Origin of the sequence: Winogradskyella sediminis (assembly GCF_003387355.1) — a bacterium.
GTDB classification, from domain to species: Bacteria; Bacteroidota; Bacteroidia; order Flavobacteriales; family Flavobacteriaceae; genus Winogradskyella; species Winogradskyella sediminis.
In genome coordinates this window covers 173,015-230,685 of the sequence record NZ_QUNH01000001.1, presented here as the reverse complement: position 1 = coordinate 230,685, position 57,671 = coordinate 173,015, and the positions used below count along the sequence as shown (strand labels likewise).

The window sequence follows — 57,671 nt, the reverse complement described above, 5'->3', positions numbered from 1 at the left end:
TATTTTAACCGGAGGTACTGCGGCAAGAGCTTTAGCAGCTTCTGCAAAGGAAGGTAACTTAGAGTTATCACTCTACACTAAAGTAGGTATGGGTGATGGTCAACAGGCCAATAACCCTTGGTTACAAGAATTTCCTGATCCTATTACTAGAGCGTCATGGGATAATTATATTACCGTATCTCAGGCAGATGCCAAAGCATATGGATTGGTAAATGAAAATGTTGCTAATGGTGGCCTGAATGGAAGTTATGTAGACGTTACCGTAAATGGTGTAACAGTCTCTAAAGTGCCGGTGTTAATTCAACCAGGACAAGCTAAAGGTTCTGTTGGGATGGCATTTGGTTACGGAAGAACTTCTAAGGCACTTAAAGATGAAATGAAAACGGGCGTTAATGCGTATCCGTTATATCAAAACTTTAATGCGGTACAAGAAGTAACGATTAGTAAAGTTGCTGGTGAGCATGAATTTGCTTGTGTACAATTACACAATACCTTAATGGGTCGTGGTGATATCATTAAAGAAACGACATTAGAGGTATTTAATACAAAAGATAAGAAATATTGGAATGCTGTTCCACAAGTTTCACTTAATCATATTGAAACTCCTGTCACCTCACCTGAGGTTGATTTATGGGATGAATTTGATCGTTCTATCGGACATCACTTCAACTTATCCATAGACTTAAACGCTTGTACAGGTTGTGGAGCATGTGTAATAGCATGTCACGCAGAAAACAATGTACCAGTAGTTGGTAAGTCTGAAATGAGACGGAGTAGGGATATGCATTGGTTGCGTATTGACCGTTACTATTCTCACCAAGATACTTTCAGTGAAGATATTGAAGAAAAAGAAGCTACAGATGGACTTGGCTTAGGTAACTATATGTTTGGTGATAGAGATAGTGATGGTTCACTATCTACTTTTGCAAGATTAGAAGAACCTGCTGATAATCCACAAGTGGTTTTCCAACCGGTAATGTGTCAGCACTGTAACCACGCACCTTGTGAAACAGTTTGTCCGGTTGCGGCGACAGCACATGGTCGTCAAGGTCAAAATCACATGGCTTATAACCGTTGTGTAGGTACAAGATACTGTGCAAACAATTGTCCTTATAAAGTACGTCGATTCAACTGGTTCTTGTATAACAAGAATGACGAATTTGACTATTACATGAATGACGATTTAGGTCGTATGGTATTAAACCCAGATGTTGTAGTACGTTCTCGTGGTGTTATGGAAAAATGTTCTATGTGTATTCAAAAAACACAAAAAACAATTCTTGATGCTAAGCGTGAGGGACGTCCTGTTAAAGATGGAGAATTCCAAACAGCTTGTTCTGCGGCATGTGGAAACGGAGCTATGGTATTCGGTGATGTTAATGACAAAGACAGTAAAGTCTCAGCATTGAAAAAGGACGATCGTATGTATCATTTATTAGAATACGTAGGTACAAAACCAAATGTTATGTACCATACTAAAGTGAGAAATACATCAAAAGCATAAATTAAATTAAGAAACAAGTATATAATTATGGCGTCTCATTACGAAGCACCTATTAGAAGACCTTTAGTTACTGGCGAAAAATCGTATCACGATGTTACTGTAGATGTAGCAAGACCAGTTGAAGGCAAAGCAAACAAAGCATGGTGGATTGTTTTCAGTATAGCTTTGGTCGCATTCCTTTGGGGAATAGGTTGTATTATTTATACAGTATCTACTGGTATTGGAGTTTGGGGTCTGAACAAGACTGTAAACTGGGCTTGGGATATTACTAACTTCGTTTGGTGGGTTGGTATAGGTCACGCAGGAACACTGATTTCTGCAGTACTATTATTATTCCGTCAAAAATGGAGAATGGCAATTAACCGTTCTGCGGAAGCCATGACCATCTTCTCTGTTGTACAAGCAGGTTTATTTCCAATTATACACATGGGTCGTCCATGGTTAGCATATTGGGTATTACCAATTCCTAATCAATTTGGATCATTATGGGTTAACTTTAACTCACCATTACTTTGGGATGTATTTGCGATTTCAACGTATTTATCAGTATCACTAGTATTTTGGTGGACAGGTTTATTACCAGATTTCGCTATGTTAAGAGATAGAGCTGTTAGACCTTTTCAAAAGAAAATATATGCTTTAGTGAGTTTCGGTTGGTCAGGTAGAGCAAAAGATTGGCAACGTTTTGAAGAAGTATCTTTAGTACTTGCCGGTTTAGCAACACCATTAGTACTTTCAGTGCACACTATTGTATCTTTTGATTTCGCAACCTCTATAGTTCCGGGATGGCATACTACCATTTTCCCTCCTTACTTCGTAGCTGGTGCAATTTTCTCTGGATTTGCAATGGTAAACACGCTTCTTATTATTATGAGAAAAGTGTGTAACCTTGAAGATTATATTACAGTACAACACATCGAGTTAATGAACATCGTAATTATGCTTACAGGTTCTATCGTTGGTGTGGCTTATATTACTGAGTTATTTATTGCATGGTACTCTGGTGTAGAATACGAGCAATTTGCTTTCTTAAACAGAGCAACTGGACCTTATTGGTGGGCTTATTGGGCAATGATGTCTTGTAATGTATTTTCGCCTCAGTTTATGTGGTTTAAGAAACTTAGAACGAGTATTATGTTCTCATTCTTTATCTCTATCGTGGTAAACATTGGTATGTGGTTTGAGCGTTTTGTAATTATTGTAACATCATTACATAGAGATTATCTACCATCATCTTGGACGATGTTTTCACCAACATTCGTTGATATTGGAATTTTCATCGGAACCATTGGTTTCTTCTTTGTACTATTTTTATTATATGCGCGTACATTCCCAGTGATTGCACAAGCAGAAGTGAAAACAATATTGAAATCTTCAGGAGAGCGTTACAAACGTATTAGAGAAAGTGGAGAGTCACTTTCTGGCACTGGTGCAGATGCAAGAACTTCAAACTTTAAGATTCCAGAAGAAACTACGGCTTCAAAACCGCTTCAAGATAACACTGAGAAATTGGGTAATCTATTAGAGGGTATTGGTAGATTTGATCCCTCAATACAAACAGCTGATGACTTAAAAGTTATTAGTGGTATTGGCCCAAAAATGGAAGAAGTACTTAATAACATTGGTATCTTTACTTATGCACAAGTAAGTAAAATGACAAAAAGAGAATATGACTTGTTAGATGAAATTACAGGTTCTTTCCCAGGAAGAGCAGAACGTGATGATTGGTCAGGACAAGCTAAAAACCTATTAAACAACTAATATAGTCTATGGAAGCTTCGAAAGTAATTCATGCTATTTATACCGATGACGATGTATTAATGTCTGCTGTTAAAACAGTAAAGGCAGAAAAGCATCACATTGAAGAGATATACACACCTTTTCCTGTCCACGGACTAGATAAGGCAATGGGATTAGCACCAACACGTTTAGCAATAACAGCATTTTTATATGGTTGTGTTGGTATATCGGTTGCAACGCTAATGATGAACTTTATAATGATTGAAGATTGGCCGCAAGATATTGGTGGTAAACCAAGTTTCAGTTATTTAGAAAACATGCCTGCCTTTGTGCCGATTATGTTTGAATTAACAGTGTTTTTTGCTGCGCACTTGATGGTAATTACATTTTACTTAAGAAGTAGAATGTGGCCATTTAAGAAAGCAGAGAACCCAGATCCACGAACTACAGACGACCATTTCTTAATGGAAATCGCAGTTCATAATAACGAAGAATCATTAACTAACCTTTTGAAAGATACAGGTGCAGTTGAGATAAACATAGTTGATAAAGATGAAGATGCACATTAATATGAAGACAGCCACAAAATATATTGCAGTAATAGTAGTGTTGGTTAGCTTTATGTCTTGCCAAAAGAACTCTAGGCCAAACTATCAATACATGCCAAACATGTACGAATCGGTTGGTTATGAAGCTTATCAAGAATCAGATGCTTTTGGAAATGGTGTAGAAGCACAATTGCCTGCTGAAGGAACAATACCTAGAGGAGATTTTATGCCTTTTGAAATTGATAATACAACTGAAGGTTTTATGTACGCTAAAGCTAATTTAACGAATCCGTTAGATGCTTCTGAAATAGATTATGACAGAGGTGGTGAGTTATACGGAATTTATTGTGGTATTTGCCACGGTAACAAAGGTGATGGTAAAGGAAAGTTAGTACAACGTGAAAAGATATTGGGTGTACCTAGTTATGATGATGTAGGTAGAGCAATTACTACGGGTAGTATTTACCATACACTTTATTATGGGAAAAATACCATGGGTTCTTATGCCAACCAATTGAATGAAGAAGAACGTTGGCAAGTAGTTGCTTATGTTGAGAAGCTTAAAGCAGATTTAGAAAAGTAAGATTTAGATAAAGATTATATAATGGAATATAAAATTTCAAATCGATTAAGAATAGCAGCTATCGTATTAATGGTCTTAGGAGCATTAGGTATTGCCTATGGCTTTATAGATTCGCATAGTGTGAATGAAGGCAATATTACAGAATATCTAGCTAACGAAGCGCACCATGGTGGTGATCATGCTACGGATGCTCATGGAGATGAACAAGCCGATACACATGGAGATACACATGCTGATGAAGCACACGTGCAAGATGGACACGAAGTTGAAGCAGAAGGGCATGAGTTAACACATGAAGAGCACGTATTACATCAATTACACAATAGACCATATGCAGCACTATATGTTGCAGCGTTCTTTTTCTTTATGATTTCATTGGGTGTATTAGCATTTTATGCAATACAGTATGCTGCACAAGCAGGATGGTCGCCAGTGTTATTTAGGGTAATGGAAGGTATTACATCTTATGTTTTACCTGGAGGCTTACTTGTTTTAGTAATTGCGTTTGTTGCCGATAGCCATATCTTTATTTGGATGGATGAAAATGTAGTTGCCCATGATACTATTATTCAAAATAAAGAAGGTTGGTTAAATAAAACTTGGTTTTTTATTAGAGCTTCAATTTTCTTAGCAGGATGGTCTGTATACCGTCATTTTTCTAGAAAATTTTCGGTAGCTCAAGATAATGCTGATATCAACGATAATTCATACTTCAAAAAGAACTTTAGAATAGCGGCAGCGTTTTTAGTATTCTATATCTATACAGAATCTATGATGTCTTGGGATTGGATTATGAGTGTAGACCCACACTGGTTTAGTACATTATTTGGATGGTACGTATTTGCAAGTATGTTTGTAAGTGGTATAACGGTGATTGCTTTAATTTCAATCTACCTTAAATCTAAAGGATTATTAACTTTTGTTAATGACAGTCATATTCATGATTTAGCTAAGTTTATGTTCGGTATTAGTATTTTCTGGACGTATTTATGGTTTTCTCAATTCATGTTAATATGGTATGCAAACATTCCTGAAGAGGTCACATATTTCGTTACGCGTATAGAAGATTATAACTTACCATTCTTTGGTATGGTAGCATTAAACTTCTTATTCCCATTATTACTATTAATGAATAGCGATTACAAACGTATTCCATGGTTTGTAGTGATGGCTGGTATCGTAATTTTGTTTGGTCACTATTTAGATATCTTCAATATGATAATGCCTGCAACCGTTGGTGATAGATGGTTTATAGGAGTTCCAGAGATTGGATCAATATTATTTTTCGGTGGGCTATTTATGCTTATTGTGTTTACATCATTAGGTAAATATCCATTATTAGCAAAAGGAAATCCTTTTATTAAGGAAAGTGAACATTTCCATTATTAATTTTTAAATAAGAACAGAAACGATAATGACTGCTTTATTAACAATTATAATTGTACTCTTTGTAGCTGTTGCCTTATGGCAAATGGTTAAAATATTTGATCTAGCTCAGGTTGGCACAACTAACACACAAGTTGCAGACGACCACGATAACAAGATCAATGGTTACTTAATGATAGGTTTCTTAGTATTTATCTATGTGATTACTATCTTATGTTTTTGGTATATCGGTGATTTACCACTTTTATCAAACGCGGCATCTGAACACGGTGCTGAAGTGGATAATCTTATGATTATCTCTATGGTAGTTATCTTCATAGTTCAAACTATTACGCAATTTCTATTACACTATTTCGCCTATAAGTACAAAGGTGAGAAAGGAAGAAAAGCGTTATTCTATGCTGATAATAATACGTTAGAATTTATTTGGACGATTATACCTGTTATTGTTTTGGCTGGTTTAATTATCTATGGTCTATTTACCTGGAATGACATCATGAATGTCGATGAAGACGACGACCCAATGGTTATTGAGTTGTATGCACAACAATTTAAATGGACGGCTAGATATAGTGGTAATGATAATGTTTTAGGAAAAGCCAATGTAAGATTAATCGACATTGATCGTGCTAATGTATTAGGTGTTGATGAGGATGATCCTAACGCTCAAGATGACGTAGTGGTATCAGAACTACATTTACCTGTTGGTAAGCAAGTGGTCTTTAAGATGCGTTCTCAAGATGTATTACACTCGGCTTATATGCCACATTTTAGAGCACAAATGAACTGTGTTCCTGGTATGGTGACTCAATTTGCATTTACTCCAACTGTAACAACTGAAGAAATGCGTCAAAATCCTGATATCGTAGAGAAAGTTCAACATATTAACGAACTTAGAAAAGATAGAATGGCTGAAATTGAAGAGTCTGGACAAGAATTACGTTACGAATTTGATTACTTATTATTATGTAATAAAATTTGCGGTACATCGCACTACAACATGCAAATGAAGATTATTGTAGAGACTCAAGAAGAATTTGATGCTTGGATGAAAGAGCAAACAACATTCCCAAATTCATTAAATTAACAAAGGTTTTAAGAAAAAGATAAAGAGATTATGTCAGCAATATTAGATACACACGATCACGAAGATCACGACGTACATCACCATAAAGAAACATTTGTAACGAAGTATATCTTTAGCCAAGATCATAAGATGATCGCTAAGCAATATTTAGTGACAGGTACAATTATGGGTGTTATTGGTGTTTTAATGTCTATAATGTTCCGTATGCAAATTGCTTGGCCAGAAGAGCCAAATGTGTTGTTTGAAGCATTATTAGGAAAATGGGCTCCAGATGGAGTTATGGATGCCGATGTGTATTTAGCACTGGTAACCATTCATGGTACTATTATGGTATTTTTTGTATTAACAGCAGGTTTAAGTGGTACATTTAGTAACTTGTTAATACCATTGCAAATTGGTGCACGAGATATGGCCTCAGGATTCCTTAACATGGTATCTTATTGGTTATTCTTTATATCATGTGTGATAATGATTTGTTCTCTTTTTGTAGAGGCAGGCCCAGCAGCTGCAGGTTGGACGATCTATCCTCCGTTATCTGCATTACCTATGGCTTCAGGCGGATCGGGTCTAGGGATGACTTTATGGTTGGTCTCTATGGCAATTTTTATCGCATCGTCATTATTAGGATCATTAAACTATATTGTAACGGTTATAAACCTACGTACCAAAGGGATGTCTATGACAAGATTACCATTAACAATTTGGGCGTTCTTTGTGACAGCAGTTATAGGTGTGGTATCATTCCCAGTATTATTATCTGCCGCATTATTATTAATAATGGATAGAAGTTTTGGTACATCATTTTTCTTATCAGATATATTCATTCAAGGAGAAGTATTACATTATCAAGGTGGATCCCCTGTGTTATTTGAACACTTATTTTGGTTCTTAGGTCACCCAGAGGTTTACATCGTTATTTTACCAGCAATGGGATTAGTATCCGAAATTATGGCATCAAGTTCTCGTAAGCCAATCTTTGGATATCGTGCTATGATTGCTTCAATTTTAGCTATTGCATTCTTATCAACAATTGTTTGGGGTCACCATATGTTCATCTCAGGTATGAATCCTTTCTTAGGATCTGTATTTACATTTACAACGTTATTAATTGCTATTCCTTCCGCGGTTAAAGCCTTTAACTGGATAACCACATTGTGGAAAGGAAATCTGCAAATGAATCCGGCCATGCTATTTTCTATTGGCTTTGTTTCAACATTTATTACTGGTGGATTAACAGGTATTATTTTAGGTGATAGTGCATTAGATATTAACGTACACGATACGTATTTCGTTATTGCACACTTTCACTTAGTAATGGGTATTTCAGCTTTATATGGTATGTTCGCTGGAATCTATCACTGGTATCCAAAAATGTTTGGTCGTATGCTAAACAAAAATTTAGGATATCTACATTTTTGGATCACTGCAGTTTGTGCTTATGGTGTGTTCTTCCCAATGCACTTTATCGGAATGGCAGGATTACCAAGACGTTATTACACTAACTCTAATTTCCCACTATTTGATGATTTAGCAAATACAAATGTGATTATCACAATATTTGCAATCATTGGTGGTATAGCACAGATAATTTACTTATACAACTTCTTTATCAGTATGTTCTACGGTAAAAAAGCTGAGCAAAACCCATGGAAATCTACAACTTTAGAATGGACGACACCAGTTGAGCATATTCACGGTAACTGGCCAGGAGCTATTCCTCATGTTTACCGTTGGTCTTATGATTATAGTAAGCCAGGTCATGATGTAGACTTTGTACCTCAAAATGTGCCTTTAATGGAAGGTGAAGAGGAATTACAGCATTAAACATATTCCTGATTTATCAGGAAGCCTTAATAAATTAGAAAGACCTTTGGATAGCTATCCAAAGGTCTTTTTCGTTATATTTGTTTAATGCATAAAATCCTTATCTCGGGTTTTATAATTTTTTTAATTTAAACAAGATTTCCCACTTTCGTTAGAGCTAAAGATGAACGACAACCTAAATCCAAATAGTGATCATTTTACCCCAGAAGAACTTGATGTTGAAAAGAAATTAAGGCCCTTATCCTTTGATGATTTTACGGGTCAGGATCAAGTGTTGGAAAACCTCTTAGTCTTTGTTAAAGCGGCCAATCTTAGAGATGAAGCATTAGATCATACTTTATTTCATGGTCCTCCAGGACTTGGTAAAACGACCCTAGCACATATCTTGGCTAATGAATTGGATGTGGGTATTAAAGTTACATCAGGGCCCGTTTTAGATAAACCAGGTGATTTAGCAGGACTATTAACAAATCTCGACGACCGAGATGTCCTTTTTATTGATGAGATTCATCGTTTAAGTCCAATTGTAGAAGAGTATTTATATTCAGCAATGGAAGATTATAAGATTGATATTATGATCGAATCTGGCCCTAATGCCAGAACCGTTCAGCTTAATCTCAATCCATTTACCTTAATTGGTGCAACAACCCGTTCTGGATTATTAACCGCACCAATGCGTGCTCGGTTTGGAATACAAAGTCGCTTACAATACTATAAAACAGATTTGCTAACCACCATAGTACAACGTAGTTCTTCTATTTTAAATATGCCAATATCTATGGAAGCGGCTATTGAAATTGCAGGTAGAAGTCGTGGAACGCCTCGTATAGCTAATGCTCTATTAAGGAGGGTTAGAGACTTTGCACAAATTAAAGGGAATGGTAAAATTGATATTGAGATTTCCAAGTTTGCACTTAAGGCTTTAAATGTTGATGCTTATGGTTTGGACGAAATGGATAATAAAATTCTAACCACCATTATAGATAAATTTAAAGGTGGACCTGTTGGTATCAGTACTATTGCTACTGCGGTAAGTGAAAGTACTGAGACTATTGAAGAGGTTTATGAACCATTTTTAATTCAACAAGGGTTTATAATGCGTACGCCTCGTGGCAGAGAAGTCACCGAGCAGGCCTATAAACATTTAGGCAAAATAAAAGGGCCTACGCAAGGTGGATTGTTCTAAAGTAGATTAATAATATACAGCGCCATCTTACAAGTTGTGCTAAGACATTAAAGATGTGAATACAAAAGAAAACATACCTACTGTTCCTCTAAGCCGATTTATCAAACATTCTTTAGATATTTTAAAAAACCCTTTACCATTTCATCATCAAAATTTTGAAGCACAAGGAGATGTGTTCAGGTTAAAAATAGGATTTAAGAACAGTGTTATTTTTATCCGTGATGCTGCATTTGCAGAATATGTACTTCAAAAGAATCAAAAGAATTATACAAAATCTAAAATACAAACTAAAGATTTAGTAAAATACGTAGGGAAAGGATTGTTAACCTCAGAAGGTGCGCATTGGAAAAAACAACGAAAACTTATTCAACCGGCTTTTCATAAAAAGCAATTAGCAAATCTATTAGACAGTATTAAAAATGCCATTGAAGCAGAATATAATAAAATAATACCTAATGAAGTTATAGATATCTTTCCTATTTTAAATGATTTAGCATTTCAAACAGTGGTGAAATCATTGTTTAGTAGTGCTGTAAATCAAAAGGATATCAACCGTCTTCAATACATTACAGAGCAAGCGCAACAGATGTTGGTTAAAGAACTACGTCAACCTTATTTGGGTTGGTGGTTTAATTTGGGTGGAGATATTCAAAAACATATAGACTTAACAAATGAAGCACGTCAAATCTTAAAGCGTATCGTTAACGAACGCAGAGCGTCACAAAGCAAAGCAGATGATTTGTTAGACATGCTTCTAGAGGCAAGATACGAGGATGGTACCACAATGGAAGAAGAACAACTTATAGACGAAATACTTATTCTATTTACAGCTGGGCACGAAACGACTTCAAATGCACTTACATTTACAATGCAGTTACTCGCGTTACATCCAGAATGGCAAGATAAAATATATAATGAACGCCTTGCGTTACAAAGAAATGATGATTTAATGGCTTTGGTAACGCAGTCTAGAGTTTGCCAGCAGGTCTTAGAAGAAGCGATGCGATTGTATCCTCCAGCGTATTTTATAGATCGTGTAAATAAAACGGACGATACTTTTAACGGTATGAATTTTGAGGCAGGTTCTAATTTATTATTCTCCGTGTACGAAATACACCGTCATCCCAAATTATGGGATGATCCAGATGCCTTTTTACCAGAACGCTTTAACGAAGGAGGTCGTAAATTTTCATCTCAATATTTTCCTTTTGGAGCTGGACCTCGAAAATGTATTGGTAATAATTTTGCGATGTTTGAAATGATTATAGCGGTTTCAGAATTGATTTCTAAATTTAAAATACATTCAGAGTTTGATGCCATTGGTATCACGCCATTGATTACCCTAAAACCCAAAAATGCGTTTTTAAAGTTTGAAAAGCGTTTATAGTGTTAAATAATAAAGCGACATATAGTGCGATTATTAAAGCCGAAGCCAAACGCCTCGGTTTTTTGTCTTGCGGTATTAGTAAGGCTGAATTCCTAGAAGAAGAAGCACCAAGGCTAGAAACTTGGTTAAATAAGAATATGAATGGGGACATGTACTACATGGAAAATCATTTTGATAAACGACTAGATCCTACATTATTGGTGGAAGGTTCTAAGAGTGTGGTGTCTTTATTGTTAAATTATTACCCAAGCCAAAAGCAAACAGCCGACAGCTATAAGTTATCGAAATATGCTTATGGAAACGATTATCATCACGTTATAAAACACAAATTAAAGTCGTTATTATATTTTATTCAAGATGAAATAGGAGACGTTAATGGACGTGCATTTGTAGATTCTGCACCAGTCTTAGACAAAGCTTGGGCAGCAAAATCGGGTTTGGGCTGGATAGGAAAACATTCAAACTTACTGACGCAACAAGTAGGATCCTTTTATTTTATAGCCGAACTTATAATAGATTTAGAGCTAGCATACGACCATGCTACAACAGATCATTGTGGTACTTGTACAAAATGTATAGACGCATGTCCGACTAATGCTATTACAGAACCTTATGTGGTAGATGGTAGTAAGTGTATTTCTTACTTTACCATAGAACTTAAAGAAAATTTGCCTAAAGCGTATAAAGGGACGTTTGACGATTGGATGTTTGGTTGCGATATCTGCCAAGATGTGTGTCCTTGGAATCGGTTTTCAAAAGCACACAATGAGCCCCTGTTTAATCCGCATCCTGAATTATTAGATATGACTAAAAAGGATTGGGATGAAATTACAGAAGACACATTTAAAAAAGTATTTCAGAAATCTGCTGTAAAACGGACTAAGTATTCAGGTTTAAAGCGAAATATTAAGTTTTTGAAGGAGTAATTTTATTATTTAAAACTAAATCCAATAGAATACTTAAAGGCAAAATTATCGTCAGAATTTTCAAGGTTGTGATAGCCATAACGGTAAAAAGCACCGATTCCTATACCCAAATAACCAATGTTTAAATACGGAATTTTAATAAGATTTTGGAGTTCTAATCCTGTTTCTAAAAACAAGTTATCTTTGGTTTTAAATGCAATTTCGAGATGATTAGAAGCATGTTCTAAACTGCCTATCCCCAAATTATTGTATAGTAAAACATCAGGTTGAAATAGACCTTTGTTGTTTAATAATCTTCCAAAATTATGTGTGGTAAATATGTTTGCATACCGATCTGATAAAAATTCGTAAGGTGTTACGGTTTGAAAATAATGCTTTACGACAAAAGGAATGTTTTTGTCTAAACTACCTTCACCTGTAAACAGTAATCCATAAGGCAACGCAGTGTCTATATAGCCCAGATCTAAGCGATATGTGGTTTTACCGAGGCCTTTGGTTGTAAAACTATGATCTAGAGTAATTTTGAATTTGTTATAATTAAAGTCACCTTCAAAGGTACCTTTTAATCCTCTTGAATAGATAAGATTAAAAACTGGAGCATCGCTTGGTAGACGAGTTACAACCCCAAAAGTGTTTACTAATTGTTCTTTAACATGGTAACCTACGCCAACATTGATTTCAGAATTTATATAATTGGTTATTGATAAACCATTATTAATAAACTGATAATTATAAAGTGGAGTGACATTAGCAGTATTAAACCCTATATTCCAATGGATATTTCTCCAAAGTTTCATATCTGTATAAATACTAAAACTTTCAATAGCATCCATTTGGCTGGCAATCCAATGACGTTGACTAAAAGGATTCTCATTGGAGTTTTCAGAGTAAGTGCCGGTTTCTCGTACATCATTTTTATATTTTAGACTTATACTAATATCTTTTTCTCCAGGGATATCTACTAAAACCTCACCTCCATACTTCCAGGTATGATCTTTAAAGCCATAGGCACTATAACCTCCAAAAGAGATATTCTTAAAAACATCATCATTGGTGTATAAACCTAAGCCTAGTCTGGTTCCTTCATATTTGTTGTATGAAGCAAGTTTTTTTAAATCTAAGTCAACATATTTAAAAGGTATTCTCCATTGCGCTAAGCTAGGAGCCCATTTTAAGTATTTGTCTAAATGGATCTCGTCTCCTATACTATCTATTAATACATAAGTACGTTGTTCTTTTTTATCTAACGGATCTTTTCTGTATTGATCCCAATAGCGAGAAAGTCTACCTTCATTATTATCAGGTAATGTGAGAGAGACTAAAGGAAAATCAGTCTTTTTTAATGGTGGATTTACAGTAATATTTGTTAAGTAACTTTTACCAACATACTTCAAACTGCCAAAGCCTTCACCTAAGATAATAACAAAATTTAACTGTTCAGGAAACCAATATTGGTCATTAATAAATTTATATTTCTGTTGAATGGTAAAATCTATTTTTCCAGAATTATGCGTTGTAGCATCGACACTCTCTACAGCATATTGATTAGAATTGATATACAGCAAACCTTCTAAACCTTCAAAATTCCGATTTGCTTTAGGTTCAAAAGAAATGACAAATACAGTATCTTGGTTTTTAATGTATTCATCCTTCAATCTAAATTTATATTTCTTTGTACTGTTTTTAGAAATAGGGTTAAGATAGTCTGTTTCAAATAGTGAAATATGATCATCATAAAATGAAAACGGTTGAAAACTATTGGCTAATATGGCAAAATTAGGATCTTTGAAACCTGAAGTTCTCCGTGCAATTACACTATCTTCAGTAAATCTTGGTTTGAGATATTTATGCTTGGCAATGGTTTCTGTAATAAATACATACGCATCTTTTAAAAAAGATTGGTCTTCCGTAAGTGAATCTTTTTGAGGCGCATCATCATTAACATCTACAAAAACCTTATCGTAAGAATCATAGGTAAATGCATTTAAATTTTCAGGATTATTAAGAGCTTTATTAGCCACAGCTAATCGTATAATACGATGTGCAGGATTTTCGCCTTCTAACACCACTTCATCTAAAGCACTAACCTCTTGTTTTAGGGTAATGGTTGGATGTTTTAAGGATGAGATATGTAAGGTTTTTGTTTCGTACCCAACATAACTAATGGTCATAGTTTTAATAGTAGATTCCACAAAGAAAACACCATCAATATCTGTAGCTGTGCCTTTATTTTTGATGTCGTTAAAAATGACATTTGCAAACGGAATTACATGTCCGTGGTCTTCGTCTATGAGTTTAAATTTTTTTTGAGATTGACTATAACTCGCTATGCTTATGAAAACGAATGTCAGGGTAAATGCAATAGTTTTTATCATTTTAAAAAAACATTAAGTGTAACAATGTAGTGAAATAAGACTAAAATATATATCACTTAACTTTATTTTTAAAAGTATAGTCTCCCTAGACAAGCATTCATTTTCTTATATTTGCGGCTTATATTAAATGCATTTTTGTTTAGTATTTAACCCATTGAAATTATGAGCAAACAAAGTAAACGTTTAGAAGCCCTAGTATATCACGCCAAACCAACACCTGGTAAAATAAAAGTTGTTCCGACAAAAAAATATGCCTCTCAGCGCGATTTGTCTTTGGCCTATTCTCCTGGTGTAGCAGAACCATGTTTAGAAATTGCAAAGGAGGTGGATAACGTCTATAAATATACCGCCAAAGGTAATTTGGTTGCTGTAATTTCTAACGGAACAGCCGTTTTGGGTCTCGGAAATATTGGTCCGGAAGCCTCTAAACCTGTAATGGAAGGCAAAGGCTTGCTCTTTAAAATATTTGCAGATATTGATGTGTTTGACATAGAGGTAAATACTGAAGATGTTGATGCCTTTATTGAAACTGTAAAAAATATTGCACCAACTTTTGGTGGAATAAATTTAGAAGATATTAAAGCTCCTGAAGCTTTTGAAATTGAACGTCGTTTAAAAGAAGAGCTAGATATTCCGGTAATGCACGATGATCAACATGGTACAGCAATTATATCTGCAGCCGCGTTGATTAATGCCTTAGAAATTGCTGAAAAGAAAATTGAAGAGGTTAACATTGTTGTGAGTGGAGCCGGAGCAGCAGCGATATCTTGTACAAGATTATACCAAGCTTGTGGAGCAAGGAGAGAGAATATTGTGATGCTAGATAGCAAAGGGGTAATAAGAGCAGATAGAGATAATTTAACGTCGCAAAAAGCTGAGTTTGCAACCAATCGTAAGATTAGTACACTGAGCGAAGCCATGGAAAATGCAGATGTATTTATCGGGTTATCACAGCCAGATATTGTAACGCCAGAAATGCTTTTGTCCATGTCCGTTAACCCTATTGTATTTGCAATGGCAAATCCGGTGCCAGAGATTAATTACCAATTGGCAATTGATACTAGAGAAGATATTATTATGGCTACTGGTCGTAGTGACCATCCTAACCAGGTGAATAATGTACTTGGATTCCCTTTTATTTTTAGAGGCGCATTAGATGTTAGAGCTACAAAAATTAATGAGGAAATGAAAATGGCTGCGGTTAAAGCCTTGTCTAAATTAGCCAAAGAATCGGTGCCGGAACAAGTTAATGTAGCTTATGCAGAAACCAGGTTAACATTTGGTAAGGATTATATCATTCCAAAGCCATTCGATCCAAGATTAATTGCAGAAGTACCACCAGCAGTGGCCAAAGCAGCCATGGAAAGTGGAGTGGCAAAAGAGCCGATTGAGGATTGGGATCGTTACAGAAATTCTTTATTAGAACGTTTAGGGTCTGATAATAAATTAGTTCGTATGTTAATGGGAAGAGCTAAAACAAACCCAAAACGTGTGGTTTTTGCGGAAGCGGATCAATTAGATGTTTTAAAAGCAGCTCAAATTGCTTACGAAGAAGGAATTGCGCACCCAATACTTTTAGGTCGTAAAGATGCAATATTAAAATTGATGGCAGAGATTGAATTTATTGCGGATGTGCCAATTATAGATCCAAAATCTGATGATGAAACTGAGCGTAAAAACCGTTATGCAAAAGCCTATTGGGAGAAGCGTAAACGTCAAGGAGTTACTATTTATTCTTCACAGAAAAAAATGCGCGAGCGTAATTATTTTGCAGCAATGATGGTGAATGTTGGAGATGCGGATGCACTTGTTACAGGGTATTCACGCAATTATCCATCTGTTGTAAGACCAATGTTAGAATTAATAGGAATGGCAGAAGGAGTCTCAAGAGTGGCAACCACCAATGTAATGATGACTCAGCGAGGTCCAATGTTTTTAAGTGACACTTCCATAAATATTGATCCTTCTGCTAAAGATTTAGCTAAAATTGCTCGTATGACATCGCGTGTATCAAAAATGTTTGGAATTGAGTCTGTGACGGCTATGATTTCATATTCTAACTTTGGGTCATCAGACAATCCGAGAGCGGAAAAAGTAAGAGAAGCTGTAGAATATTTGCATAAAGCCTACCCAGATATGTTGGTTGATGGAGAATTACAAACAGATTTTGCACTCAATCCTAAAATGCTTCAAGATATTTTTCCATTTTCTAAGTTAGCAGGCCGAAAAGTAAACACGCTTATTTTTCCTAATTTAGATGCTGCAAATATCACGTATAAATTATTAAAGGAACTCAACAATAGTGAGTCCATTGGTCCTATTATGATGGGTATGCGTAAGCCCGTTCATATCTTGCAATTAGGAGCAAGTGTAGATGAAATTGTGAATATGACAGCCATTGCGGTTATTGATGCTCAAGAGCGAGAGAAAAGGCATTAACCATTTGTTACAAACAATGGTTATGCTTGGATTGTAGATAGCCAAAATTATTGAAAACAAACTATAATGACGTATTGTTTTCATAGTCTGCAGCGATATGTTCTAATGAAAATAATTTTATTACATTTGGTTTTTTAACTTTTCGTTATAAATGATTACACATATAGAGGGTAAACTTGTAGAAAAAAATCCAACAGACGTTGTGATAGATTGTAATGGTGTTGGTTATTTTATTAATATATCGCTACACACATTTTCTAAAATACCAGACCAAGAACATTTAAAGCTGTATACTTATCTTCAAGTACGCGAAGATTCTCAAAGTCTTTACGGGTTTTCATCAAAAACTGAACGCGAAATTTTTAAACTATTAATATCTGTTAGTGGTATTGGTGCCAATACGGCTAGAACCATGCTGTCGTCATTAAGTCCAGACCAAGTAAAGGAAGGTATAGCAAGTGAAGATGTGTCATTAATTCAAAGTGTAAAAGGTATCGGGTTAAAAACGGCCCAACGTGTTATTATAGATTTAAAGGATAAAGTGTTAAAAGTGTATGGTATAGATGAACTTTCTTTAGTGCCAAACAATAGACACAAAGATGAAGCGTTATCTGCTTTAGATGTTTTAGGATTTAATAAAAAACAATCTGAAAAAGTTGTCGATAAAATTTTAAAAGCCCAACCAGATGCCCAAGTGGAGCAGATTATTAAAGAAGCTCTAAAAAACTTATAATGCAATTGAATACAACTAACTATAATCCAAACTATTCCTACAGGTTTTATTGCATATTAGCTTTTTTGATGCTAATAAGTAGCCATTCCGTTTTTTCTCAAGAAACCGAAGTAGAACAAGACTCTACAAAAACCACCTTTGCATTTGGAAAATTAAACATGCCCAATCCAAATAGCATTGTCTCAAAATATACGTACGATCCGGTTTTAGACCGCTATGTGTATTCTGAAAAAATAGGGAATTTTAATATTAATTATCCTTTAATTCTTACAGCCGAAGAATTTCAAGAGTTGGTATTGCAAGAGCAATTAAAAGCTTATTATAAAAAAATGGCAGATGCCAAAGCTGGACAAAAAGAAGGTTCGGAAGAGGATCAGAAAAATTTACTACCAGAATTTTATGTGAATTCAGGGTTGTTTGAAACCATTTTTGGCGGCAATACCATTAATGTAATACCACAAGGTTCTGTGGAAGTAGACTTGGGTGTGCTATTCTCAAAACAAGATAATCCTTCTTTTTCTCCAACTAATAGAACGAATTTTACCTTCGATTTCGATCAGAGAATTAGTTTAAGTTTGTTGGGTAAAGTTGGTACGCGACTTCAAGTAACGGCAAATTATGATACCGAAGCTACTTTCGATTTTCAACAAGTAGTAAAATTAGAATACACACCAACGGAAGACGATATTATTCGAAAAATTGAAGTCGGTAACGTGAGTATGCCACTCAACAGTTCCTTAATTACAGGAGCTCAAAGTCTTTTTGGGGTAAAAACTGAATTGCAATTTGGAAAAACCAGAGTTACTGCGGTCTTTTCAGAACAACAATCGCAATCTAAATCTGTGGTTGCCGAAGGTGGTGGAACTGTAGAAGAGTTCGAGTTTTTTGCCAGAGATTATGACGAAAATAGACACTTCTTCTTAGCGCAATACTTTAGAGAAACATACGATAAAGCTTTATTACAATATCCTTTTATAGATAATCAGGGACTACAAATTACAAGAGTAGAAGTTTGGGTGACCAATAGAAATAACCAGACAGAAAATGTAAGAAATATTGTCGCATTTCAAGATTTAGGAGAGTCTACAGCAGAAAACATTGGACTTACCCCTTTACCATCTGGGTTTGTAAATAATCCTGGAGCTAAGCCAGATAATGGTAATAATGATTTTGACCCAACAAATATTGGAGGAGCAGGCTCTCTATTAACAGAGGCCGTTAGAAATATAACCAATATCCAGGGAGGTGTAAATGTTAGTGTTAATGAAGGTTTTGATTACGGTAAATTAGAATCGGCTAGAAAGTTAACCGAAGGTCAAGAATACGTTTTAAATGAAGAATTAGGATATATTTCTTTAAGTCAACGTCTGCTTAATGACGAAGTTTTAGCCGTGGCGTTTCAATATACTATTGGTGGACAAGTTTATCAAGTAGGTGAATTTGCAAATGATGGTATCGATGCTACAACAGTGGATGACAGTTCTGGGACAGAGGTTGTAAGTAATCAAAGTTTAGTACTCAAAATGCTTAAAAGTGCTGTGACTTCTGTAGACCAACCGATTTGGGATTTGATGATGAAAAACATCTACGATACAGGTGCATTTCAATTGAGTCAAGAAGATTTTACCTTAAATATCTTTTACACCGAAGCTTCTGCATTAAACTATATTACACCAGCAGTTGTTAATGATGTAGAAGTTCCTTTTCCGATTTTTGATAATAATACTGGAGATACTAGCGACGATACTGAAATTAGTGAAACACCATTAATTCGGCTATTTCATTTAGATAAATTAAATTACAACGGAGATCCACAAGCGCGTGGTGATGGCTTTTTTGACTACGTTGAAGGGCAAACCGTCCTGAGTCAGAATGGAAAAATTATTTTTACCAAAGCAGAACCTTTTGGACGTTATCTATTTGATGTTTTAGATGATGACGGTAACCCAAATAACAATGCCACAGATTACGAAGATATAGGAGATACACAGAGTGGTTATAACGAAAATCAGAAAAAATACGTTTACGATATACTTTATAAATCTACAAAAACCGCTGCTTTAGATGAAGCGGAAAAAAATAAATTCCAAATAAAAGGACGTTATAAAAGTAGTGGTGGAGATAGTGGTATTTCTATCGGAGCCTTTAATGTGCCAAGAGGTTCGGTAACAGTAACTGCGGGTGGTCGTACTTTGGTAGAAGGTGTAGATTATACCATAAACTATCAATTAGGACGCGTAGAAATTTTAGATGAAGCCTTAAAGGAGTCTAACACACCAATTAACGTTTCTGTTGAAAATAATGCTGTGTTTGGTCAGCAAACAAAACGATTTACAGGTGTTAATGTAGAACATCAGTTTAATGAAAACTTTGTATTAGGAGCTACCTTATTAAATCTTAATGAGCGTCCGATTACTCAAAAAGCAAACTACAGTTCAGAACCCATAAATAATACCATTTTTGGATTTAATGGAAACTATTCTACAGAAGTGCCGTTTTTAACCCGTATGGTGAATAAATTACCCAATATAGATACCGATGTTCCTTCGGATCTCTCACTAAGAGGAGAATTTGCCTATCTAATGCCTGGAGCTTCAAGTGGAGCCGACTTTAATGATGAAGCTACAGCTTATATCGATGATTTTGAAGGCACACAAGGATCTATTAATTTATTAAGTCCATTATCTTGGACCTTATCGAGTAGGCCAAAAGATTTACCAAACACAATTTCTGGTAGTGACGTCAATGGTATAGAAAATGGATACGGTAGAGCACTTTTAAATTGGTATACTATTGATCCAATTTTTTATAGTTCACAGCGTCCATCAGGAATTACTGATGATGATGTTTCGGATTTATATACACGTCGTATTTTTATTGAAGAACTTTTTAATCAAGATATTGTACAAGGGCAAACATCCGTAATAAATACATTGGATTTAGCATATTATCCTACAGAACGTGGACCATATAACTTTGATCCTGCTGCGGCCAACGGTGCCGCTTTAGATCCTTCTAAAAGTTGGGCAGGTATTACGAGACAAATTACATCTACGGATTTTGAACAAGCTAATGTTGAATATATAGAATTTTGGGTTCAAGATCCTTTCTTAGATAATGCAGCCAACACAGGAGGTAAATTATTTGTAAATCTGGGTAATATTTCTGAAGATATTTTAAAAGATGGGAAAAAACTATATGAAAACGGTTTACCAGAAAATGGTGATGTTTCCATCTTAACCCGAACGGATTTTGGTAGTGTTGTACCACAAAACCAATCGCTTATTTATACTTTTGGAACAACTGGAGCAGAACGTACCAACCAAGATGTTGGATTTGATGGTTTTAATGATGCAGAAGAAATTGCTGAATTTGGAGCACAATTTGGAGAGGATCCATCAAATGATAACTACTTGTACTATCTCAATACGGATGGAGATATTTTTGAACGCTACAAAAAATATAATGGTACAGAAGGTAATACACCAGAGACCTTTACAGACACAAATAGAGGATCTACGACTCAGCCAGATGTAGAGGATATTAATAGAGATAACACCATGAATACTATTGATAGCTATTATCAATACGAAGTCGATATTACACCAGCCAGTTTAACAATAGATAATCCTTATATTAATGATATAAAAGAAAATGTTCAAGTGGTTTTACCAAATGGTGATGTAAGGAATGATGTCAATTGGTATCAGTTTAGAATTCCTATTGCAGAAAGCGATATACGTGAAGCTATTGGAGGTATTTCAGATATTAGATCTATTCGTTTTGCGCGTTTGTTTATGTCCGATTTTACACAGAATACGGTATTGCGTTTCGCGACTTTAGATTTGGTGCGTAGTGATTGGAGACGTTACACTCTAGATTTAGATAACGATGACACAAATGACAGTCCAAATGCAGAATTTAATGTTGGTGTTGTAGGTGTACAAGATAATGCAGGTTATGAAAGACCACCAGGAGTAGAGCAAGAAGAGTTAAATAATAATAACACTATTGTAAGACAAAACGAACAATCTTTGGTGCTTCAGGCATGCGATTTAAGACCAACGGACGCTCGTGGAGTTTATAAAAATATTAATGTAGATATGCGTCAGTATAAGAAGCTGCGTATGTTTACACATGCCGAAGCACAAGAAGGGTCTATGTTAGAGCCTGGTGAAATGGTGGCATTTATTAGAATGGGTAATGATTTTACTGAAAATTATTATCAAATTGAAGTGCCATTACTTCCTTCTTCAGATGCAGAAGGGAGCTCTAGAGAACGTGTATGGCCAGAGCAGAATGAAATAAATATGCCTTTAGAGCATTTACAGAAAATTAAAGCTCTGGGCATTTCTGCAGGTACATTAAGCAACGAGGATCCTACATTTTATAATGTCATTGATGGTGAGCTCGATGAAACCGCTTTAGGATCTATAAATGCTCCGTATGATGATATTGTTGGAACACAAAAACAGCAACGCATTGGTATAAAAGGAAATCCTAATTTTGGCGATATTAGAGTTTTAATGGTTGGGGTTAAAAATTCTGGCTCTACGGATATGAATTCTTGTGGAGAGTTTTGGTTTAATGAATTGCGCATGTCTGATATGGATAATGAAGGAGGTTGGGCAGCAGTTTTAAGTATGGATACTAAGATCGCAGACTTTGCAAGTGTAAGTGCAACTGGTAGAAAAAGTACTGTTGGGTTTGGTGGTATAGAAGAAGGACCAAGCGAAAGAAGTTTAGAAGATGTAGCACAATATGATGTTGTTACTAACGTACAATTAGGACAGCTTTTACCTAAAAAATGGGGAGTGCAATTGCCGTTTAATTACTCTCAAAGTGAAGAGATGGTGACTCCCAAATACGATCAATATTATAATGACCTTACACTACAATCTAGATTAGATGCCGCAACTTCTCAAGAAGAAGAGGATCGTATACGAGAACAATCCGAAGATTATACCAAGCGTAAAAGCATTAACTTTATTGGTGTAAGAAAACAAAAAACTAACGATTCTAAATCGCGTATTTACGATGTCGAAAATCTTACTTTAAACTATTCATATAATAAAGTAGAACACCGAGATTTCGAAATTGAAAACTCCTTAGATCAAACCGTTAGAGCAGGAGCCAATTATAATTATGCGTTTCAGCCTTTAAAATTGGAACCTTTTAAAAATAACGATTCATTATTTACGGGTAAAAACTGGAAAATATTAAAGGATTTTAACCTTAATCTGTTGCCATCAAATATTTCGGTAAATACAGATTTTAATAGACAGTTTAATAAACAGAAATTCAGAGAAGTTGAGTTAGGTGAAGGCAATATTGGTATTGAAGAATTATTTAGACGAAACTATACATTCGATTTTCAGTATGCTATAAACTATAATCTTACCGATGCTTTAAGCATTAACTTTAATGCTGCTAACACCAATATTGTTCGTAATTATTTTATTGATGACGAGATTAATGGCTCACAAGACCCAGAACTCGATGTTTGGGATGGGTTCTTCGATTTTGGAGATCCAAATTATCAAACACAACAGTTTCAGCTTAATTATGAAATACCTCTATATAAAATTCCAGCATTAAGTTTCTTAAGAGCAACCTATGCGTATAATGGAGCATTTCAATGGCAAAAAGGATCGGATTTAAATGAAGGATTAGAAGTAGAAGATCCAGATAATGAAGGGGTTTATAATACCTATAACTTGGGGAATTCTATACAGAACTCCAATACACACAATATTAATACAACCCTAAATATGGAAACCCTCTATAAAACCTTAGGATTGGTTAAAGCAGGGAAACAAAAAGCAAGAGGAAGAACAAGAAGTACAGTAGCAAGAAGACGTCCTGGTACACCAGAAGCTGCTGATGATAAAGGCGATAAAGCCGATGACCCTAATAAACTCAGTGCGGGTAAAAAAGCTTACAATACGTTCTTGGATGTCGTTACAATGGTAAAGCGTGTTCAATTTAGTTATGCAGAAAATAACGGTACATATTTACCTGGTTATTTACCTACACCAGGATTTATAGGAACATTAAAACCTACGCTAGGATATACTTTTGGTAGTCAACAAGACATTAGAAGTTTATCCGCTAATAATGGTTGGTTAACTACATTTCCAGATTTTAGTCAACAATATACCGAGGTAGAAAATAAAACACTAGATTACTCTGTTAATGTTGAGCCAATGCGCGATCTAAAAATCGATTTAACCGGAAACAGAACCTATGCTGAAAATGTCTCTGAAAGCTTTGTTGCAATAGATACAGATGGCGATAACTTAAGTGATACTTACGAGGATTTAATTACTAATTCTTATGGTAATTTTATGATCTCAACAGCATTAATCAAAACAGCATTTAGTAAGAGTGATGAAAATCAATCTGCAGCTTTTAATGATTTTAGAGCAAATCGATTGATTGTTGCTAACCGTTTAGCGAGAAACTTTTATGGATCAACACCATATGAAACAGATGCAGATGGATATCCTGTTGGTTTTGGTAAAAACAGCCAGCGTGTATTAATACCTGCTTTTTTATCTGCGTATCAAGGCACGGATCCCGAAAAAGTAAATACAAGTGCATTTAGAGATGTTCCAATTCCTAATTGGACTTTAAAATACACGGGCTTAATGAAGCTACCATGGTTTAAGAAAACATTTAAGCGTTTTTCGGTTCAACATGGCTACAGATCGCGGTATACGATTAATCAGTTTAGAACCAACTTAGATTATGACAATGACGTAAATAATTTGGTTATAGATTCAGGAACTGGTATTGGTTCTATAAATACAGCAAATCAAGATGCTAACGGAAATCTTAAAAACAAAACACTTTTTAGTAATATTAACCTTGAAGAGCAGTTTAGTCCATTAGTACGTTTAGATTTTGAAATGAAAAATTCGCTTAAGGTGTTAGCTGAAGTAAAAACAGATAGAACCTTATCCTTAAGTTTTGATAATAATTTAATGACCGAAATTCAAGGTAAAGAATACACCTTAGGGTTAGGTTATCGCTTTAAAGACTTAAGAATTAGATCGCAACTTGCAGGACCTAAACAAATTATTGTAAGTGATCTAAACATGAGTTTAGATGTTACTGTAAGGGACAATAAAACCATTATTAGATACTTAGATTTAGAGAATAATCAAATTACGGCAGGTCAGACCATCTGGGGACTAGAATATAATGCCGATTATTCTTTTAGTAAAAACTTAACGGCCATATTCTATTTCGATTATACCTTTTCAGAATTTGCAATTTCTACATCGTTTCCACAAACTTCCATAAGATCAGGGATTACGTTGCGTTATAATTTTGGTAATTAAGTTTGAATTGAAGCTATTAAAAAATTACATTTGCTGTATAAATAATATATCAAACTAAAGATGAATACACCATCAGAATTAAAGTACACTAAAGACCACGAATGGATCAAAATTGAAGGAGATATCGCTACAATTGGTATTACTGATTTCGCACAAAGCGAATTAGGTGATATTGTTTATGTAGAAGTAGATACTTTAGACGAAACCTTAGATGTAGAAGAGGTCTTTGGAACCGTAGAAGCTGTAAAAACAGTTTCAGATTTATTTTTGCCTTTGTCAGGAGAAATTATAGAGTTTAATGAAGGTTTAGAAGATGAACCTGAAAAAGTAAATTCTGACCCTTACGGTGATGGTTGGATGATAAAATTAAAGTTCTCGGAGGCTTCACAAATAGAGAATTTATTATCTGCAGACGATTATAAAGCGCTTATAAGTGGTTAAAAAAATGCTGTTACTTTTGTCCGTGATTTATACGCTGACATTAGTTATTGCGAGTTTAATCACGTTGCAAGGAGTACCTAGTATGGGAACTTCCTTCGACGATAAGATATTTCATGTTGTTGCTTATTTGGGGTTAACATTATTATGGGTTTTATATGCTGACCCTAAAAAGAAACCAAGATTACATTATGGCATTTGTTTTGCAGCAATTTTTTTTGGTTTTATCCTAGAACTCTTGCAGTATCTTCTTAATCCTAATCGGACTTATGATACATATGATTTAATTGCAAATAGTATTGGTGCTATTTTTGGTACACTAATTGCAAGTAAAATAAATATATATAAATTAAATTAACCCAAAGCCTTGTTTGTTTTGCTATTATTTAGTTAAATTAGCGAAGTTGTATTAAAAAATGATATTATGGAACCTAAAAAGAATCAGAAATCGGATGTAAGTAGAAACAGTTCGCTGTTTTTTGCTGTCGGTCTTGCCTTAATGTTGGGGATCACCTATATGGCAATTAACTATAAAACATACGACAAAGTAGATATTGTTGCTGACTCGTTAAACTTAGATGATGAGTTGGAAGAAGAAGTCCCAATTACAGAACAAATTGTGACTCCACCACCTCCACCTCCACCACCACCTGCAGCACCAGAAATTATTGAGGTTGTTGAAGATGAAGAAGAAGTAGAGGAGACTGTTATAGAATCTACAGAAACTGAAATGGAAGCAGAAATTGTGGAAGTTGAAGAGGTAGAAGTTGTTGAGGTCGAAGAAGATTTAGAGGTACCATTCTCAGTTATTGAAAATGTGGCTGTTTTCCCAGGATGTGAAAAGAAAAAAGGAAATGCAGCTAAGAAACAATGTATGAATGAAAAAGTTAACAAATTCATTGGTAAAAAGTTTAATACAGACTTAGCTGGTGATTTAGGTTTGCCTCCAGGTAAAAAGAGAATCTTTGTTCAGTTTAAAGTTGATAAATCAGGTAATGTTACTAATATCGTAGCTCGTGGACCACATCCTGGTTTAGAAAAAGAAGCTAAACGTGTTATCGGTCAATTACCTAAAATGCAGCCTGGTAAACAGAGAGGAAAGTCGGTAGTAATGCCATTCTCTATTCCAATTGTATTCCAAGTACAAGACTAAGCGAAATAAAATTTTTTATATATAAAAATCCCGTTCAAAATTAATTGAGCGGGATTTTCGTTTTTGGTATGCTTATTGTGACTTTTACATAATATTAACATTTAAATCAAATATATTATGAAAACATCTAACAAAGACTTCAATATTGCTGGTCAGAGCGCTACTGAAGTAAAGAGATCACAAAAACATGATGCAAATTTACAAAAAAACTCAAGCCTGTATTTTCAAATAGGGCTCATTCTTTGTTTATTAGGTGCCTATGCACTTTTTGAAATGAAGTTTGAAGAGAAAACATTTGCACCTATTACAGAAACGGCAAGTTCTGAACCTATCTCTATAGAATATGTTGAACCATTTACTGTTGAAGTTGTAAAGCCTAAAACTGCAGAGCCTTTACCAAGTGTCGATTTAATAGATAAATACAATACGGTAGAAGATGATGTACCATTAATTGAGACCATAATTAAAACACCCGAAGAACCAATAATTAGTGATGAACCGATCATAGATGTTGAACATTTTAATACTGCTGTTGATGAGCCTCAAGAAGATATTTTTATACCAATTTCTGTCATAGAAATGGTGCCTGTGTATCCTGGTTGCGAAAAAAAGAAAAACAATAATGAGAGAAAAAAATGCATGTCCGATAAAATCTCAAAATTAATTGGCAAGACGTTTAATACCGATATTGGTTCTAACTACGGTATTTCTGGCCGACAAAAAATTTCTACACAATTTACGATTGATAAATATGGAAATGTTACAGATATTAAAACAAGGGGTCCACATCCTGCATTAGAGAAGGAAGCTAATAGGGTGATTAATAAAATTCCTAAAATGCAACCTGGTCTACAGCGCCATGTTCCCGTAGGTGTCATTTATACATTACCCATAGTTTTCGATGTAAGAAATTAAGCTTAGAACCAAACCTTTTTGGCAGAACCGTTATATTTTTAAATAACGGTTTTTTTATGCACCATTTGGTTTCTAGGATACTAAAAAAATTAAGTATCTTTCGCGCATTAAAAATTAGTCTTTTATGAAGCGCATTGTGCTATTTGCTATTCTATTAACGACCACTATTGGTTACACTCAAACCCCATTATCTTACGAAAAACCTCCTGTGTTTAAGGCCTGTGATTCTATTGCTGTAGAGCAATTAAAATCGTGTTTTAACTTTACACTTAATACTTTTATTTATGAAAATTTTGAGGTGCCTCAAATAGTCGTAGATGAATCTTATGTTGGTGATGTTAAGGTATTGTTTGAAGTTAATAAAGAAGGTGAGTTTAAAGCTATCTATACAGATGCTATTTACGATGAACTGAAGGCAGAAAGTCAACGTGTTTTCGATATGCTTCCAAAGATACAACCAGCCACTTATAATGGTAAGCCTACATTTGTTCAATATAGTTTAAGTATTTCCATTCCACTTAGAGCACCCGTAGCTCAAAATTTACAATCAACAGAAGCGGAAAAATTGACGATTAAAGATAGTTTAAACGCTACTTTATCTAATGAATATGACCAGATTTTAAAGGATTTAAAACCATACGAAGAATTAGAGTATCATAGTCAATTAAATATCCCTTTTACACATGCCTATTATGCACGTTTTGATGACGATATGAATGCCTTAGGTACCAACAGTCATACTGCAGTAAAACCTTATGTGTATAGTGATGTGGCCAGATATTATGATATTAAAGCCGAAAAAGAAAGCTTAGCAAAATCAACGGATTCTTGGTTGGGCAGAAAAGTGTTTAATGAACACTTAGTAGAGGTACAAGGTGATGATTATTGGTTTACAATCGATCCTATTTTAGATTTACAAGTTGGCAAAGATACAGAAGCCGATTTTAGTTCGACCTGGAATAATACAAGAGGTGTATTTATACAAGCCGGTTTAGGAAAACGGTTTAATTTATCTGCTTCAGTATATGAGAGTCAGGGACGTTTTGCGGAATATTTTAATCAATATGCAGAGGCGCTAAGACGTGGAGGTGGTGAACCAGCTATTATTCCTGGCCGTGGCATTGCAAAGCGTTTTAAGGAAGATGCTTATGATTATCCTGCTGCGGAAGCTTATTTGTCTTATACACCTGCCGATTTTTTAAATATACAATTTGGTCATGGAAAAAACTTTATAGGTGATGGATATAGATCGCTATTACAAAGTGATGTATCTAGTCCTTATCCGTTTTTAAAGCTGAATGCAAGCTTCTGGAAAATAAAATATACAAGCACTTGGATGTGGTTAAAAGATGTACGTCCCGAAGTTGAAGTTGATGGTGCATTTTTAAACAAATACATGGCCAATCATTACTTGAGTTGGAATGTTTCTAAACGACTAAATATTGGTTTCTTCGAATCTGTGATATGGGAAAATACTAATAACCGAGGTTTCGATGTAAACTATCTTAATCCAATTATATTTCTACGAGCTATAGAATTTCAAACGGGACAAGATGCAGGAAATGCTATTTTAGGTTTAAGTTCAAAGTACAAATGGAATAATAAAATTAACCTCTATGGGCAATTTATTTTAGATGAATTTTCTCTAAGTGATGTTAAGGCTGGTGAAAAAAGCTGGAAAAATAAATTCGGTTATCAAATAGGAGCAAAGTATTTTAATGCGTTTGAAATTAAGGATTTATTGTTACAAGCAGAGTATAATCAAGTGCGTCCTTATACTTATTCTCATAACACCCAAGTACTCAACTATGCAAGTTTCAATCAGCCTATGGCGCATCTTTGGGGAGCTAATTTTAAAGAATTAGTGTTAATAGGGCGTTACAATTACAAACGATGGTTTGGAGATGCTAAGTTTATTATAGGGCAGCGAGGATTTGACTATAATACGAATGACGATAACTTTTCTTATGGAGGAGATATTTATAGAGATTATAATGATCGTAATGCTGATACAGGAATAAAAATTGGGCAAGGAAACAAAACCAATAGTTTTATGGCCGAACTACAGGCAGGTTATTTGTTAAACCCAGCAACAAATCTCAAGGTGTTTACTAATATTATTTACAGAGACTTTAATCCTGATGCTATAACGGCTTCAACTACGGATTCAAACACATTGTGGTTTAGTATTGGCGTACGAACCGATTTATTTAACTGGTATAATGATTTTTAGAAATTAGACTTGGTTTGTTCTATAGTCATATGACTATTGAATACCGTTGGTATTGGTGATTTTTGTTGGGTAAACACTAGACTCTCGTTACATTATAATAAAACTAAACTTTAACGTTGGTAGGAATCAATTTTCAAACTATCTTTGCACTCGCTTTAAAATTATCAAAAATCGTATAGTTTGAGTTATACAAAATCTTCGATATCAACAGCTTCTGTGATAACAGATTTTAAGGAAATCACCAAAATGGGATTGTCCTTAAGTGTTGTGTTTTCTTCTGTTGCGGGTTATTTTCTAGGAGCAGAAACGATAAGTATAACAACATTGTTATTATTAGCTATTGGTGGATACTTTATGGTTGGCGCCTCTAATGCCTATAATCAAATTATTGAGCGCGACTTAGATGCGCTGATGGATAGAACCAAAAATAGACCTATTCCTGCAGGCCGAATGTCTGTTAATACTGCTTTTGTCATAGCTACAACATTTACAATCTTAGGATTAATTACGCTGTATGTTATTAACCCAAAAACAGCGATGTATGGAGCAATTTCAATTTTTTTATATACAAGTGTTTATACGCCATTAAAAACAAAGACTTCTTTGTCAGTATTTGTAGGGGCTTTACCGGGAGCCATTCCATTTATGTTAGGTTGGGTTGCCGCTCGTAATAGCTTTGGAATAGAGGCAGGAACATTATTCGCTATCCAGTTTTTTTGGCAATTTCCGCATTTTTGGTCTATTGGATGGTTTTTACATGAAGATTATAAAAAAGGAGGGTTTCATATGTTGCCTACGGGGAAACCCGATAAGGGAACCGCAGTACAGATTATAATGTACAGTGTGTGGACGATTATAGTCTCAATAATTCCAGTTTTTGGCTATACAGGAGATTTAAAGTTATCTATTGTAGGAGCAATGCTTGTTTTTATTTTGGGTATGGTGATGTTAGTTTATGCATTTAGGCTATTTAAAGCACGTAGTATAAAAGCGGCAAAACAATTGATGCTTTCAAGTGTGTTTTATATTACGCTATTGCAAATTATATATGTTGCAGATAAATTTTTAAGATAAATGGATTTAACACAAGGAACACAGCAAGTTAAAAGAGCACGATCTAGAAAGATGATGCTTTGGTTTGCTATCGGTGCATTAATTATGTCGTTTGCAGGCTTAGTGAGTGCGTTTATAGTGAGTAGTAAGCAGCGATTGAATGAAGATTGGTTAATCGATTTTCAGTTACCAAGCGCCTTTTTTACGAGTTTAGTACTTATTTTATTGAGTAGTTTAACATTTATGTTGGGTAAGCGAGCGTTACAACAAAATAAAAGTCAGATGGTAACTGTTTGGTTATTAGTGACACTAGCATTGGGTGTGGGTTTTGTTTATAGTCAGTTTGTTGGTTTCGGACAAATTATTATGGACGGTTATAATTTTACGGGTCCAACAAGTAATATTACAATGTCTTACATTTATGTCATCGCAGTATTGCATATAGCGCACGTTATTGCTGGTTTGGTTTGTTTGTTAGTCGTAATTTATAATCATTTTAAACAAAAGTATAACTCCAACAATATGTTGGGTTTTGAACTAGCAGCCAATTTTTGGCATTTCGTAGATATGCTTTGGCTTGTGCTCTTTTTGTTTTTATATTTTTTTAGATATATAATTTGATTATTTTTGTCCAATCTTAAAAAATTTAAATAAATTCTATGGATTCTACAGTAGCTAGTACTGGTACAGAAGGAAAAACTTGGGGTGGAGGTAATAAACCTCTCAAAGCAAGTTACGGAAAAATGATGATGTGGTTTTTCATTGTATCTGATGCATTAACATTTTCGGGTTTCTTGGCCGCTTATGGTTTTTCAAGGTTTAAGTTTATAAACGAATGGCCAATTGCGGATGAAGTGTTTACGCACGTACCATTTTTGCATGGTCAAGAATTGCCAATGATTTATGTGGCATTTATGACGTTTATACTTATTATGTCGTCAGTAACGATGGTATTAGCTGTAGACGCTGGCCATCATATGAATAAAGCCAAAGTAACGATATACATGTTCTTAACCATTATTGGTGGAGCTATATTCGTGGGTTCTCAAGCTTGGGAATGGGCAACATTTATTCAGGGTGATTATGGAGCTGTTCAAACCAACGGTGGTAATATTTTGCAATTCGGCGAGTATGTTACAGTTGATGGTGAAGAGAAATTTAAACGTGTTTCAATAGACGATATAGCCATTGCTCAAGAAAGTGACCGTGTTGATCACGAGCGTAAAAATGGACTGTGGTTTGTAGATGAAGGAACATTACCTCCTTATACTGTAGATGAAATTTACGCAGGTTTGCAAGCTAATGAGAATGTGTTAGTAAGAAATCAGTTTTTAGATGAAAACGGACATAAAACAGTTTTGTCTAGAGCAGAATCTCTTAAGCAGATTAAAGAAAACGGTAAATTAGTTGTAAAAGGAGCCAACCTAAGGGTTAACGAGTACGGTACCACATTGTTTGCCGACTTCTTTTTCTTTATTACTGGTTTTCACGGTTTCCACGTATTATCGGGAGTAGTGATTAATATTATAATTTTCTTCAACGTAGTACTTGGAACCTACGAGCGACGTGGAAGTTATGAAATGGTAGAGAAAGTAGGTTTATACTGGCACTTTGTAGATTTAGTATGGGTGTTTGTATTCACATTCTTCTATTTAGTATAATAACAATCGAGCATATTAAATAGTGCTCAATAAAATAGTTAATAGCGAACAGCACTTGTTTTTTTAGTAATTAAAAACAAGTAACATTAAGATTAAGTTATGGCACACGAACATAAATTAGAAATATTTAGAGGACTTTGGAAATTTAAATCCAATACACAGAAGATATGGGGAGTTTTAGCTTTCTTAACTTTTGTAACAGCAATAGAGGTTGTTTTAGGGATTTATAAGCCAGAGGTGTTTATGCACACCTGGATGGATCCATTTGAAGGAGGTGGTTTTTTTGCTACTTTAGGTAATATCATATTTTCACCAATTGTATATATGAAGCCGTTAAACCTTATCTTTATTCTTTTAACTATTGTTAAAGCTTATTACATTACTTGGGATTTTATGCACATGAGAGATGAAGTAGGTAGTCTTAGAAAGATGGTGGTTTGGACGAGTGTTTTTCTAATTTGCTATTTAATATTTATCTTACTTCAAGAAGGTGGTTATGTTTTCAATGTTTATAACAATGAAAATGCTTTAATTAAGCATGATTTTTAGATAACATATTTACAATTACACGGCGTTAATTCAAAGTGTTAAATACAATTAAAAGGTGGTTTTTCTAAGCCACCTTTTTTATTTTTGCAATCCAATTGTTTAAGGCATAAAAAGTATTGTTTGCCGCTGCAAAACAGTTTTTATTTCTAATAGATGAAAACAAATAAGACAAAACGTTATATCGTTCTCGGTATTCTATTCTTTTTACCAGTTGCCTTTTTATTAATGCTTTATCCTGCACAGCACCATTATGAGCCTTTAAATGTGGTGAACAAAAATGTAACGGATTTAGAATATTTTAGTTCAGAAGCAACGGATTCTATTCTATTAAAAAATCATATTACGGTTTTAGGATTCTTAGGTAAAACCCCTTTAAATAATATTATTGAAGCTTCTAATCTTAAAGAATTGGTTTACGATAAATTTAAAGGATTTAAAAGGTTTCAAATAGTCATCGTAGTTCCAGAAGGTACGGAACAAGATATTAAAGAACTTAAAAAAGAAATTAACACTTACGAAGACCTAAAATATTGGCATTACGTTTATGGTACCGAAGGTGAAATTAAAACACTCTTTAGTAGCTTAAAGTCTAAGGAAAAGCTCTCAGAAGATCTTTCAACAAATCATGTTTATATTATAGATAATGATCTAAATCAACGTGGCAGATTAGACGGAAGAGATGAAAAGGAGGTAGAAGAGCAAAAACCAGCCTTCAGCGTCTACTCGTATAATACTATTGAAGTGGCAGAAATTAAGAACATGATGAGTGATGATGTTAGAATTTTATTTACAGAATATCGTCAGAAGAGAGAAGGTAAGTTTGAGAATTCTGATACTAGAAGAAATAGAGAATTAAAACAAGGTGATGAGTAAAAAAACTAATTATTCGTACGTTGGAATTACATTTATAATCCTAGTATTTGGCATTATATTTATTCCAAAAATAATCGATCGCGTAAGCGAAGGTGATATTATTAGAGATGAAAGTCGTAGTAAAGATGTTTCAACTTCAGATCTAAAAACTAAGACCGCTAAAAATAATAAAAGCGATTTAGCATATTTAGAAATTAATGGAGCTCCTAAAAAGGTGCCAGCTTTTAGTTTTACCAATCAAAATGGTGAAACTATTACCAACGATGATTATATCGGTAAAGTCTATGTTGTTGAGTTTTTCTTTACGACATGTCCTACAATTTGCCCAATAATGAGTAGAAATCTGGTAGCGGTGCAAAATCAATTTAATGGGTTAAAAGATTTTGGTATTGCTTCATTTACAATTTCCCCAGAAATAGATACTCCAGAAGTATTAAAAGCCTATGCCGAGAAATATAATGTGACTAATCCAAACTGGCATTTTTTAACAGGAAACGAAATCGAAATTTATAAATTAGCTAATGAAGGTTTTAATTTATATACAGCTAAAGACCCAAATGTTGAAGGTGGTTTTGAGCATTCTGGGAATTTCGCATTGATAGATAAAGAAGGTTATATTAGATCTAGAACTGATGATTTTGGTAACCCTAAGATATTCTATAATGGATTAATTTCTGAGGAAGCAGGAGTGGATGAAGATGGTATTCCTCAAGAGATAACCATATTAAAAGAAGACATTGCTAAATTATTAAAGGAATAACGATGAGTAATACTGTAGACCACGAAAAAGCTAAAAAATACAACAAATGGGTTGTTGTATTGTCTGTTGTAATTCCAATAGTTGTAGCATTACTATTTGGTGTTAATCTGCGTAGTTTAGGTTTTGATGTCGCTCCTCTTACTATGCTTCCGCCAATTTATGCCACTATAAATGCATGTACTGCAGCACTTTTGATCTTTGCAGTTATGGCCATAAAAAATAAAAACGTTGTTTTACACGAAAACTTAATGACCACAGCCATCTATTGTTCTGTGGTATTCTTAGTGCTATATGTGGCGTATCATATGACTAGTGATTCTACCAAGTTTGGTGGAGAAGGTGTTATAGCTTATGTGTATTATTTTATTCTGATCACGCACATTGTATTATCTGTAATTATCATACCATTTGTATTAATAACGTATGTTAGAGCGATTACAAATGATATTGAACGTCATAGAAAAATCGCTAAGATTACGTTTCCAATGTGGTTGTATGTCGCTATCACTGGTGTGATAGTTTATTTCATGATTTCTCCTTATTATGTGTAACTATGAGACGTAGAATTTTCTTATCAATCTTTAGTTTCTTATTGCTGTTTACAGCCAAGGCACAATGCGCTATGTGTAGAGCCGTTTTAGAAAGTGGTGAAGATCAATCTATGGCAGAAGGTATCAATGATGGTATTGTTTTCCTAATGGCTGTGCCTTATCTTCTTGTAGCAGTAATTGGTTTTGTGATTTATAGAAAATTTAGTAAACCAGATAAATCTGAAAATCCACACTAAATTCTGTAACATTTTCCGAATTTTAGAGTCTTATATACAGTTTGCTTATTAGAAGCTTTAATCACCTCGTCGGTGATAATTCTGTGTTTAATAGGTATTAACAATTCGTTGGGATGAGAATCACACGAATTTTATTAAAATTGTAAACGCTAACTAACCGCATTATGATTCAGATTAAGGATTTACACAAATCTTACCATATGGGAAGCAATTCTCTACACGTCTTAAAAGGTATTAATTTTGATGTAAAAGAAGGAGAGTTAGTCTCAATTATGGGCTCTTCGGGTTCAGGAAAATCAACCTTATTAAATATTTTAGGCATGCTCGATGAGGCTGATATAGGTCAATATATTCTAGATGGAGTGCCTATTAAGAATCTAAACGAAAAAATAGCAGCTAAATATAGAAATGAATTTTTAGGTTTCATTTTTCAATCTTTTAACTTAATTAATTACAAAAGTGCGTTAGATAACGTATCGATGCCTTTATATTATAAAGGTGTTAAGCGAAAAGAACGTACTGAGAAGGCTATGCATTACCTAGAAAAAGTTGGTTTAGCACAATGGTCGCATCATTTGCCAAGTGAGCTTTCTGGTGGTCAAAAACAACGTGTAGCGATCGCAAGAGCTTTAGCTAGCGATCCTAAAGTGTTGTTAGCCGATGAGCCCACAGGTGCCTTAGATACCAAAACATCTTATGAGGTTATGGAACTCATTCAAGGTATCAACGATGAAGGAAAAACGATATTAGTGGTCACCCATGAAGATGACATTGCACATATGACAAAGCGCATCGTTAATCTTAAAGATGGATTGATTATAGATGATAGTCCTGTAGAACAAATTAGAGCATCAGCACATGTTTGATCTAGAGCGTTGGCAAGAAATATTTGAAACGTTGAGCAAAAATAAATTGCGAACGTTTTTAACTGGGCTTTCAGTGGCTTCCGGAATCTTTATTTTGGTGATACTTCTTGGTTTTAGCGAAGGGATTGCAAATGGAGTAAGATCTCAGTTTGAACAAGATGCCACAAACAAAATTTCCGTTTGGACAGGAGTCACTACAAAAGGCTATAAAGGCTTAAATCCTGGACGTTATATTCAGCTTAAAAATTCAACCTTCGATGCTGTTGAAAACGCATATACCGATTATTTTGATTATCGTACAAAAGATTATATGATTTGGGGTGGCACGGTGACATATAAAAATGAAACCGGAAATTACCGTGTGCGTGGCACCATGCCAGATAATCAGTTCATTGAAAATGCAGACATGGGTTCTGGCCGTTTTATTAGTCAATCTGATATTGATGAAAGTAAAAAAGTGGCAGTTATCGGAAACAAGGTAAAAACAGACTTATTTAAAGGTGAAGATCCTATTAATCAAAATATTCAAGTATTCGGAATGAACTTTAAGGTCATTGGTGTTTTTTATGATCCAGGTGGAGATCGTGAAGAAGGTCAGGTTTATATTCCTGTAAGTACAGCTCAAAAAGTATTTAATGCCGGTGAAAATATTAGAAACATGGCGTTTACAGTGAAAATGGCAGATAATTTTGACGATGCAGTGGCCATGTCTAATGCCATAGCTTTAGGTGTAGAACAAAAAATTAAAGATATTCATACGGTTGCCCCAGACGATGTCAGTGCAGTAAGAGTGCATAATACATTAGAAGAAGCTCAGAAAATCTATTCATTAATAGCAACCATCAAAGCAGTATTTTGGTTTGTAGGTATCGGAACTATAATTGCAGGTATTGTAGGTGTAGGTAATATTATGCTCATTATCGTAAAAGAGCGTACTAAAGAAATAGGTATTCGAAAAGCCTTAGGTGCTTTACCAATGTCTATTGTAGCTATGATTTTACAGGAAGCTGTCTTTGTAACGATGTTTTCAGGATTATTTGGTTTAATCTTTGGACTTGGATTGTTAGAATTAGTTGGACCTCAAATAGAAAGCGATTTCATAAAATACCCTCAAGTTGATTTTAATATTGCGTTAACTACCGTGTTTTTATTAGTGTTTGCAGGAGCTTTAGCAGGTTTTATTCCTGCATATAGAGCAGCTATGATTAAACCCATTGACGCATTAAGAGACGAATAATATGTTTAGTAGAGACCGTTGGGATGAAATATTAGAAGCGCTAAATGCTAATAAATTTAGAACGTTCTTAACTGCGTTTGGAGTGTTTTGGGGTATTACCATCTTGGTATTGTTATTAGCTTTAACTAATGGACTTAAAAATGGAGTCACAGCAGATTTTGGGAATTTTGCAACTAACTCTATGTTTATGTGGACGCAAGGTACGTCTAAGCCTTATAAAGGTTTACCAAAAGGACGCTACTTTAACTATAAGATTGATGATGTCGCAGCAATTAAATCAGAGATTCCCAATTTAAAATATGTGTCTCCTAGAAATCAATTAGGTGGTTATAATGGAGCAAATAATGTCATTAGAGGAACAAAATCTGGTGCTTTTGAAATCTATGGAGATTATCCAGAATTTATAAAACAACGCCCTATGGATATTCTTCAAGGACGTTTCATTAGTTATTCTGACATAGAAGCCAAGCGAAAAATATGTGTTATTGGTACAGGTGTTGTAAAAGGACTGTATGATAAGGATGAAACGGTATTAGGTACCTACATAAAAATAAATGGAGTCAATTTTTTAGTGGTAGGTACCTTTAAAATGAGTAACAGTCAAGGAGATGGTGAGCAAGATGCTAGCACCATCTATATGCCTTTTACAACTTTTGGTCAAGCCTTTAATAGAGGTGAGAATGTAGGATGGATGGCCATTACTGCTGTAGATGATGTTAGCATTACATCTGTAAAACAGCAGATATTCGACTTAATGAAATTTAGACATAAAGTAGACCCTACAGATGATCGTGCTATTGGCCATTTTGATTTGTCTGAGCAATTTGGACGTATTAATGGCTTATTTTCAATTTTATCTCTAGTCGGATATTTTGTTGGAGCATTGGTCTTAATGTCTGGTATTATTGGTATTAGTAATATCATGCTTATTGTTGTGAAAGAACGGACCAAAGAAATAGGTGTAAGACGCGCTTTAGGAGCCAGTCCATGGAGTATAAAATCTCAGATACTACAAGAAAGTCTTATATTAACCATCCTGTCTGGTATGGTAGGTATTTCTTTTGCTGCTTTGGTCATTTGGGTGATGAATTCCATTTTAGACAATGTTGGACCAGTCGATAATTTTGCAAATCCAAGCGTAAGTATGCAAGTAGTATTTACAGCTTTAATTATATTAATAGTTTCAGGTGTTTTAGCCGGATTAATTCCTGCTAATAGCGCGACTAAGATGAAACCAGTAGATGCATTAAGAATAGAATAAACATATATCAATCATCATTATCATCATGAAGAGAACCAAAACCATCATCATATTAGTCACAATTGTGGCTGTATTTGGAATATCGCTATATTATTTATGGCAAAAAAATCAAGAAGACCCTGAAACCTACACCTCAGAGTCACCTACAGAAGAAACTATTATTGTTAAGACAGTAGCAACTGGTAGTATTGTACCTAAGGAAGAAATATTAATTAAACCTAATATTTCGGGTGTTATTGAAGAAATTTTTATCGAAGCCGGAGAGTATGTAGAACAAGGAGATCTTATTGCACAAATTAAAGTAATCCCTAATGCTTCATCATTAACAAGTGCTAAAAATAGTATTGCGACAAACCAAACAGCGCTTGAAACAGCAAAGATAAATTTACAGACACAACAAGCCAATTACGACAGGCAAAAAGCTTTGTTCGAAAAAGGAGTTATTTCTGCAAATGATTTTGAAGGAGTGAGTAATGCCTATTTACAAACCAAGCAAAGTGTAGAACAAGCTAAAATTAATTTAAATTCTGCATCTCAAAATTACGATATTATTAAAACCGGTACTACATCTGGTTTAGGTAACATAGCCCAAACACAAGTAAGAGCAACAGTTTCTGGTATGGTATTAGACGTGCCTGTAAAAGCGGGAAATCAAGTTATTGAGGCTAATAACTTTAATGAAGGAACTTCAATTGCATCATTAGCAGATGTTAAACAGATGATTTTTGAAGGAAAAGTAGATGAAAGCGAAGTAGGTAAAATTAAAGAAGGCTTGCCTTTAGAAATCACCGTTGGTGCTATAGAAGATAAGAAATTTGATGCTGTATTAGATTATATTGCACCTAAAGGTGTTGCTGAAAATGGTGCCATTCAATTTGAAATTAAAGGATCTCTTCAAAAAATGGATTCAACTTTTATTAGAGCAGGTTTAAGTGCCAATGCTTCAATTATTTTAGATAAAGCGGAAAACGTATTAGCCATAAAAGAAGCCTTAGTTCAATATGATACAGAAACCAAAAAACCTTTCGTAGAGATTGTGGTTGGCGATCAGCAATTTGAACGAAGAGATATTGAATTAGGTATTAGTGATGGCATTTTTGTAGAGGTTTTAAATGGTGTCTCAAAAACGGATAAAATAAAAGTTTGGAATCAGGTGCAGGGCGTGCCTAAATACGCTCAGCAATAATTTTTTTTCGAAAATTATTGTAACACTTTAAGTATTAAATAGACAAACAAGTATCATGAAAAAATCAATCATCATAGCATTACTTCTTTTTGTAAGTATTGCACAAGCACAACAAAAAAAGTGGACACTCAAAGAGTGTGTTCTTCATGCCTTAGAGAATAATATTTCTGTTAAACAGAGTCTTTTAGACCTCAAAGATGCAGATATTGATAAGCTTACTGCAGTCGGAAATTTTCTGCCAAGTATAAGTGCTAGTGCCGGACTTTCGGAAAACACAGGTCTTAGTTTTAACCCTATTACTAATAATGCAGAGACCACAACATTTTTATCTGCCAGCGGCAATATTAATGTAGGGTATACTTTGTTCGATGGCCTTAGAAATATTAGAACAGTACAACGTGCTGAGATTTCTAAACTCGCAAGTCAGTATCGTTTAGAAAAGATGAAAGATGACATTTCATTGTTTGTTGCCAACGGTTACTTACAGGTTATTTTGAATAAAGCCAATCTAGAAGTTTTAAAATCTCAGAATGCAGTAACACAAGAGCAGATAGAACGTACAGAGCAATTAGTAGAAGCTGGCTCTTTACCCAGAGGTGATTTGTTAGAGATTCAGGCTACAGATGCCAATGAAAAACAATCTATTGTAAATGCAGAAAATCAGGTTAAAATTTCTTTAATTAGTTTAGCTCAACTTTTATTAATAAAGGATTATGAAAATTTTGATGTTGAAGACGAAGGCTACGATATAGTTGATGATGGTATTTCAAGCATGTCTGCAGATGAAATTATAAACGAAGCTAAAGAAACAAGATCTGAAATTAAAATAGCAGAGTCTAACGTGGCATTGGCTGAAAAAGATTTACAAATTGCTAAAGGAAGTTACTTACCTACATTGTCGGCATTTTTTGGCTATAACACAAGATACTCTAACACGAAGTCTTTTATACAAGAAGTAGATCCCGATAATCCAACGGTTGTACAACAAATAGGAACTGTACAAAGTACAGGCGAAGCCGTAATTGGAGAATTTCCAAATACATTGACTCAAGAAGTAGGAGCTGCCCCATTTTTTGACCAATTATATTTAAATGATGGTATTTCTTATGGTTTGTCCTTAAGTATTCCTATATTAAATGGCTTTGCTATTAAAGGCAATGTTCAGAGAAATAAAATTAATTTAGAACGTTCAAAGTATTTACTAGAGCAAGCAGAACTCGATTTAGAATCTTCAGTATATCAGGCACACGTAGATGCTAAAGGAGCATTTAAGTCATATGAAGCAGCAAAGTTAGCCTTAGAGTCGCAGCAATTGGCGTACGATTATGCTAAAGAACGCTACGATGTAGGATTAACTAATGCTTTCGATTTTAGTCAGTCTAAACAACGATTTGATAATGCTAAAATTCAGCTTAATCAAGCGAAATACGACTATATTTTTAAGTTGAAAGTTCTCGAATTATATTTCGGAATACCAGCAACAGAATTAAAGTTTTAATTATGAGTAAAACAACAAAAATTATTATCGGACTTGCCGTAGTAGCACTAATACTTGTAGTCGCTGCATCAAAAATGGGCTGGTTTGGTGACAAAAGAGATTTTAAAGAAGTGACGGTAAAGGAGGTTACTATAAAGGATATCGTTGAAACTGTATCTGCAACCGGAAAAATTCAACCTGAAATCGAAGTTAAAATATCTTCAGAAGTCTCTGGTGAAATCTTAGAATTACCTTTTAAAGAAGGTCAAGAAGTTAAGAAGGGAGATTTGTTAGTTCGTGTCAATCCAGATTTAATTCAATCTGCAGTAAGTAGAAGTCAAGCGTCATATCAAAACGTACGTGCAGGATTAGAGCAGGCTGAAGCCAATTTAAGACAGGCCAAAGCAGATTATGAAAGAAATAAAACACTGTTTAATAAAGGGGTTATTTCTAAAGCTGATTGGGACCGTTCTGTTGCCGCCTATGAAACAGCTGTGGCTGGTAAAAATTCGGCCTATTACAATGTGCAAAGTGCAGCTGCAACGGTAAACGAAGCTAAAGATAATTTAAACAGAACGACTATTTACGCTCCTATGAGTGGAACAATTTCTCGACTTAGTGTAGAGTTAGGTGAACGAGTTGTAGGAACTCAGCAAATGGCAGGTACTGAGATTTTGCGTGTTGCAAACCTTAATAACATGGAAGTGGAAGTAGATGTCAATGAAAATGATATTGTTAAAGTTAATATTGGAGACTCTACAATTGTTGAAGTGGATGCTTATTTAAAGAAGGAGTTTAGAGGTATTGTCACCGAAATTGCAAATTCCGCTGAAGGTACATTGGCAGCAGATCAGGTTACAAATTTTAAAGTAAAAGTAAGAATTCTTGAAGATTCATATAAAGATCTTACAGAAGGAAAACCAGAAACATACTCTCCCTTTAGACCAGGAATGACAGCTACTGTAGATATTATTACTAAAACACGAAAAGATGCAATTTCGGTACCTATTAGTGCTATTGTGATTAAAACAGATACAAGCTCAACGAAGAAAACATATGAGAAAACCACTTCTATTGATTCTGACAGTATTGATAGTGAAGATCAAAAATTTGAATGTGTCTTTATAAACGAAAATGGTAAAGCAAAACTAAGAGTCGTTAAAACTGGCATTCAAGATGATACTAATATTGAAATCATTTCAGGATTAACAAAAGAAGATGAAATTATTACGGGTCCGTATATTATGGTTTCAAAAGATTTAAATCCTGGAGATTTAATTGAAGTAAAAAATAAAAGTGCATTAGAGGCCTCAGATTCCCAAGGCTAAAAACAAAGACTAAAAAATATTTATAAGCCAATGGCATTAGTGCTAAATATAGAAACAGCAACTACAAATTGTTCGGTCTCTCTATCCAAGGATGGGGAGACTTTAGTTTTAAAGGAAGATAATAGCTTGGGGTATTCGCATGCTGAAACCTTACATCTATTTATCGATGAAGTTTTTAAGATTGCAAAATTAAAACCCATTGAAGTAGACGCTGTAGCAGTGAGCAAAGGGCCTGGTTCTTATACCGGTTTGCGAATAGGAGTATCTTCAGCAAAAGGCCTATGTTTTGCATTGAACAAACCTTTAATCGCAGTATCAACTTTAGAGAGTTTAGCACAACAAGTTGGCTTTAAAGACGGATATGTCATTCCGATGCTAGATGCAAGGCGGATGGAGGTGTATTCTGCTGTTTACAATTTAAATTTTGAATTAGTCAGAGAAATACAAGCCGAAATTCTTACAGAAGAAAGTTATAGCGAACTTCTTAAAGAGTCTAAAGTCTATTTTATAGGTAATGGTGTGGAGAAGACTAAAGGTCTTATTCAGCATCCTAATGCTGTATTTATTGAGGGTAAATTACCTTCAGCAGATAACATGGCACGTTTAGCAGAATATAAGTACAAAAAAAGCGACACCGAAGATGTCGCTTATTTTGAACCTTATTATTTAAAGGATTTTGTAGCTTTAAAAAAGAAGTCTTAAGCTTCTTTATGTATTTCAACTTGATGTGGGTAAGGTATATCTATACCTGCAGCATCTAAAGCTTCTTTTACTTGTTCTGTGATATCGAAATAGACCGTCCAGTAATCTTCAGTCTTACACCATGGTCTTACAACAAAGTTTATTGAACTATCTGCTAATTCAGATAAAGCAATGGTTGGCGCAGGATCTTTTAAGATTAAAGGGTGTGCTGCTAATACTTTACTAAATACGTCTTTAGTTTGTTTAATGTCGGCATCATAACTTACTCCAAAGACTAAATCGACTCTTCTAGTTCCTTGTGTGGTATAGTTTACAATGTTTCCGTTAGACAGTGAACCATTAGGAATAATGATTTCTTTATTAGAAAGACCAATTAATTTAGTCGTAAAGATTTCAATTTCTTTAACCACGCCAATTTCACCTTGAGCTTCTATAAGATCTCCAATTTTAATTGGCTTAAAAATCATAATTAAAACTCCACCGGCAAAATTTGCCAATGAGCCTTGTAATGCTAATCCAATAGCTAAACCAGCTGCCGCAATAATAGCAGCAAACGACGTTGTTTCAACACCCATAGTGCCTAATACAACAATGATTAGAACAATCTTTAGGATCCAGCTAATAAGGTTAGCTAAGAATTTTTTAAGGCTCTCATCGTAACCTCCTTTATTCATCACCTTGGTGAGGGCTTTTAATAATATTTTAATTACCCAGCTACCAATAATCCAGATAAGAATAGCGCCTATAACTTTAGGGCCAAACTCAATTATAAAATTATAACCTTCGTCAATCCATTTTTGTGTGTCCATTTTTTATACAATCAATTTTTAGTTAAAAAAAATCGGCCATTTTTAGTCCGATTAAGGTGGTTGTGTTATTTGACTTCAAAAGTCAATTTTAAATTCACTCTAAATTCAGTAACGTCATCTCCGTTAACAATAGCACTCTGTTCATTTACATAAACAGATTTTATGTTTTTTATTGTTTTAGAAGCTTCTTTTACTGCTTTTTTTGTAGCGTCTTCCCAACTTTTATTTGAGTTAGATAAAACTTCAATTACTTTTAATACTGCCATAATATTTTATGTTTTAAAGGTTATAAAAATGAGACACTAAAACTTCTATTAGGTCACTCTTAAAGGTACAAAACTTTAACCATTTATAGCATTTACTGTGATTGCGTTATCATTAAGCATTTCTTTTAACATGCTTTCAATACCATTTTTTAGAGTAAACGTGGAAGATGGACAGCCGCTACAAGCTCCTTGTAATAGTACTTCAACCTTTTTAGTGCCTTCATCATAAGACTTAAACTCAATATTACCACCATCACTCTCCACAGCTGGTTTTATATACTCTTCAAGAATATTAATAATGTTTTTAGAAGTATCATCTAAGGCTTCAAATTTTTGCTCAATGGCTTCTTCTGTTTTTTCTAACTGTTTAGGTGCATCATCATTTAAAATGGTTTTTCCGTCCTCAACATAAGATTTTAAAAATTCACGTAACTGTAGTGTGATATCTTCCCACTCCACAATATCAAACTTTGTAATGGAAATAAAATTCTTTTCCATATACACGTTTTTAACAAAAGGAAATTGAAATAAAGCCGTTGCTAAGGGTGATGGTTTAGCGTCTTCAATCGATGTGAATTCATATAAATTTGGAACTAAAACCTTATTACAAACAAATTTTAAGACTCCAGGGTTTGGTGTACTTTCTGCATAAACTGTAACGGCTGCCTTTGGTTTAATAGCATCTTCACTAACCACAATACCATCATTAGATAAGTAATCTTCAATTTGCTTAGCAACCTCATTTTCTACATCTTTCCATTCTACAATATTATAGCGTTCTATGGCTATAAAATTAGAAGCGATATATACTTTTTTTACAAACGGAAGATAGAATAATTGCTGAGCTAAGGGTGAGTGCTTTGCTTCGTCTATGTTGTTGAATTCAAAACTGTTATGGTTAGTTAGGAATCGGTCTGCTTCAAACTTCTTAATAGTATCGTTAGAAGTATTGACTATGGATATTTTGGTCTGTGCCATTGTTTTTATTTGCAAAAGTATGAAATATCAATTTGAATCGTTCAACCTTTAGATGATGTTTTATAACTATAAACTGAAGTCAATTAATATTTATTCATTAAATTTCGTGCTTAAGAAAATTCGGAAGTTTAGTTATTGGTTTTTACCTAATCATTTATGAGCTTTTGAATTGAAGCTTTATATTATGAAAAACACCTTTTATTTCATTATTTTTTTAATATCAACGACAAGTTTCTCTCAAGATTTACCAATGGAAAATGGCACATTTAATAGATGTGCGCCAGATATTTTTTACGATTCAGGTGGAGAATTTACCAATTATGGTGATGATGAGAATTATACAACTACTATTTGTCCTCAGGATGACGACAGTTTTTTAATAGTTAATTTTACTGAGTTTGTAACGCAGCTCAATCAAGACATTCTAACTATTTACGATGGAGATGATATCACAGCAGAGGTTATCGGTACATACTCTGGTCCGATGTCACCTGGGTTTGTATCTGCATCAGATAGTAATACTTCAGGATGTTTAACTTTTGTATTTACAAGTAATAGTAGTGGAAGTATTAGTGGCTGGGAAGCAGAGATATTATGTGCAACTGCTTGTCAAGATATAGAAGCCTCATTGACTACAACTCCTGAGGCAAATGCATCTGGTGTTGTTAGTATTCTTCCTTTTGAATCTGTTGATTTTTCTGCAGATGCTATATTTTCAGTCGATGGAACTGATGCAACATATGAATGGGACTTTGGAGATAATAATACAGCAACCGGCACTGAAGTGAGTAATGTTTTTGGTGCTGCAGGTACATATACAGTAACATTAACTGTAACAGATACAAATCCACAAGGTTGTTCAGATACGGTTACAGTTACCGTGTTTGTTTTGGGGCCAAATGTTGTTGTCGATCAAGAAACTTTTACTCCCGAAGAATTAATTGAAGATGTTTTAATCGATAGCCCATGTGCTTCCGTCTCAAATATCGTTGCCGTAACGGGTACTAATTATAGTGCTTCAGAACCAAATGGTATTGGATATTTTGTCAGTAATGGTGTTGATTTTCCTTTTGAAGATGGTTTGTTGCTTACAAGTGGTGATGCTAGTGAAGCTAGAGGACCTAATAATAATGGAACATTAAGTGAAGGTTCTGGTACTTGGCCAGGAGACGATGATTTAGATACTGAGTTAGGGGTTGATTCTCATAATGCAACCTATATTCAATTCGATTTTACTCCCTTGGCAGATAGTATCAGTTTTGAATTTTTAATGGCGTCTGAAGAATATGATATGGGTGGTTTTGAATGTATTTATTCAGATGCTTTTGCTTTTTTATTGACTGATTCCTCTGGCAATGTTTCAAATTTAGCTGTATTGCCTGGTTCTGATACTCCTATTTTAGTAACAAATATTCATCCAGATAATGGAGAAAGTTGTGGAGGCATAAATGAACGTTATTTTGGAGCTTACACACCTAGCAATGGTGCGCCAATTGCGTTTGATGGTAGAACGAGTGTTTTTACTGCACAGGCAGATGTTGTTTCTGGTGAAGATTATACTATAAAATTGGTGATTGCTGATGATAGAGATAATGCTTATGACTCCGGAGTATTTATTAAAGCAGGTAGTTTTAATTTAGGTGGTAGTTTAGGTGATGATATTACGATTGAATCTGGTACGGCTCCGTGTGATGGCACAGGTGTGCTTTTAGATACAAGACTCGAACTCGCCACTCATGTTTGGTACAAGGACGGTGAAGTTATTCCAGGTGAAGTTTCTTCTACAATTACTGTGACCGAACCTGGAGTTTATTATGCCGATTTTCAGCTAGAAAGTGTGTGTACAGGTTCCTCTGATCCTATTTTGGTCGAATTTAGAACGGGAGCCATCGCAAATCCTGCACCAAATTTAGTAGTTTGTAGCGCTACTGGTACCGAAGAATTTAATTTATCCGTAAATGATGATATTATAGTGGGTGATCAAGATCCAACTATTTTTTCAGTAAGCTATTTTCTTACAGAACAAAATGCTATGGATAATATTGATCCATTACCTAATCCTTATACTAATGTAACAAGTCCTCAAACGATTTGGGCACGTTTAGCGGATTCAACTCAAACTTGTTTTGATATCACGTCTTTTACTATATCTTCAATGCAAGAGCCCGTAATCAATCCTGTTTCAGACCTAGAATTATGTGATGATGAAAGTAATAATGGCATAGAGACCTTTGATTTAGATAGTCAGACGTTTGGTATTTTAGGTGTACAACCAGAATCAGATTTTATGGTGACTTATCATTTAAGTTTTGATGATGCTGATTCAGGAGATAATGCTCTACCTCTAAGCTATACGAATACCGTGAATTCGCAACCTATTTTTGTAAGAGTAACAAGCTTAGGAGATTCAAGTTGTTACAATGCCTCGGAAACAGCCCTGTTTAACTTAGTTGTAAATACAAGAGCCTTAGCTATGGCACCAAATGCTTTAGAAGTTTGTGATGATATAAGTAATGATGGTTTTGGAACTTTCGATTTAAGTACTCAAGAGGCTGCGATTTTAGGAAGTCAGGATCCTGCGGTTTTTGAAGTGTCATTTCATAGTAATGAAGATGATGCAATGAATAATGTAGATAATCTGCCAACAACTTACACTAACAATATTGCAGGTGAAGAAACAATTTATGTTAGAGTAGAAAACCCATTATATCCAAATTGTTATAGTATTACAAGTTTTGACATAATCGTCAACGCACTGCCATCATTGGTATCTCCAACAGCTTTAGAAGTTTGTGATGATGGTACACCAGATGGATTAACAGAGATGGATTTAAGCTTAAAGAACACAGAGATTACAGGCAACAATCCATCCTATTCAGTAAGTTATTATGAGAATTTAACAGATGCCGAATCAGAGGTGAATCCGTTACCTACTTTATATACAAATACAAGTAACGGCCAAGTTATCTACGCACGTGTAGAAGACACCATAACAGGATGTTTTGATACCACGACTTTAGAACTCATAGTGCAACAAGCTCCAATCGCCTTTACGCCACAACCACTGAGGTATTGTGATCCGGATAACGATGGCCTAGGCGTGTTTACACTTACAGATTTAGATAATGAGATCACAGGAGGAGCATCAGGCCTAGAAGTTACCTACCATGAAACAGAAATTAATGCAGATAATGGAGTAGATGCTATAGATACCACAGTTGACTATAACAACATTGTGCAAGATTATCAAATTATATATGCACGAGTAGAAAGTTCTACAATAGCGACAGACTGTGCCACTATTGTACCAGTAGATTTAATAGTAGAACCTACGCCACAATTAATAGAACCATCAGCTTTAGAAGCCTGTGACGATATTTCAGCCGATGGTTTTGCTACGTTCGATTTAACAAGTAAAGCACCAGAGTTGCTTAATGGACAAGATCCATTACAGTATTTAGTTAGTTATTATGAGACAGAAGCCAATGCTATTGCAGATAATAACGCGATAAGTAACCCAATGGCCTACACTAACATAGACGATTTTAACCAAATCATCTGGATACGTGTCGAAGACGATACAACAGTTGCAGGCTGTTATAAAATTACAAGCTTAGAATTAATTGTCAATCCATTACCTGTATTAGTAACGCCAGCACCATTAGAAAGATGTGATGTTGACAATCCAGGAGATGAACAAGAAGGTTTTATTTTAGAAGAAGCTAATGAAGATATTTTAAACGGACAAACAGGAATTACTTTAACGTACTACGAGACACTATCGGATGCAGAGAATGCTACCAATCCAATAACAAGTCCCTATGTCAATACCAGTAATGCTCAAACCATTTTTGTGAGAGCTGAAAATGACAACACAAGCTGTTATAATACGGTAACGGTAACTTTACGCGTAAATCCGGTGCCCTCACCAGAGCCGAATCCTACAGCTATAGAAGTCTGTGATGACGATAATGATGGCTTTGCAGAATTCGATTTAGAGCAACGTACTATAGAGGTTATTAATGGAGAGCCAAATGTAGCAATTAGCTACCATGAGACCCAAACAGATGCTGAAAACGGTGAGAATGCCATCACAGGGTTGTATACCAATATTGTGGCTAATAGCCAGATAATTTATGTGCGTTCAGAAAACACCATTACAGGTTGTTACAGTCTTACAGAACAGACTTTAGAACTTATTGTACTGCCTTCTCCAGAAGTACCAACAAGTATCGATTCATATGTGTTATGTGATTCTGATGATAATGGTATTACACAGTTTGACCTCACTACAAAAGATGCTGAGATTTTAAACGGACAAGATCCATTAGAAGTAGAACTAACTTACCATGTTAGTGCATTAGATGCCGCAAACGGAGACAACCCAATTGTTAATGTCGGTAGTTTTACAAATACAGTAAATCCACAAACTATTTATGTACGCTTATTTAACCCAACAACAGGCTGTCAAGATACAGGTATGTTTGAGTTAGAAGTTAATTTACCACCAGTAGCGGTACAACCGACGCAGTTGAGTAAGTGTGATGATTTAGGAGAGACACCAGGAGATGAATTTACAATATTCGATTTAACCGTAAAGGACACAGAGATAACAGGCGGTAATGCGAGTTGGTCAGTAGCATACTATGAGACTAATGCGGATGCTCAGTCTCAAACCAATGCTATTCCAGATCCAACACAGTATACAAACACTTCTGTAGATGGTTTAAACGCCAATCCACAAACACTCTATGTTGTGGTGACCGATGAAGATACAGGCTGTGTAGATTTTACAACCTTAACCATCCGAGTGATGCCGAACCCAACACCTACACCAAGTGATTTGTTACCTAACATAGAGCTGTGTGATGATTTTAATACTGGAGATGAAGTAGAGGTGTTTGATTTAACGGAAAATGAAGCTTTAATCCTTAATGGAGAAGTTGGTGTTACGGCAAGTTACTATGAGAGTTTAGAAGACGCTAACGCAGCCACTAATGCCATACCAGATCCAACACAGTACACCAACACGGAGCTCTCAGAACAAGAGATTTATGTACGTGTCACCAATGATTTAACGGATTGTTATGCTTTAGTTGATTTTACCATTATAGTACACCCCTTACCAGAGGTTATTGCAGTAACAGATTTTATTCAATGTGAATTATTTACTGATGGCTTTGATAGTTTCGATTTAACGAGCAAAGACGGGGAAGTTTTAAATGGTCAAGATCCAACGCAATTTGTAGTGAGCTACCACGATAATCTGGCAGATGCCGAAGCAGGAATCAACGGATTAGTGAGTCCTTATACCAATATCAGCAACCCACAGCAAATTTTTGTGACCATTACTAATACCGTTACAGGTTGTTCTATCAGCACCCAAAGTTTTAATATCGAAGTTCAGGAAGCAGCACAAGCCAATCCAAACATGGATCCTATAGTGTATGAAACCTGTGACGATAACATGGAAACCGATGGAAACCCAAGCAACGACAGTGCGCAGTTCGATTTAACGACAAGAGATATAGAAGTCTTAGATGGTCAGGACGCAGCAAACTATGTGGTTAGTTATTATGAAACACAAGAAGAAGCAGATTTAAAGGTGAACCCATTACCAACATTATATGAAAACATCGTAAATCCACAAATCATATATGCAAGGGTAGATAATGATACACCAGATGGCACAGGTGTAGATACATCGATTTGTTATGCAGTGGCAGCATTAACCTTACAAGTTAATCCGTTACCAGAATTTAATTTAGAAGACAGCTATACACTGTGTTTAAACACAAATGGAAGCGAAGTTTTAGATCCATTAGTCATCGATACAGGCCTATCAGCAACAGACTATAGTTTTGAATGGAGTTATGAAGGAACCATAATAGCAGGAGCCACAGGGCCGAGTATAATGCCAAGCCAAGGAGGAAGCTATAGTGTTTTAGTCACAGATATGAGCACATCTACCGAGACCAATTGTACTAATATGGATATTACTACCGTTATAGAGAGTGCACCACCAAGTTTAAGTGTAGAATTATTGACCCAAGCATTTGCAGATAACCACGTTTTAGAGGCAGTGGCCACCGGAATAGGAGTCTATGAATACAGTTTAGATGGAGGACCTTGGCAAGATGAAGGAGTGTTCACAAATGTATCTACAGGAGAACATGAGATCACAGCAAGAGATAAGAATGGTTGTGGATTAGTCACTATAAATAAATTTATTATCGATTATCCGCTATATTTTACGCCCAACGGAGATGGAAATAATGAAACTTGGAACATTGAAGGTGTTGGAAGTAATGCAAAAATTTATATATTTGACCGGTACGGAAAATTATTAAAGCAATTAAGTCCTGATGGTCAAGGTTGGGATGGAACTTTTAATAATGAAGCTATGCCAACGAGCGACTACTGGTTTACAGTAGAATACGACGAGCCTAGCAACGGATTACGCCAAGAATTTAAAGCCCATTTTACCTTGAAACGATAAAAAAATTATGAAATTAAAAAAGTATTGTTTAGTAGCATTTATAGCTTTTGTAGCAAATTTTAGCTTTGCCCAAGAAGGTATTCCTATTTATTCGGATTATTTAACAGATAATTATTATTTAATTCATCCTTCTATGGCAGGTGTGGCAAATTGTGCTAAGGTGAGACTAACAGCAAGACAACAATGGTTTGGTGTTGACGATGCTCCAAGCTTACAAACACTTAGTATGAACGGACGAATCGGAGATTCTCCTGTGGCCATTGGAGGTGTGCTTTTTAATGACTCAAACGGATATCATTCAACAGTAGGTGGCTACGCAACTTTTGCGTATCACTTAATGTTCTCAAGAAATGAAATTGATTTAAACATGTTGTCTTTTGGTTTAAGTGCAGGTTTTTTGCAATATAAACTCGATGAAACAAGTTGGTTAGCACCTGGTGAATTTGACCAAGCCGTAGCAGGAATCGAACAAAGCGCAACTAATTTTAACGTAGATGTAGGATTGTCTTACCATTTTGTAGATTTCTATGCGCACTTTACAGCTAAAAATATTTTGGATAATGATGGTGTCAATTATAATAAAAATGGTGAATTTGAATTTAAAAATTTAAGAACATATTTATTGTCTGCAGGTTATACTTTTAGTCAATTTGGTAGCGAATGGAGCTATGAACCTTCTATAATGTATATGTATAGAGATGCTACCGCAGAATCTTCAATTGATATTAATGCTAAAGTGTATAAAGAAATGGACTTTGGTAAACTTTGGGGTGGCTTATCTTACAGACGTAGTTTAGATGGCGCCGAATTTCAGGATGGATCTGGTGTGTCTAGTCAAAAATTACAATATATTACACCATTTATAGGTGTTGATTACAATAATTTTGTATTCGCTTATACCTATTCTTACCAAGCCAATACGGTGAATTTTAATACAGGTGGATTTCATCAGTTAACACTCGGTTTCAACTTTAATTGTAAACGAGAGAAGTATGAATGTAACTGTCCTGCGATAAACTAAACATAAAAAAGGCTCAATTTAGATTGAGCCTTTTTTATTTTACCAAATTAAGTTTATTCCCATTTATAGTTTTTCTGTTCAGCTTGTGATTTTAAAGCGTTAATCATGGCGCTTTCTAAGTCGTTATTTGCAGCTTTATTTTGTTTAGCGATATATTTTCTTCGATTAAGATTTAGAATTGCTATTTGCTCTTGAATCTTTTTGCGCTGTTTAGCTTTGTCTTCAACATATATTTTAATTTCTGATTTCGATTTTCCTTTTAATTCTTTTGGTAATTCACTGTCTTTAAGGTCATCATAAGAGAAGTTCGCTTCTTCTGTAGCATCAACCAAATCCCAAGAACTGTTAGTGTATAAACGCGAACTTTTAGATACTGTTCTACTTACGGCATTCGCTTTGTTATAGCTTCTAGCATTAGAGTCTTGTTCGGCCTGCATCTCTATTTTAGCTTTACCTCTTCTGCCAAAAGCCACATAAGTTGTGTTTAATTGTTCATTCAACTCTAAAATTTTATCATCATATGGTGAAGCTACATGAACTGTAGCTTGGTTGTGATTTATAGCTATATAATTACCGTGTGTTAAATCGGCTCCATCTTTCCATTGTGTAGACACACCTAAATCATAGTCGCCACAAAAAATAGTATTTACAGTTACATCTTTTTCATGAGCTAATTTAGAGGCCTCTTTATAGCTAACTTGACCCTGAGAATATGGCTCGTTACCAGCAATAAAAATAAGTTTTAAATCTTTTGCTTCGTTTCCCCATTCTAGTTGATTTAAAGCTGAGTTAATTACTTTTCCGCAATATTCGTTACCTCCATTTGTAGTCAGTGAGAACAGGGATTTTGATATTTCATCTAGATCATTACTAAACGGTAAGACTTGTCTTAAGTAACCTTCTTCTGCATTAAGGTTATCATTTCCGTATTCGTAAAGTGCGATTCTTAAGTTTGGATGTTGTGTGTCGCACTTGGCGTACGATAATTCGTTTACAATTTTCCACAGTTGTGCTTTAGCCTGGTCAATTAGCCCATCCATACTATTGCTAGTATCTAATAATAAGGCTACTTTAATTTCTGGCGTTATCGCTTTTATAGATGTGTTAAGAACAGTTGTGGTAACAGCTAAATCTTGAACGCTATGTTTTGATTTTGCGTTGCATGCTGATAGCGATACAATGCTTAATGCTAGTGTTAAGGTTTTTAATATTGTTTTCATGTTTATTACTTTTTAGTATTTAATTCTTTAACGTCTATGGTTCCATTTGGAGAAATCACATAATACTTGTGGTCTACTTTTGTTTCTACAACAGGAGTAGGTTTCTGCTCTTTTGGTTTTGGAGTAAAGACTAGCTTTATATTCATTCCAATTTGAACAACCGGTTCTAATATTGAAGGGTTAATCACTACATCAAAATGCTCATAAGTTAAAGGTTGGTAGTAATAAGAGGTTTGTTTTTTTACCGTTGTAATGGCTTTGTTTTTATTTAAAGCTTCAATAGATGTGCTATTATAAGCTTGATAACTTTGGTAGAAATCCTTAGGGAAATAACAGTATTTATCATCTGCGATAGCTAAATTATAGGTAGACATATCAAAGCCTAACGCTTTATAATATGCTTTTTTGTCTTCTATGAGTTTCAATAATTGATTTTGAAGGTTTTTATACACTTCTTGTATATTGTCTATATAATAATCAACCTTTACCAGATTATAAACTTCACTTTGGGCACAAGCTGATAAAATGGCTTCAAATTGGTTGGTTTTTGTAAATTGAATATGAATGTTTTGTTGCAATTCAAATCCTTTTGGGACTTCAGTATAAGTTTTGCTAAATAATTTCTTTGTGACTTCAACCTCATAGATAGGAATAAAAGAAATAACATCTATGGCGATATCGTTTTGCGATATACCATTTAAATTTAGCTGGTCTTTAATTTGGTCTATTCGCGCTTTCATCAATTGATTTGTACTTTCGGCAGTAGGTCCTATTTGAGAGACGTTAAAGATGGCTGTGTAAGTCGTAGCACTTACATTTTGAAGGGCTTTTACATCAACCGTTAATACATTACTAGGATGGAGTGTTTGATGAATTTGCTGTTGAATGGCTGGATTATAGATTTGAGCATTTCCAGAGCTTAAAATATTCTGTCTAGAAATATCTTGGGTAATTTCATTGTAATTTCCTCGGTGTTGTGCTGTCATTATTGCGCAACTTAGTATAACAAGTAAGAGGGTAAAATTGATTGATTTCATTTTAAATTGTTTTTTGATTTAAGTGGTAAAGCTCTACGGAAAAAACAAGGATTAAAAACCAGAATGAGCAACGCGTTACTTTGACTGCGTAAACCGTTCTATAATTTTAGTGAAAGAGGCCATTTATAACTGTAATGTTTCTAAAATGCAAGAGCTTCATTTTTTGATACCAAATAAAGTATGTAGTTTAGTCCAACTAATTACATACTCATTGAGAATTTCTAAAACATATTATATATTGTTATTATTTTGTCTGGTAGGTTTTCTATCATTCGGACAAAATAGAGAGATAAAGAGTGCGGATGAAAATGTTGCTTTTACGCTTAGAGGATCGGTGTCCGAAAAAGAGACAAATAAACCTTATAAAAACGTTGAGATTTTAGTCAATGGAGGTAAATATGTAACGACAAGTTTTGACGGTACATTTAATATACAAGCTAAAATTGGTGATGAGCTTATTATAAAACATCCCGAGTTTGAAACTATTTACTACACTGTAAAATCTAACGAACGTATTAGTATTGAAGTCGTAGATGCTAAGCAATCTCGTTTTCGCAGTAAAAGTACAAGTGATAGTAAACGTTTTAATCAAATGATTGATTCTGCTGATGCTTATCTCAAAAAAGATGCAGAACGGAGTATTAAATTTATTGGTGATGCTCTAAATGTCAATGTAAGTACTGCTCAAAGTGCAGAAGCACAAGAGTTGTTGGGAGATATTTATATGCATTGGAAACAATTTGATTTAGCAATTTCTGCTTATAAAATTAGTCTTCAAAATAAAGAAACAGCATCAGCAAAACTAAAATTAGCAAACGGTTACCTATACAATGACGATTTTAAAGCAAGTCTTGATACGTATAAGCAAATCGATGAAAACATCTTATCTAACTATGAAAAAGTTGTATGGTTAGAAGGTATAGGTGATGCTTATCTAAAAACTAAAGATTTTACGAGTGCTATACAATCTTACGAGGACGGTTTAGTAGTTGCTAAAAAACACTTAATCGCGCCTAAAATTACAGACTTAAATTCGAAAATTGCACAGGTTTATAGTGAGAAAGGACAGACCAATAAAGCTAAAAGTTATTTTACTAATTCATTGAATTTAGCAACACAAGAAAACAAAAAGCGTGCGGTTGAAGAACAAGTTAAAGTTGCAGAATTTAATAGTGAAAATGCCGATTATGAAAGTGAAATTGAACTAAGAAAACTAGCTATAGAAGGTATTAGAGACATTGAAAGTGACTCTATAATCAGTAATGAAAGCCCTATTACCTCGCAAAAGCAAAACTATAAAATTGGAAATGCTTATTTACTTATTAATGATTTGACAAATGCCATTCCGTATTTGGAGAAAAGTAGGGAAGAAGCCGGTGAAAGAGGTGATTTGGACGTTAAATTAGACGCAACACGAAAGCTTTCAGAGGTAAATGCAAGATTAGGAAATACAGAAAAAACAATAGCTTATAACAACGAGTATAAAGATGTTGTGGATGAATTATATGCTAAAAAAAGACAAGAGATTTCTCAGGCTGCACGTTTTAGTAGAAATATTGCTGAACAGCAAAATAGAATCACCTCTTTAGAAAGTGATAGAGCCTTGTCTAAAAGTACTTATGAGTTAACTCAAGAGCGCAACAAGAGCCAGCAACTTATTATATACTCGTTAATAGGTGGCTTAGTACTGCTTTTAATTACGGGTTTTTTAATGTTTAAATATATTAAGCAACAGCGCTTGGCAAATAATCTTTTGGCTTTAAAATCCTTGCGTAGCCAAATGAATCCTCATTTTATTTTTAATGCTTTAAACTCGGTAAATACGTTTATAGCGACTAATGACGAACGTACAGCAAACAAATATTTGTCAGATTTTTCACAATTAATGCGTGCTGTTTTAGAAAATAGTGAGGAAGATTTTATCCCGTTAAAAAAAGAGATAGAATTATTGAATTTATATACAAAGCTAGAGCATTTTAGATTTCAAGATAAGTTTGATTACGCTATAAATGTTGATGATTCAATAGATATCGAAGAATTTCAAATTCCACCAATGTTACTTCAGCCATATATTGAAAATGCAGTTTGGCATGGTTTACGTTATAAAACAGAAAAAGGGCATTTAAGTATTGATATTCAGCCCAAATCTAAAGGGGAAATAACTATTAGTATTTCTGATGATGGCATTGGTAGAACGCGTTCTAAAGCCCTGAAAACAGAACATCAGAAGAAGCAGAATTCAAAAGGAATGAACAACATTAAAAAGCGTGTCGCGATTCTTAATGAAATGTATAAAGA

General features: G+C 34.6%; 42 protein-coding genes (2 of these 42 running past the window's edge). 36 read left to right on the top strand and 6 right to left on the bottom strand.

Translation table 11 applies throughout. The features are described 5' to 3' along the window. The 10 genes from C8N41_RS01010 to queG all read left to right on the top strand — a co-directional run. Positions 1-1,504, top strand: partial view of a TAT-variant-translocated molybdopterin oxidoreductase gene (locus C8N41_RS01010; protein ID WP_092446536.1) — the 3' end only. The gene continues 1,772 nt to the left of window position 1, outside the view; the window shows 1,504 of its 3,276 coding nt (coding positions 1,773-3,276); its start codon lies off the left edge, out of view; its stop codon occupies positions 1,502-1,504. A 27-nt stretch (positions 1,505-1,531) separates the two neighbouring features. Then, the gene (gene nrfD, locus C8N41_RS01005) at positions 1,532-3,265 is read left to right on the top strand and encodes an NrfD/PsrC family molybdoenzyme membrane anchor subunit (protein ID WP_115837838.1); all 1,734 of its coding nucleotides are present in this window, start codon (positions 1,532-1,534) and stop codon (positions 3,263-3,265) included. 8 nt (positions 3,266-3,273) lie between these two features. Then, positions 3,274-3,813, top strand: coding sequence for a DUF3341 domain-containing protein (locus tag C8N41_RS01000; protein ID WP_115837836.1), 540 nt, complete (start codon positions 3,274-3,276; stop codon positions 3,811-3,813). Between the two features lies 1 nt (position 3,814). Further along, positions 3,815-4,375, top strand: coding sequence for a c-type cytochrome (locus C8N41_RS00995; protein ID WP_244266657.1), 561 nt, complete (start codon positions 3,815-3,817; stop codon positions 4,373-4,375). Between the two features lie 21 nt (positions 4,376-4,396). Beyond that, on the top strand, positions 4,397-5,764 hold the full coding sequence (locus tag C8N41_RS00990) for a quinol:cytochrome C oxidoreductase (protein WP_115837834.1): 1,368 nt from the start codon (positions 4,397-4,399) through the stop codon (positions 5,762-5,764). Between the two features lie 25 nt (positions 5,765-5,789). Further along, on the top strand, positions 5,790-6,848 hold the full coding sequence (locus C8N41_RS00985) for a cytochrome c oxidase subunit II (RefSeq protein ID WP_092446541.1): 1,059 nt from the start codon (positions 5,790-5,792) through the stop codon (positions 6,846-6,848). A gap of 30 nt (positions 6,849-6,878) precedes the next feature. Beyond that, positions 6,879-8,672 (top strand): cytochrome c oxidase subunit I, encoded by a 1,794-nt coding sequence (locus C8N41_RS00980; protein ID WP_092446542.1) that lies wholly within the window; start codon positions 6,879-6,881, stop codon positions 8,670-8,672. A gap of 163 nt (positions 8,673-8,835) precedes the next feature. Next, positions 8,836-9,858, top strand: a complete 1,023-nt coding sequence (gene ruvB, locus C8N41_RS00975; RefSeq protein WP_115837832.1) for a Holliday junction branch migration DNA helicase RuvB — start codon at positions 8,836-8,838, stop codon at positions 9,856-9,858. 55 nt (positions 9,859-9,913) lie between these two features. After that, positions 9,914-11,245, top strand: coding sequence for a cytochrome P450 (locus C8N41_RS00970; RefSeq protein ID WP_115837830.1), 1,332 nt, complete (start codon positions 9,914-9,916; stop codon positions 11,243-11,245). Beyond that, positions 11,245-12,171 (top strand): tRNA epoxyqueuosine(34) reductase QueG, encoded by a 927-nt coding sequence (queG, locus tag C8N41_RS00965; protein WP_115837828.1) that lies wholly within the window; start codon positions 11,245-11,247, stop codon positions 12,169-12,171. Before C8N41_RS00970 ends, queG begins: the two co-directional genes overlap by 1 nt. Positions 12,172-12,176: 5 nt before the next feature. Here queG and C8N41_RS00960 read toward each other — a convergent pair whose 3' ends face one another. Beyond that, the gene (locus tag C8N41_RS00960; RefSeq protein WP_115837826.1) at positions 12,177-14,546 is read right to left on the bottom strand and encodes a DUF5686 family protein; all 2,370 of its coding nucleotides are present in this window, start codon (positions 14,544-14,546) and stop codon (positions 12,177-12,179) included. A 162-nt stretch (positions 14,547-14,708) separates the two neighbouring features. Between C8N41_RS00960 and C8N41_RS00955 the strand changes: the two genes are divergently transcribed. The 23 genes from C8N41_RS00955 to tsaB all read left to right on the top strand — a co-directional run bounded on the left by C8N41_RS00955 (position 14,709) and on the right by tsaB (position 43,543). After that, entirely contained in the window at positions 14,709-16,985 is a 2,277-nt protein-coding gene (locus C8N41_RS00955; RefSeq protein ID WP_115837824.1) for an NADP-dependent malic enzyme, read from the top strand. A 151-nt stretch (positions 16,986-17,136) separates the two neighbouring features. Beyond that, positions 17,137-17,718, top strand: coding sequence for a Holliday junction branch migration protein RuvA (gene ruvA / locus C8N41_RS00950; RefSeq protein WP_092446548.1), 582 nt, complete (start codon positions 17,137-17,139; stop codon positions 17,716-17,718). Between the two features lie 5 nt (positions 17,719-17,723). Next, positions 17,724-25,064 (top strand): T9SS outer membrane translocon Sov/SprA, encoded by a 7,341-nt coding sequence (sov, locus tag C8N41_RS00945; RefSeq protein WP_449658157.1) that lies wholly within the window; start codon positions 17,724-17,726, stop codon positions 25,062-25,064. Between the two features lie 60 nt (positions 25,065-25,124). After that, positions 25,125-25,505 (top strand): glycine cleavage system protein GcvH, encoded by a 381-nt coding sequence (gcvH, locus tag C8N41_RS00940; protein ID WP_115837820.1) that lies wholly within the window; start codon positions 25,125-25,127, stop codon positions 25,503-25,505. Continuing rightward, the gene (locus tag C8N41_RS00935) at positions 25,498-25,860 is read left to right on the top strand and encodes a VanZ family protein (RefSeq protein WP_115837818.1); all 363 of its coding nucleotides are present in this window, start codon (positions 25,498-25,500) and stop codon (positions 25,858-25,860) included. Before gcvH ends, C8N41_RS00935 begins: the two co-directional genes overlap by 8 nt. Before the next feature lie 66 nt (positions 25,861-25,926). Then, the gene (locus tag C8N41_RS00930; RefSeq protein ID WP_092446552.1) at positions 25,927-26,655 is read left to right on the top strand and encodes an energy transducer TonB; all 729 of its coding nucleotides are present in this window, start codon (positions 25,927-25,929) and stop codon (positions 26,653-26,655) included. Between the two features lie 117 nt (positions 26,656-26,772). Further along, positions 26,773-27,570: an energy transducer TonB gene (locus C8N41_RS00925; protein WP_115837816.1), complete on the top strand. Its 798-nt coding sequence runs from the start codon at positions 26,773-26,775 to the stop codon at positions 27,568-27,570. 124 nt (positions 27,571-27,694) lie between these two features. Further along, a complete protein-coding gene (locus tag C8N41_RS00920; protein ID WP_115837814.1) occupies positions 27,695-29,803 on the top strand; it encodes a gliding motility protein RemB in 2,109 nt (702 codons plus the stop codon). 180 nt (positions 29,804-29,983) lie between these two features. After that, positions 29,984-30,877 carry a heme o synthase gene (gene cyoE, locus C8N41_RS00915; RefSeq protein ID WP_115837812.1) on the top strand — a complete coding sequence of 298 codons (894 nt, stop codon included), beginning with the start codon at positions 29,984-29,986 and terminating at the stop codon, positions 30,875-30,877. Then, the gene (locus C8N41_RS00910) at positions 30,878-31,477 is read left to right on the top strand and encodes a cytochrome c oxidase subunit 3 (protein WP_115837810.1); all 600 of its coding nucleotides are present in this window, start codon (positions 30,878-30,880) and stop codon (positions 31,475-31,477) included. It abuts the gene before it with no gap. A gap of 38 nt (positions 31,478-31,515) precedes the next feature. After that, on the top strand, positions 31,516-32,517 hold the full coding sequence (locus tag C8N41_RS00905) for a cytochrome c oxidase subunit 3 (RefSeq protein WP_092446557.1): 1,002 nt from the start codon (positions 31,516-31,518) through the stop codon (positions 32,515-32,517). A 99-nt stretch (positions 32,518-32,616) separates the two neighbouring features. Continuing rightward, on the top strand, positions 32,617-33,066 hold the full coding sequence (locus C8N41_RS00900; protein ID WP_092446558.1) for a cytochrome C oxidase subunit IV family protein: 450 nt from the start codon (positions 32,617-32,619) through the stop codon (positions 33,064-33,066). A 153-nt stretch (positions 33,067-33,219) separates the two neighbouring features. Further along, complete coding sequence (locus C8N41_RS00895; RefSeq protein ID WP_115837808.1) at positions 33,220-33,939, top strand: hypothetical protein; 720 nt, start codon at positions 33,220-33,222, stop codon at positions 33,937-33,939. Further along, positions 33,932-34,699: an SCO family protein gene (locus C8N41_RS00890; protein WP_115837806.1), complete on the top strand. Its 768-nt coding sequence runs from the start codon at positions 33,932-33,934 to the stop codon at positions 34,697-34,699. The genes C8N41_RS00895 and C8N41_RS00890 overlap by 8 nt, the downstream gene beginning before the upstream one ends. Before the next feature lie 2 nt (positions 34,700-34,701). Next, the gene (locus tag C8N41_RS00885) at positions 34,702-35,250 is read left to right on the top strand and encodes a DUF420 domain-containing protein (protein ID WP_092446561.1); all 549 of its coding nucleotides are present in this window, start codon (positions 34,702-34,704) and stop codon (positions 35,248-35,250) included. Positions 35,251-35,252: 2 nt separating this feature from the next. Next, positions 35,253-35,486 carry a hypothetical protein gene (locus tag C8N41_RS00880; RefSeq protein WP_115837804.1) on the top strand — a complete coding sequence of 78 codons (234 nt, stop codon included), beginning with the start codon at positions 35,253-35,255 and terminating at the stop codon, positions 35,484-35,486. 164 nt (positions 35,487-35,650) lie between these two features. Beyond that, positions 35,651-36,352 (top strand): ABC transporter ATP-binding protein, encoded by a 702-nt coding sequence (locus C8N41_RS00875; protein ID WP_115837802.1) that lies wholly within the window; start codon positions 35,651-35,653, stop codon positions 36,350-36,352. Next, positions 36,345-37,589: an ABC transporter permease gene (locus C8N41_RS00870; RefSeq protein ID WP_092446564.1), complete on the top strand. Its 1,245-nt coding sequence runs from the start codon at positions 36,345-36,347 to the stop codon at positions 37,587-37,589. The genes C8N41_RS00875 and C8N41_RS00870 overlap by 8 nt, the downstream gene beginning before the upstream one ends. Position 37,590: 1 nt before the next feature. Continuing rightward, positions 37,591-38,850: an ABC transporter permease gene (locus tag C8N41_RS00865; protein WP_092446565.1), complete on the top strand. Its 1,260-nt coding sequence runs from the start codon at positions 37,591-37,593 to the stop codon at positions 38,848-38,850. A 25-nt stretch (positions 38,851-38,875) separates the two neighbouring features. Further along, positions 38,876-40,036 (top strand): efflux RND transporter periplasmic adaptor subunit, encoded by a 1,161-nt coding sequence (locus C8N41_RS00860; RefSeq protein WP_092446566.1) that lies wholly within the window; start codon positions 38,876-38,878, stop codon positions 40,034-40,036. 55 nt (positions 40,037-40,091) lie between these two features. Then, a complete protein-coding gene (locus tag C8N41_RS00855) occupies positions 40,092-41,534 on the top strand; it encodes a TolC family protein (protein WP_115837800.1) in 1,443 nt (480 codons plus the stop codon). Positions 41,535-41,536: 2 nt separating this feature from the next. Beyond that, positions 41,537-42,841, top strand: a complete 1,305-nt coding sequence (locus tag C8N41_RS00850; RefSeq protein ID WP_115837798.1) for an efflux RND transporter periplasmic adaptor subunit — start codon at positions 41,537-41,539, stop codon at positions 42,839-42,841. Between the two features lie 30 nt (positions 42,842-42,871). Then, the gene (gene tsaB, locus C8N41_RS00845; RefSeq protein ID WP_115837796.1) at positions 42,872-43,543 is read left to right on the top strand and encodes a tRNA (adenosine(37)-N6)-threonylcarbamoyltransferase complex dimerization subunit type 1 TsaB; all 672 of its coding nucleotides are present in this window, start codon (positions 42,872-42,874) and stop codon (positions 43,541-43,543) included. Here the strand turns inward: tsaB and C8N41_RS00840 are convergent. The 3 genes from C8N41_RS00840 to C8N41_RS00830 form a co-directional block, all read right to left on the bottom strand. After that, positions 43,540-44,352 carry a mechanosensitive ion channel family protein gene (locus tag C8N41_RS00840; RefSeq protein ID WP_092446570.1) on the bottom strand — a complete coding sequence of 271 codons (813 nt, stop codon included), beginning with the start codon at positions 44,350-44,352 and terminating at the stop codon, positions 43,540-43,542. The two genes, tsaB and C8N41_RS00840, sit on opposite strands and share 4 nt — an antisense overlap. 65 nt (positions 44,353-44,417) lie before the next feature. Then, entirely contained in the window at positions 44,418-44,618 is a 201-nt protein-coding gene (locus C8N41_RS00835) for a dodecin family protein (RefSeq protein ID WP_115837794.1), read from the bottom strand. A 75-nt stretch (positions 44,619-44,693) separates the two neighbouring features. Beyond that, a complete protein-coding gene (locus C8N41_RS00830; RefSeq protein WP_115837792.1) occupies positions 44,694-45,596 on the bottom strand; it encodes a NifU family protein in 903 nt (300 codons plus the stop codon). Positions 45,597-45,780: 184 nt separating this feature from the next. Here C8N41_RS00830 and C8N41_RS00825 point away from each other — a divergent pair, with 184 nt between their 5' ends. Next, positions 45,781-52,095: a choice-of-anchor L domain-containing protein gene (locus tag C8N41_RS00825; protein ID WP_249033212.1), complete on the top strand. Its 6,315-nt coding sequence runs from the start codon at positions 45,781-45,783 to the stop codon at positions 52,093-52,095. A 7-nt stretch (positions 52,096-52,102) separates the two neighbouring features. After that, the gene (locus C8N41_RS00820) at positions 52,103-53,116 is read left to right on the top strand and encodes a PorP/SprF family type IX secretion system membrane protein (RefSeq protein WP_092446573.1); all 1,014 of its coding nucleotides are present in this window, start codon (positions 52,103-52,105) and stop codon (positions 53,114-53,116) included. Between the two features lie 53 nt (positions 53,117-53,169). On the opposite strand, the gene C8N41_RS00815 is transcribed toward C8N41_RS00820, so the two are convergent. Both C8N41_RS00815 and C8N41_RS00810 read right to left on the bottom strand, forming a co-directional pair. Then, positions 53,170-54,336 carry a vWA domain-containing protein gene (locus tag C8N41_RS00815; RefSeq protein ID WP_115837790.1) on the bottom strand — a complete coding sequence of 389 codons (1,167 nt, stop codon included), beginning with the start codon at positions 54,334-54,336 and terminating at the stop codon, positions 53,170-53,172. A gap of 5 nt (positions 54,337-54,341) precedes the next feature. After that, positions 54,342-55,322, bottom strand: a complete 981-nt coding sequence (locus tag C8N41_RS00810) for an SIMPL domain-containing protein (RefSeq protein ID WP_249033211.1) — start codon at positions 55,320-55,322, stop codon at positions 54,342-54,344. Positions 55,323-55,611: 289 nt separating this feature from the next. On the opposite strand from C8N41_RS00810, the gene C8N41_RS00805 reads away from it, so the two are divergent. Next, positions 55,612-57,671 carry the 5' portion of a tetratricopeptide repeat-containing sensor histidine kinase gene (locus tag C8N41_RS00805; protein WP_249033210.1) on the top strand. The gene runs 82 nt beyond the window's last position, so the window shows 2,060 of its 2,142 coding nt (coding positions 1-2,060); its start codon is at positions 55,612-55,614; its stop codon lies beyond the right edge, outside the window.

Excerpts from the sequence above, each read along its gene's own strand:
- C8N41_RS00900 (WP_092446558.1), top strand. The coding sequence starts at position 32,617 with ATGGCACACGAACATAAATTAGAAATATTTAGAGGACTTTGGAAATTT.
- C8N41_RS00860 (WP_092446566.1), top strand. The coding sequence starts at position 38,876 with ATGAAGAGAACCAAAACCATCATCATATTAGTCACAATTGTGGCTGTA.
- C8N41_RS00930 (WP_092446552.1), top strand. The coding sequence starts at position 25,927 with ATGGAACCTAAAAAGAATCAGAAATCGGATGTAAGTAGAAACAGTTCG.
- C8N41_RS00960 (WP_115837826.1), bottom strand. The coding sequence starts at position 14,546 with ATGATAAAAACTATTGCATTTACCCTGACATTCGTTTTCATAAGCATA.
- C8N41_RS00985 (WP_092446541.1), top strand. The coding sequence starts at position 5,790 with ATGACTGCTTTATTAACAATTATAATTGTACTCTTTGTAGCTGTTGCC.
- C8N41_RS00955 (WP_115837824.1), top strand. The coding sequence starts at position 14,709 with ATGAGCAAACAAAGTAAACGTTTAGAAGCCCTAGTATATCACGCCAAA.
- C8N41_RS00820 (WP_092446573.1), top strand. The coding sequence starts at position 52,103 with ATGAAATTAAAAAAGTATTGTTTAGTAGCATTTATAGCTTTTGTAGCA.
- C8N41_RS00855 (WP_115837800.1), top strand. The coding sequence starts at position 40,092 with ATGAAAAAATCAATCATCATAGCATTACTTCTTTTTGTAAGTATTGCA.
- C8N41_RS00990 (WP_115837834.1), top strand. The coding sequence starts at position 4,397 with ATGGAATATAAAATTTCAAATCGATTAAGAATAGCAGCTATCGTATTA.
- C8N41_RS00905 (WP_092446557.1), top strand. The coding sequence starts at position 31,516 with ATGGATTCTACAGTAGCTAGTACTGGTACAGAAGGAAAAACTTGGGGT.
- nrfD (WP_115837838.1), top strand. The coding sequence starts at position 1,532 with ATGGCGTCTCATTACGAAGCACCTATTAGAAGACCTTTAGTTACTGGC.
- C8N41_RS00830 (WP_115837792.1), bottom strand. The coding sequence starts at position 45,596 with ATGGCACAGACCAAAATATCCATAGTCAATACTTCTAACGATACTATT.
- C8N41_RS00865 (WP_092446565.1), top strand. The coding sequence starts at position 37,591 with ATGTTTAGTAGAGACCGTTGGGATGAAATATTAGAAGCGCTAAATGCT.
- C8N41_RS00875 (WP_115837802.1), top strand. The coding sequence starts at position 35,651 with ATGATTCAGATTAAGGATTTACACAAATCTTACCATATGGGAAGCAAT.
- C8N41_RS00890 (WP_115837806.1), top strand. The coding sequence starts at position 33,932 with ATGAGTAAAAAAACTAATTATTCGTACGTTGGAATTACATTTATAATC.
- C8N41_RS00850 (WP_115837798.1), top strand. The coding sequence starts at position 41,537 with ATGAGTAAAACAACAAAAATTATTATCGGACTTGCCGTAGTAGCACTA.
- ruvB (WP_115837832.1), top strand. The coding sequence starts at position 8,836 with ATGAACGACAACCTAAATCCAAATAGTGATCATTTTACCCCAGAAGAA.
- C8N41_RS00870 (WP_092446564.1), top strand. The coding sequence starts at position 36,345 with ATGTTTGATCTAGAGCGTTGGCAAGAAATATTTGAAACGTTGAGCAAA.
- C8N41_RS00895 (WP_115837808.1), top strand. The coding sequence starts at position 33,220 with ATGAAAACAAATAAGACAAAACGTTATATCGTTCTCGGTATTCTATTC.
- C8N41_RS00925 (WP_115837816.1), top strand. The coding sequence starts at position 26,773 with ATGAAAACATCTAACAAAGACTTCAATATTGCTGGTCAGAGCGCTACT.
- ruvA (WP_092446548.1), top strand. The coding sequence starts at position 17,137 with ATGATTACACATATAGAGGGTAAACTTGTAGAAAAAAATCCAACAGAC.
- C8N41_RS00980 (WP_092446542.1), top strand. The coding sequence starts at position 6,879 with ATGTCAGCAATATTAGATACACACGATCACGAAGATCACGACGTACAT.
- gcvH (WP_115837820.1), top strand. The coding sequence starts at position 25,125 with ATGAATACACCATCAGAATTAAAGTACACTAAAGACCACGAATGGATC.
- C8N41_RS00840 (WP_092446570.1), bottom strand. The coding sequence starts at position 44,352 with ATGGACACACAAAAATGGATTGACGAAGGTTATAATTTTATAATTGAG.
- C8N41_RS00835 (WP_115837794.1), bottom strand. The coding sequence starts at position 44,618 with ATGGCAGTATTAAAAGTAATTGAAGTTTTATCTAACTCAAATAAAAGT.
- C8N41_RS00995 (WP_244266657.1), top strand. The coding sequence starts at position 3,815 with ATGAAGACAGCCACAAAATATATTGCAGTAATAGTAGTGTTGGTTAGC.
- C8N41_RS00880 (WP_115837804.1), top strand. The coding sequence starts at position 35,253 with ATGAGACGTAGAATTTTCTTATCAATCTTTAGTTTCTTATTGCTGTTT.
- C8N41_RS00810 (WP_249033211.1), bottom strand. The coding sequence starts at position 55,322 with ATGACAGCACAACACCGAGGAAATTACAATGAAATTACCCAAGATATT.
- C8N41_RS01000 (WP_115837836.1), top strand. The coding sequence starts at position 3,274 with ATGGAAGCTTCGAAAGTAATTCATGCTATTTATACCGATGACGATGTA.
- C8N41_RS00825 (WP_249033212.1), top strand. The coding sequence starts at position 45,781 with ATGAAAAACACCTTTTATTTCATTATTTTTTTAATATCAACGACAAGT.
- C8N41_RS00920 (WP_115837814.1), top strand. The coding sequence starts at position 27,695 with ATGAAGCGCATTGTGCTATTTGCTATTCTATTAACGACCACTATTGGT.
- C8N41_RS00885 (WP_092446561.1), top strand. The coding sequence starts at position 34,702 with ATGAGTAATACTGTAGACCACGAAAAAGCTAAAAAATACAACAAATGG.
- C8N41_RS00910 (WP_115837810.1), top strand. The coding sequence starts at position 30,878 with ATGGATTTAACACAAGGAACACAGCAAGTTAAAAGAGCACGATCTAGA.
- C8N41_RS00815 (WP_115837790.1), bottom strand. The coding sequence starts at position 54,336 with ATGAAAACAATATTAAAAACCTTAACACTAGCATTAAGCATTGTATCG.
- tsaB (WP_115837796.1), top strand. The coding sequence starts at position 42,872 with ATGGCATTAGTGCTAAATATAGAAACAGCAACTACAAATTGTTCGGTC.